This is a genomic window from Neoaquamicrobium sediminum, from assembly GCF_040970315.1.
In the GTDB taxonomy this organism is placed as follows: Bacteria; Pseudomonadota; Alphaproteobacteria; order Rhizobiales; family Rhizobiaceae; genus Aerobium; species Aerobium sediminum.
The window spans coordinates 647,181-702,148 of the sequence record NZ_JAZHFV010000006.1; the positions used below are offsets into that span (position 1 = coordinate 647,181).

At 64.2% G+C, this 54,968-nt stretch carries 57 protein-coding genes (2 of these 57 cut by a window edge); 27 read left to right on the forward strand and 30 right to left on the reverse strand.

The annotated features are described in order from the left end of the window. Nucleotides 1–10, reverse strand: the 5' end (the start) of a protein-coding gene (locus V1479_RS19860; protein WP_368804465.1) for a COG4315 family predicted lipoprotein. 368 nt of this gene lie to the left of the window's left edge; the window shows 10 of its 378 coding nt (coding positions 1–10); it begins with the start codon at nt 8–10; its stop codon lies beyond the left edge, outside the window. 307 nt (nt 11–317) lie between these two features. Between V1479_RS19860 and V1479_RS19865 the strand changes: the two genes are divergently transcribed. From V1479_RS19865 to V1479_RS19875, 3 genes are all read left to right on the forward strand, one after another. Next, nucleotides 318–1,694 carry an aspartate aminotransferase family protein gene (locus V1479_RS19865; RefSeq protein ID WP_368804466.1) on the forward strand — a complete coding sequence of 459 codons (1,377 nt, stop codon included), beginning with the start codon at nt 318–320 and terminating at the stop codon, nt 1,692–1,694. Nucleotides 1,695–1,709: 15 nt separating this feature from the next. After that, entirely contained in the window at nt 1,710–2,117 is a 408-nt protein-coding gene (locus V1479_RS19870) for a carboxymuconolactone decarboxylase family protein (protein ID WP_368804467.1), read from the forward strand. An 89-nt stretch (nt 2,118–2,206) separates the two neighbouring features. After that, nucleotides 2,207–2,563 (forward strand): hypothetical protein, encoded by a 357-nt coding sequence (locus V1479_RS19875; protein ID WP_173192054.1) that lies wholly within the window; start codon nt 2,207–2,209, stop codon nt 2,561–2,563. A gap of 264 nt (nt 2,564–2,827) precedes the next feature. Here the strand turns inward: V1479_RS19875 and mmsB are convergent, their stop codons facing one another. Together mmsB and V1479_RS19885 are read right to left on the reverse strand one after the other, a co-directional pair. Next, a complete protein-coding gene (gene mmsB, locus V1479_RS19880) occupies nt 2,828–3,712 on the reverse strand; it encodes a 3-hydroxyisobutyrate dehydrogenase (RefSeq protein ID WP_368804468.1) in 885 nt (294 codons plus the stop codon). A 28-nt stretch (nt 3,713–3,740) separates the two neighbouring features. Further along, the gene (locus V1479_RS19885) at nt 3,741–4,916 is read right to left on the reverse strand and encodes an isobutyryl-CoA dehydrogenase (RefSeq protein WP_368804469.1); all 1,176 of its coding nucleotides are present in this window, start codon (nt 4,914–4,916) and stop codon (nt 3,741–3,743) included. Nucleotides 4,917–5,033: 117 nt separating this feature from the next. On the opposite strand from V1479_RS19885, the gene V1479_RS19890 reads away from it, so the two are divergent. Continuing rightward, on the forward strand, nt 5,034–6,515 hold the full coding sequence (locus V1479_RS19890) for a cobyric acid synthase (RefSeq protein ID WP_368804470.1): 1,482 nt from the start codon (nt 5,034–5,036) through the stop codon (nt 6,513–6,515). Nucleotides 6,516–6,517: 2 nt separating this feature from the next. Here the strand turns inward: V1479_RS19890 and V1479_RS19895 are convergent, their stop codons facing one another. From V1479_RS19895 to V1479_RS19910, 4 genes are all read right to left on the reverse strand, one after another. Further along, nucleotides 6,518–6,919, reverse strand: a complete 402-nt coding sequence (locus V1479_RS19895) for a cupin domain-containing protein (RefSeq protein ID WP_368804471.1) — start codon at nt 6,917–6,919, stop codon at nt 6,518–6,520. Continuing rightward, the gene (locus V1479_RS19900) at nt 6,916–7,341 is read right to left on the reverse strand and encodes a VOC family protein (protein WP_368804472.1); all 426 of its coding nucleotides are present in this window, start codon (nt 7,339–7,341) and stop codon (nt 6,916–6,918) included. Before V1479_RS19900 ends, V1479_RS19895 begins: the two co-directional genes overlap by 4 nt. 85 nt (nt 7,342–7,426) lie before the next feature. Further along, nucleotides 7,427–8,278, reverse strand: a complete 852-nt coding sequence (locus V1479_RS19905) for a helix-turn-helix domain-containing protein (protein ID WP_368804473.1) — start codon at nt 8,276–8,278, stop codon at nt 7,427–7,429. A 45-nt stretch (nt 8,279–8,323) separates the two neighbouring features. Further along, complete coding sequence (locus V1479_RS19910) at nt 8,324–9,079, reverse strand: TSUP family transporter (protein ID WP_368804474.1); 756 nt, start codon at nt 9,077–9,079, stop codon at nt 8,324–8,326. 104 nt (nt 9,080–9,183) lie between these two features. On the opposite strand from V1479_RS19910, the gene V1479_RS19915 reads away from it, so the two are divergent. After that, nucleotides 9,184–9,615, forward strand: coding sequence for a tellurite resistance TerB family protein (locus tag V1479_RS19915; protein WP_368804475.1), 432 nt, complete (start codon nt 9,184–9,186; stop codon nt 9,613–9,615). On the opposite strand, the gene V1479_RS19920 is transcribed toward V1479_RS19915, so the two are convergent. The 5 genes from V1479_RS19920 to V1479_RS19940 all read right to left on the reverse strand — a co-directional run bounded on the left by V1479_RS19920 (nt 9,612) and on the right by V1479_RS19940 (nt 16,008). After that, nucleotides 9,612–11,243 (reverse strand): ABC transporter ATP-binding protein, encoded by a 1,632-nt coding sequence (locus V1479_RS19920; protein ID WP_368804476.1) that lies wholly within the window; start codon nt 11,241–11,243, stop codon nt 9,612–9,614. The genes V1479_RS19915 and V1479_RS19920 overlap by 4 nt on opposite strands. Continuing rightward, complete coding sequence (locus V1479_RS19925) at nt 11,240–12,112, reverse strand: ABC transporter permease (protein WP_368804477.1); 873 nt, start codon at nt 12,110–12,112, stop codon at nt 11,240–11,242. The genes V1479_RS19920 and V1479_RS19925 overlap by 4 nt, the downstream gene beginning before the upstream one ends. Next, nucleotides 12,109–13,056: an ABC transporter permease gene (locus tag V1479_RS19930; RefSeq protein ID WP_173192035.1), complete on the reverse strand. Its 948-nt coding sequence runs from the start codon at nt 13,054–13,056 to the stop codon at nt 12,109–12,111. Before V1479_RS19930 ends, V1479_RS19925 begins: the two co-directional genes overlap by 4 nt. 73 nt (nt 13,057–13,129) lie before the next feature. Further along, entirely contained in the window at nt 13,130–14,611 is a 1,482-nt protein-coding gene (locus V1479_RS19935) for an ABC transporter substrate-binding protein (RefSeq protein ID WP_368804478.1), read from the reverse strand. Nucleotides 14,612–14,727: 116 nt separating this feature from the next. Beyond that, complete coding sequence (locus V1479_RS19940) at nt 14,728–16,008, reverse strand: acetylornithine deacetylase/succinyl-diaminopimelate desuccinylase family protein (protein ID WP_368804479.1); 1,281 nt, start codon at nt 16,006–16,008, stop codon at nt 14,728–14,730. 181 nt (nt 16,009–16,189) lie between these two features. On the opposite strand from V1479_RS19940, the gene V1479_RS19945 reads away from it, so the two are divergent. From V1479_RS19945 to V1479_RS19960, 4 genes are all read left to right on the forward strand, one after another. Then, nucleotides 16,190–16,618 (forward strand): L,D-transpeptidase, encoded by a 429-nt coding sequence (locus V1479_RS19945; protein WP_173192032.1) that lies wholly within the window; start codon nt 16,190–16,192, stop codon nt 16,616–16,618. A gap of 102 nt (nt 16,619–16,720) precedes the next feature. Further along, entirely contained in the window at nt 16,721–19,561 is a 2,841-nt protein-coding gene (locus tag V1479_RS19950) for a molybdopterin oxidoreductase family protein (RefSeq protein WP_368804480.1), read from the forward strand. Continuing rightward, a complete protein-coding gene (locus V1479_RS19955) occupies nt 19,558–20,319 on the forward strand; it encodes a 4Fe-4S dicluster domain-containing protein (protein ID WP_368804481.1) in 762 nt (253 codons plus the stop codon). Before V1479_RS19950 ends, V1479_RS19955 begins: the two co-directional genes overlap by 4 nt. 233 nt (nt 20,320–20,552) lie before the next feature. Continuing rightward, the gene (locus tag V1479_RS19960; RefSeq protein WP_368804482.1) at nt 20,553–21,479 is read left to right on the forward strand and encodes a dimethyl sulfoxide reductase anchor subunit family protein; all 927 of its coding nucleotides are present in this window, start codon (nt 20,553–20,555) and stop codon (nt 21,477–21,479) included. A gap of 16 nt (nt 21,480–21,495) precedes the next feature. On the opposite strand, the gene V1479_RS19965 is transcribed toward V1479_RS19960, so the two are convergent. The 6 genes from V1479_RS19965 to V1479_RS19990 form a co-directional block, all read right to left on the reverse strand. Then, nucleotides 21,496–22,440 (reverse strand): lipid A biosynthesis lauroyl acyltransferase, encoded by a 945-nt coding sequence (locus V1479_RS19965; protein ID WP_368804483.1) that lies wholly within the window; start codon nt 22,438–22,440, stop codon nt 21,496–21,498. Next, nucleotides 22,440–23,468: a zinc-binding dehydrogenase gene (locus V1479_RS19970; protein ID WP_368804484.1), complete on the reverse strand. Its 1,029-nt coding sequence runs from the start codon at nt 23,466–23,468 to the stop codon at nt 22,440–22,442. Before V1479_RS19970 ends, V1479_RS19965 begins: the two co-directional genes overlap by 1 nt. 38 nt (nt 23,469–23,506) lie before the next feature. Continuing rightward, entirely contained in the window at nt 23,507–24,781 is a 1,275-nt protein-coding gene (locus V1479_RS19975; RefSeq protein WP_368804485.1) for a beta-ketoacyl-ACP synthase, read from the reverse strand. A gap of 16 nt (nt 24,782–24,797) precedes the next feature. Continuing rightward, complete coding sequence (locus V1479_RS19980) at nt 24,798–25,982, reverse strand: beta-ketoacyl-ACP synthase (RefSeq protein ID WP_368804486.1); 1,185 nt, start codon at nt 25,980–25,982, stop codon at nt 24,798–24,800. Nucleotides 25,983–26,015: 33 nt separating this feature from the next. After that, nucleotides 26,016–26,300 (reverse strand): acyl carrier protein, encoded by a 285-nt coding sequence (locus V1479_RS19985; RefSeq protein WP_173192011.1) that lies wholly within the window; start codon nt 26,298–26,300, stop codon nt 26,016–26,018. A 109-nt stretch (nt 26,301–26,409) separates the two neighbouring features. Then, nucleotides 26,410–26,970, reverse strand: a complete 561-nt coding sequence (locus V1479_RS19990; protein WP_368804487.1) for a histidine phosphatase family protein — start codon at nt 26,968–26,970, stop codon at nt 26,410–26,412. Between the two features lie 128 nt (nt 26,971–27,098). On the opposite strand from V1479_RS19990, the gene V1479_RS19995 reads away from it, so the two are divergent. From V1479_RS19995 to V1479_RS20005, 3 genes are all read left to right on the forward strand, one after another. Beyond that, a complete protein-coding gene (locus V1479_RS19995) occupies nt 27,099–28,049 on the forward strand; it encodes an AEC family transporter (RefSeq protein WP_173193611.1) in 951 nt (316 codons plus the stop codon). Between the two features lie 86 nt (nt 28,050–28,135). Beyond that, nucleotides 28,136–29,593, forward strand: a complete 1,458-nt coding sequence (locus V1479_RS20000) for an NAD-dependent succinate-semialdehyde dehydrogenase (RefSeq protein WP_368804488.1) — start codon at nt 28,136–28,138, stop codon at nt 29,591–29,593. A 181-nt stretch (nt 29,594–29,774) separates the two neighbouring features. Continuing rightward, nucleotides 29,775–30,809 carry an aldose epimerase family protein gene (locus V1479_RS20005; protein ID WP_368804489.1) on the forward strand — a complete coding sequence of 345 codons (1,035 nt, stop codon included), beginning with the start codon at nt 29,775–29,777 and terminating at the stop codon, nt 30,807–30,809. A 1-nt stretch (nt 30,810) separates the two neighbouring features. On the opposite strand, the gene V1479_RS20010 is transcribed toward V1479_RS20005, so the two are convergent. Next, nucleotides 30,811–31,728 carry a sugar kinase gene (locus tag V1479_RS20010; RefSeq protein WP_368804490.1) on the reverse strand — a complete coding sequence of 306 codons (918 nt, stop codon included), beginning with the start codon at nt 31,726–31,728 and terminating at the stop codon, nt 30,811–30,813. 133 nt (nt 31,729–31,861) lie between these two features. On the opposite strand from V1479_RS20010, the gene V1479_RS20015 reads away from it, so the two are divergent. From V1479_RS20015 to V1479_RS20025, 3 genes are read left to right on the forward strand one after another with little or no spacing between them, the layout of a single operon-like run. Continuing rightward, a complete protein-coding gene (locus V1479_RS20015) occupies nt 31,862–32,293 on the forward strand; it encodes a FixH family protein (RefSeq protein WP_368804491.1) in 432 nt (143 codons plus the stop codon). An 8-nt stretch (nt 32,294–32,301) separates the two neighbouring features. Continuing rightward, nucleotides 32,302–33,528, forward strand: coding sequence for a cytochrome-c peroxidase (locus tag V1479_RS20020; protein ID WP_368804587.1), 1,227 nt, complete (start codon nt 32,302–32,304; stop codon nt 33,526–33,528). A gap of 26 nt (nt 33,529–33,554) precedes the next feature. Next, nucleotides 33,555–33,683 carry a hypothetical protein gene (locus V1479_RS20025; RefSeq protein ID WP_280515724.1) on the forward strand — a complete coding sequence of 43 codons (129 nt, stop codon included), beginning with the start codon at nt 33,555–33,557 and terminating at the stop codon, nt 33,681–33,683. On the opposite strand, the gene V1479_RS20030 is transcribed toward V1479_RS20025, so the two are convergent. Further along, nucleotides 33,680–34,132: an Lrp/AsnC family transcriptional regulator gene (locus V1479_RS20030; protein WP_368804492.1), complete on the reverse strand. Its 453-nt coding sequence runs from the start codon at nt 34,130–34,132 to the stop codon at nt 33,680–33,682. The two genes, V1479_RS20025 and V1479_RS20030, sit on opposite strands and share 4 nt — an antisense overlap. Before the next feature lie 143 nt (nt 34,133–34,275). Here V1479_RS20030 and putA point away from each other — a divergent pair, with 143 nt between their 5' ends. Continuing rightward, complete coding sequence (putA, locus tag V1479_RS20035; protein ID WP_368804493.1) at nt 34,276–37,878, forward strand: bifunctional proline dehydrogenase/L-glutamate gamma-semialdehyde dehydrogenase PutA; 3,603 nt, start codon at nt 34,276–34,278, stop codon at nt 37,876–37,878. 10 nt (nt 37,879–37,888) lie between these two features. On the opposite strand, the gene hmuQ is transcribed toward putA, so the two are convergent. Genes hmuQ through V1479_RS20070 form a run of 7 tightly spaced genes read right to left on the reverse strand, consistent with a single transcriptional unit; the run spans nt 37,889 to nt 43,560 of the window. Further along, the gene (gene hmuQ, locus V1479_RS20040) at nt 37,889–38,203 is read right to left on the reverse strand and encodes a heme-degrading protein HmuQ (protein ID WP_368804494.1); all 315 of its coding nucleotides are present in this window, start codon (nt 38,201–38,203) and stop codon (nt 37,889–37,891) included. A gap of 34 nt (nt 38,204–38,237) precedes the next feature. Beyond that, on the reverse strand, nt 38,238–38,507 hold the full coding sequence (locus V1479_RS20045; RefSeq protein WP_368804495.1) for a hypothetical protein: 270 nt from the start codon (nt 38,505–38,507) through the stop codon (nt 38,238–38,240). A 9-nt stretch (nt 38,508–38,516) separates the two neighbouring features. Next, nucleotides 38,517–39,623, reverse strand: coding sequence for an energy transducer TonB family protein (locus V1479_RS20050; RefSeq protein WP_173191999.1), 1,107 nt, complete (start codon nt 39,621–39,623; stop codon nt 38,517–38,519). After that, the gene (exbD, locus tag V1479_RS20055) at nt 39,620–40,093 is read right to left on the reverse strand and encodes a TonB system transport protein ExbD (RefSeq protein ID WP_368804496.1); all 474 of its coding nucleotides are present in this window, start codon (nt 40,091–40,093) and stop codon (nt 39,620–39,622) included. Before exbD ends, V1479_RS20050 begins: the two co-directional genes overlap by 4 nt. A gap of 14 nt (nt 40,094–40,107) precedes the next feature. After that, the gene (gene exbB, locus V1479_RS20060; RefSeq protein ID WP_173191997.1) at nt 40,108–41,028 is read right to left on the reverse strand and encodes a tonB-system energizer ExbB; all 921 of its coding nucleotides are present in this window, start codon (nt 41,026–41,028) and stop codon (nt 40,108–40,110) included. 19 nt (nt 41,029–41,047) lie between these two features. Next, the gene (locus V1479_RS20065; RefSeq protein WP_173191995.1) at nt 41,048–41,497 is read right to left on the reverse strand and encodes a hypothetical protein; all 450 of its coding nucleotides are present in this window, start codon (nt 41,495–41,497) and stop codon (nt 41,048–41,050) included. 2 nt (nt 41,498–41,499) lie between these two features. Further along, complete coding sequence (locus V1479_RS20070) at nt 41,500–43,560, reverse strand: TonB-dependent receptor domain-containing protein (RefSeq protein ID WP_368804497.1); 2,061 nt, start codon at nt 43,558–43,560, stop codon at nt 41,500–41,502. A gap of 214 nt (nt 43,561–43,774) precedes the next feature. On the opposite strand from V1479_RS20070, the gene hemP reads away from it, so the two are divergent. Genes hemP through V1479_RS20095 form a run of 5 tightly spaced genes read left to right on the forward strand, consistent with a single transcriptional unit; the run spans nt 43,775 to nt 47,862 of the window. Beyond that, nucleotides 43,775–43,990: a hemin uptake protein HemP gene (hemP, locus tag V1479_RS20075; protein WP_368804498.1), complete on the forward strand. Its 216-nt coding sequence runs from the start codon at nt 43,775–43,777 to the stop codon at nt 43,988–43,990. 17 nt (nt 43,991–44,007) lie between these two features. Beyond that, nucleotides 44,008–45,063 carry a hemin-degrading factor gene (locus tag V1479_RS20080; protein WP_368804499.1) on the forward strand — a complete coding sequence of 352 codons (1,056 nt, stop codon included), beginning with the start codon at nt 44,008–44,010 and terminating at the stop codon, nt 45,061–45,063. Nucleotides 45,064–45,074: 11 nt separating this feature from the next. Further along, nucleotides 45,075–45,947, forward strand: coding sequence for a heme/hemin ABC transporter substrate-binding protein (locus tag V1479_RS20085; RefSeq protein WP_368804500.1), 873 nt, complete (start codon nt 45,075–45,077; stop codon nt 45,945–45,947). Nucleotides 45,948–45,955: 8 nt separating this feature from the next. Beyond that, nucleotides 45,956–47,059, forward strand: coding sequence for a FecCD family ABC transporter permease (locus V1479_RS20090; RefSeq protein WP_368804501.1), 1,104 nt, complete (start codon nt 45,956–45,958; stop codon nt 47,057–47,059). An 11-nt stretch (nt 47,060–47,070) separates the two neighbouring features. Next, on the forward strand, nt 47,071–47,862 hold the full coding sequence (locus V1479_RS20095) for a heme ABC transporter ATP-binding protein (RefSeq protein ID WP_368804502.1): 792 nt from the start codon (nt 47,071–47,073) through the stop codon (nt 47,860–47,862). A 4-nt stretch (nt 47,863–47,866) separates the two neighbouring features. Here the strand turns inward: V1479_RS20095 and rirA are convergent, their stop codons facing one another. Continuing rightward, nucleotides 47,867–48,328, reverse strand: coding sequence for an iron-responsive transcriptional regulator RirA (gene rirA / locus V1479_RS20100; RefSeq protein WP_173191990.1), 462 nt, complete (start codon nt 48,326–48,328; stop codon nt 47,867–47,869). Nucleotides 48,329–48,569: 241 nt separating this feature from the next. On the opposite strand from rirA, the gene V1479_RS20105 reads away from it, so the two are divergent. The 4 genes from V1479_RS20105 (at nt 48,570) to V1479_RS20120 (ending at nt 52,357) form a co-directional block, all read left to right on the forward strand. Further along, nucleotides 48,570–49,127 carry a GNAT family N-acetyltransferase gene (locus tag V1479_RS20105; protein ID WP_368804503.1) on the forward strand — a complete coding sequence of 186 codons (558 nt, stop codon included), beginning with the start codon at nt 48,570–48,572 and terminating at the stop codon, nt 49,125–49,127. 98 nt (nt 49,128–49,225) lie between these two features. Continuing rightward, entirely contained in the window at nt 49,226–50,524 is a 1,299-nt protein-coding gene (locus tag V1479_RS20110) for a DUF445 domain-containing protein (protein ID WP_368804504.1), read from the forward strand. 70 nt (nt 50,525–50,594) lie between these two features. Continuing rightward, entirely contained in the window at nt 50,595–51,869 is a 1,275-nt protein-coding gene (locus tag V1479_RS20115) for an alpha-hydroxy-acid oxidizing protein (RefSeq protein ID WP_368804505.1), read from the forward strand. Nucleotides 51,870–51,886: 17 nt separating this feature from the next. Next, a complete protein-coding gene (locus tag V1479_RS20120) occupies nt 51,887–52,357 on the forward strand; it encodes a MaoC family dehydratase (protein ID WP_368804506.1) in 471 nt (156 codons plus the stop codon). A gap of 8 nt (nt 52,358–52,365) precedes the next feature. On the opposite strand, the gene maiA is transcribed toward V1479_RS20120, so the two are convergent. Continuing rightward, nucleotides 52,366–53,016, reverse strand: a complete 651-nt coding sequence (gene maiA / locus V1479_RS20125; protein ID WP_368804507.1) for a maleylacetoacetate isomerase — start codon at nt 53,014–53,016, stop codon at nt 52,366–52,368. A gap of 270 nt (nt 53,017–53,286) precedes the next feature. Here maiA and V1479_RS20130 point away from each other — a divergent pair, with 270 nt between their 5' ends. Both V1479_RS20130 and V1479_RS20135 read left to right on the forward strand, forming a co-directional pair. Beyond that, on the forward strand, nt 53,287–54,054 hold the full coding sequence (locus V1479_RS20130; RefSeq protein ID WP_368804508.1) for a hypothetical protein: 768 nt from the start codon (nt 53,287–53,289) through the stop codon (nt 54,052–54,054). Between the two features lie 14 nt (nt 54,055–54,068). After that, a complete protein-coding gene (locus tag V1479_RS20135) occupies nt 54,069–54,851 on the forward strand; it encodes a hypothetical protein (RefSeq protein ID WP_368804509.1) in 783 nt (260 codons plus the stop codon). 57 nt (nt 54,852–54,908) lie between these two features. On the opposite strand, the gene V1479_RS20140 is transcribed toward V1479_RS20135, so the two are convergent. Next, nucleotides 54,909–54,968, reverse strand: partial view of an aldehyde dehydrogenase family protein gene (locus tag V1479_RS20140; protein WP_368804510.1) — the 3' portion only. Its footprint extends 2,319 nt past the window's final position; 60 of the gene's 2,379 nt are visible here — the last part of the coding sequence; its start codon lies beyond the right edge, outside the window — the gene reads right to left on this strand; the stop codon is at nt 54,909–54,911.

The following is a 54,968-nucleotide window of genomic DNA, read 5'->3' on the forward strand; positions in this document are numbered from 1 at the left end:
CGATTTTCATGAGAGTTGCTCCTCCTTTGGAGCGTGGCCGGTGGTGTTGGTCGGCCGGTAGCAGGAACGTTCGGCCGATAACCGTGTTCCCCGTTCACGAACTCTTGTACGGCCGCCGTCAGTCGCGCTAGAAATGCAGCATGAAGTGCATTCGACGCAGGCATTCCATGTCGTTCGCGGCAATGACACCGTCGCCGCGCACGCGGCATGACGAACTGCTGCGCCTGTGCGCCCGGATAGGCTATTCGCCGCCATGTTCCGTCTGAAATCGCCCCGGCACCGGTTGCCGGATCGAGTCAAACGGAGCTTCCAAACCCATGACCTATCAGAATTTTTCCCTGAAGCAGCTTCAGGAGATCGATGGCGCGCATCATCTCCATCCCTTTACCGACCACAAGGATCTGCGTGCCGCCGGCACACGCATCATCACGCGCGCTGACGGGCCGTTCATCTACGACAGCGAGGGCAATGAGCTCCTTGACGGCATGGCCGGCCTGTGGTGCGTGAACGTCGGCTATGGCCGGCACGAACTGGCAGAGGCCGCCTATGCGCAGATGAAGGAGCTGCCCTACTACAACTCGTTCTTCCGCTGCTCGACCCCGACGCCCGTGCTTCTGTCGCGCAAGCTCGCGGAGATCGCGCCTGCGGGCGTCAAACAGGTCTTCTACGGCTCGTCCGGCTCCGAATCCAACGACACCGCCTTGCGGCTGGTCCGCCACTACTGGGCGCTGGAGGGCAAGCCGGAAAAGACCATCATAGTCTCGCGCAGAAGCGCCTATCACGGCTCGACGGTTGCCGGCGCGTCGCTCGGCGGCATGGCGGCCATGCACAGCCAGCTCGGCGCGCCGGTGCCGGGCATCGTACACGCCATGGCGCCGTATGCTTTCGAGCTCTCCCTGCCAGGCGAAAGCGAGCATGATTTTGGCGTCAGGGCCGCACGTTCGGTCGAGGATGCTATCCTTGAGGCGGGGCCGCAAAACGTCGCCGCCTTTATCGGTGAGCCTGTCATGGGGGCAGGTGGCGTCAAGATTCCGCCGGCGAGCTACTGGCCTGAAATCCAGCGCATCTGCCGCAAATACGATGTGCTGCTGATGCTCGACGAAGTGATCACCGGCTACGGCAGGACCGGCGCGTGGTTCGCCGCCCAGTCGATGGGCATCGAGCCCGACACGATCACCACGGCCAAGGCGCTCACCTCAGGCTATCAGCCGCTGTCGGCGCTGCTGGTCGGCGACCGCATCGCATCGACGGTCATCGAGAAGGGCGGCGAGTTCTATCACGGCTATACCTATTCCGGGCATCCGGTTGCCTGCGCGGTTGCGCTCGCCAATCTCGAAATCATCGAGAAGGAAGGCCTTATCGAGCGGGTGAGGGATGACACCGGACCCTATTTCCGCAAGTCGCTGATGGAACGCCTGGCGGGCCACGGCATCGTGGGCGAGGTGCGCACGATCGGCCTGATGGGCGCGATCGAGATCGTCAAGGACAAGGAGACGCGCGAGCGCTTCCCCGGCGATGGAGCGGCAGCCGTCGTCGTTCGCGATCATGCGATCGCCAACGGCATGATGTTGCGGGCCACGGGTGATACGATGATCCTTTCGCCGCCGCTGATCTGGACCAGGTCGACGATCGACATGGCGGCGGACCGGATCGCCAAGGCGCTTGATCTTGCCGAAGCGGATCTTCGAAAATAGCGGAAGGACTTTGCCATGACCGCCAAACCTCTTGTCCCGCTCGTCGAATACGACGCCGCGCCGCCCGCAGTGCGCGACGTCTATGACGACATCATGCGCACGCGGGGCACCGACTGGATCAACAATTTCTGGAAGGTGCTGGCGCACGATCCCGCGCTTCTCAAGCGCACATGGGAGGATATCAAGGCGGTCATGGCGCCGGGCGCGCTCGATCCGCTGGTGAAGGAGATGATCTACGTGGCCGTCTCCGCCACCAACGGATGCGAATACTGCACCTATTCCCACACCGCGTCTGCCCGCGCCAAGGGCATGACGGATGCGCAGCTCATGGAACTCATGGCCGTGGTCGGGATGGCGAACGAGACCAACCGGCTCGCCAACGGACTGCGGCCGCCGGTCGATCAGCAATTCGAGCCCCGCTGAGTAATCTCGGCAAGGGGCTATCGCGGTGCATGTGGTGAGAGTACACATCGGTGCCAGCGAAGAGAGTCCTCTTCGATGCGGGGCATCAGATGGCGAGATCACGTAAATCTAAACGGGCTGCGGGTGCGCTTGCCGGCAGCCTGATGCTGGCTCCGGCCGTGGCGGCAATGCGCACACCGCTGCTTGCCATGGAAGCGCAGGATGCAAATCCCTGGCGTGTGGAGACAGTGCGCGCCACCACCGAAAAGGCTGCCGCTGTCATTGAAGGCGCGGTCGCGGCCCAGATGTCGCTGTTCTGGTCCGCGTCGAACTTCTGGATGGAGCTTGCTTCGGGCCGTACGCCGTCGCTGCTCAATGGCGTGGCGATGGAACGCGCCGTTCATGCCGCGCTAAAGCCGTCGGGCAAGCGCGTCAGGGCCAACTACAATCGGCTCAAGCGTGGCTAGAGGCCACGCACAGCAAAAACCGCGCTCTCCAGGCGGGGAGAAACGCGGTCTTGCCAAACATACGCATGGCGCTTCGCGGACTCGATACTAGCGAAACTGACAGCTCCGGTACGCGATACCTGATCCGGAGCGTGGGGCGGCTGCGATGACCGCCTCGTTGTCTGTTCTACACAGACATCGTTACCGCCGGGTTATCGAGACCTTAAGCAAATCTGAATCAGGCGTTTTTTTGAACGCGCCCCGCAAGTTTCTCGCGGATGGCGGTTACGCTACGTCGCCGCGAAGGAACTTCACGATTCCTGAAAAGTCGGTGCCGCCATGGCCCATGGCATCGAACAGCGCGTAAAGCTGTGCGGCCTCCGCGCCGAGCGGTGTGACGGCCCCGGTGGATTGCGCAGCCTCCTGCGCGAGCTTCAGGTCCTTCAGCATCAACGCTGCGGCGAAACCGGGCTTGTAGTCGCGGTTGGCGGGCGACGTGGGCACCGGGCCGGGCACGGGGCAGTAGGTCGTCAGCGACCAGCACTGGCCCGAGGAGGTCGACGCAACGTCGAACAAAGCCTGATGCGACAGGCCGAGCTTTTCGGCCAGCACGAAGGCCTCGCCGACGCCTATCATCGAGATGCCGAGGATCATGTTGTTGCAGATCTTCGCTGCCTGGCCCGCGCCCGCGTCGCCGCAGTGGACGACCTTGCCCGCCATCGGCTGCAGGATCGGCTCGCCCTTGGCAAAGGCTTCCTTGGATCCGCCGGCCATGAAGGTCAGGGTGCCGGCTTCCGCGCCGCCGACGCCGCCCGAAACCGGCGCGTCGATGGAGAGCATACCCGCTTCGCTCGCGATCGCATGCGCCTTGCGCGCCGAATCGACGTCGATAGTAGAAGAATCGATGAACAACGTACCCTTGCCCGCTGCCGCGACGATTTCGCCATAGACCGCCAGCACGTGCTTGCCGGCCGGCAGCATGGTCACGACGACCTCAGCGCCGTCGACCGCTGCCGTGGCGCTGTCGCTGATGGTCACGCCGTTTGCTGCGGCCGTCGTCAGATTGTCGGCGACGAGGTCGAAGCCGCGCACCTGGTGTCCGGCCTTGACCAGATTGGCGGCCATGGGGTTGCCCATGTTGCCGAGCCCGATGAATGCGATTGTCGTCATCGCCTGTTCCTCCCGAAAAATTAAGTCTTCAGCGTCCGATCATGTGCCGCGCAATGATGACGCGCATGATTTCGTTGGTACCTTCGAGGATCTGGTGCACCCTGAGGTCGCGCACCAGCTTCTCGACGCCATATTCGTGCAGGTAGCCGTAGCCACCGTGGATCTGCAGCGCCTCGTTGGCGATGTCGAAGCAGGCGTCGGTGACGAAACGCTTGGCCATCGCCGACCATTTCCCCGCGTCGTGTGCCTTGCGGTCCAGCTTGGAAGCCGCCGCGTATAGCAGCATGCGCGAGGCCTGCAGATCGGTTTCCATGTCGGCCAGCTTGAACTGCAGCGCCTGGAACCGGTCGATCGACTGGCCGAACGCCTGACGTTCGGCGGCATAGGCCAGCGCCTTGTCGGTTGCTGCCTGCGCGCCGCCCAGCGAGCAGGCGGCGATGTTGAGGCGACCGCCGTCGAGGCCGGCCATCGCGATCCGGAAACCAGCGCCTTCGCCAGACAGCAGGTTTTCAGCCGGCACCTTGCAATCCTCGAAGATCACCTGACGGGTGGGCTGCATGTGCCAGCCCATCTTGCTTTCGCTGGGGCCAAAGGAAAGGCCGGGCGCATCCTTTGGCACCACCAGTGTGGAGATACCCTTCGGCCCGTCCTCGCCCGTGCGCGCCATCACCACGTAGACATCGGAATCGCCGGCGCCGGAAATGAACTGCTTGGCGCCGTTGAGCACATAGTCGCTGCCGTTTCCGCCGGAGCGCGTAGCCTTCGTGCGCAGTGCGGCGGCGTCCGAGCCGGAACCGGGTTCGGTGAGGCAGTAGCTTGCCAGCCATTCCAGCGAGGTCATCTTGGGCAGCAGGCGCTGGCGCTGCTCGTCGGAGCCGAACATGTCGACCATCCAGGCCGCCATGTTGTGAATCGAGATCATCGAGGAGAAGCCGGGGCAGGCGGCCGCAAGCGCCTCGAAGATCAGAACCGCGTCAAGCCGGCCGAGGCCGGAACCGCCGACATCCTCCCGGATATAGATGCCGCCAAAGCCGAGTGCGCCGGTTTCGCGGATCACTTTGGAGGGGAAGAAGCGCTCCCGATCCCAGTCGAGCGCGTAGGGTGCGACCTGCTCGGCTGCGAAGCCGGCCGTCATTTCCTGAATCGCGCGCTGGTCGGCGTTCAGCTCGAACTGGCCCGTGGTGGCGTCGGCTGCGGCGTCCATATGTTCCTCCCTTGCGCGTCCGGTGGACTTGGAAGGCAATTTAGACCATTGGGGAAGCCGCGCAACGTGTCGGTCCGCAAAGACGCTGTGCGTGGATGCGACAACGGAGCGTGCGAAATGTCGACTGCCAGCAAGGCCCGCGCGATCATGCTTCAGGGCACGGGTTCGGATGTCGGCAAGACGGTGCTGGTCGCGGGGCTGTGCCGGGCCGCACGCAATCGCGGGCTTTCAGTGCGTCCGTTCAAGCCGCAGAACATGTCCAACAACGCAGCGGTCGCCGACCTGCCGGGCGAGGCAGGCGGCGGCGAGATCGGCCGCGCGCAGTGGCTTCAGGCCCTTGCCTGCGGGGTACCCGCCAGCGTCGACATGAACCCGGTCCTGCTCAAGCCGCAGACCGACATCGGCGCGCAGGTGATCGTTCATGGTCGGATGCGCGGCGAGGCGAAGGCGCGCGACTACCAGGCGCTCAAGGCATCGCTGATGGATGCGGTGATGCAATCGTGGGAGCGGCTGGGCGAGGGGGCGGACCTCGTCGTCGTCGAGGGAGCCGGGTCGCCTGCTGAAATCAACCTGCGCCCGCGCGACATCGCAAATATGGGCTTCGCCACGCGCGCCGACGTGCCGGTGGCGCTCGTCGGCGACATCGACCGCGGCGGGGTGATCGCGGCGGTCGCCGGCACGCATCTGATCCTGCCGGAAGAGGATCGGCGGATGATCGTCGGCTACCTCATCAACAAGTTTCGCGGCGACGTGACGCTGTTCGACGACGGGCTCGCCGCTATCGAACGTTTTACCGGTTGGCGCTGTTTCGGCGTGGTGCCGTGGCTGCGCGAGGCAGCACTTCTGCCGTCGGAGGATTCCGTCGTTCTGGAGCGGGCCGTCAGAGGCAGGGGGCCGGCCTGCAAGGTCGTGGTGCCGATGCTGTCGCGCATCGCCAATTTCGACGATCTCGATCCGCTCAGAGCCGAAGAAGAGGTCGAGGTGGTCTTCGTGCCGCCCGGCAGCCCCTTGCCGAGCGATGCGGCGCTCGTTGTCATTCCCGGATCGAAGTCGACCATCGCCGATCTTGCCATGCTGCGCGAGAACGGCTGGGACAAGGACCTTGCCGCTCATCAGCGGCGTGGCGGGCGCATCGTCGGTCTGTGCGGCGGATACCAGATGCTTGGCAGGGTCGTGCGCGACCCGCATGGGATCGAGGGCGGCGGCGGGGCTGAAGGTCTGGGCCTGCTCGACATCGAAACCGTGCTGGAACCTGAAAAGATCGTGCGCAACGTTTCGGCGCGCTCGGTGATCTTCGATGAGGATGTGGCGGGCTATGAAATCCATCTCGGCCGCAGCACCGGTCCGGACACGTTGCGACCGGCGGTGACGATCGACGGCGCGCCGGATGGGGCGGTCTCGCCCAACGGGCGGGTGTGGGGCACATATCTGCACGGCATCTTTTCGGCCGACCGTTTCCGCGCGAAATTCCTGGAGGAACTGGGCGTGCGCGGCGGTGGCACCGACTATCGCGCCGGCATCGAGAATGCGCTCGATGCCATCGCCGATCACCTCGAACGCCATCTAGACGTGGATGCTCTGTTTGCCGCCGCGCGTTGAGGTCAGCCTGCCGGATTTTCCGCATACCACGCCAGGATTTCCGGCATGCGCTGTTCGAAACCGCCTGGAATGAAGACATTGAGCACGCCGGTCCGCTGGCCGGTCGTGTTGCGGAAATCATGCGTCACGCCAGCCGGAACGACGATGGTCGTACCCTCGGACGCGGTGACCCACTCCTCGCCGACGAGGACTGAAACCGTGCCTGAAAGAACCACGAAGATCTCGTCGTTCCCCTCGTGCATGTGGGCTCCCGGTCCATCGGCGCCCGGCTCGAGCCACCACTCCGAGACGCAGTAGGCGTTCGCGGTCTCATCCCCGTCGGCCTTGAAGACAGCCTTCATGCCCGGCATGGCGTAGCTTCGACCTTCGCCGGCCGGCAGCACGATGGGCGCGCGAGGCGTCATCCTTCATGAGCCTTCGGCCAGTAGGTGCCGAAGCACCAGACATTGCCTTCGGGATCCCGGCAGATGAATTCGCGGCTCCCGTAATCGCGGTCGGTCAGGCCCTGCTCGATGGCAGCACCTGCCTTGCGCACCTGCTCGAACAGGGCGTCCACGTCGTCGACGGCGATGTAGAGCGACTTGCCGCCCTGATCGCCGGGCTGGCCGACAATGGTGCCGTATTCGTCTTCCTGCGCCTGGCCGCACATGATGATCGACGATCCGAGCGCCAGTTCTGCGTGGCCGACGACACCCTTGTCGTCCTCGTAGCGGGCTTTCACGGTGAAGCCGAACGCGTCGCGCAGCCAGTCGATCATGGCCGCCGCATCGCGGAAACGGAAAGTCGGGTAAATGCGCGGTGGCTCGATGGCGGTATAGGTGGTCATCGGAATCTCCTTCGACGTGTCTCAATGACAAGGAGAATGCCCGATGCGGGTTCCTTCGGCTTGAAGGAATGTTACCTGCGGACTGTCAGGTGCCGGCCAGCCATGCGGAGGGCGTGGTGCCGGCGAATTCGCGGAAGTCGCGTGCCAGATGCGCCTGGTCGGCGTAGCCGCAGCCGGCGGCGATGTCGGCCCACCCGCCTTCCGTCCGCGCCCTTGCCAGCGACTGCGCCCGCATGAAGCGGGCAACGCGTGCCACGGCCTTCGGCGGCAACCCCACTTCGTCATGGAAGCGCGCGGCGAGATGTTTGCGGCTCCAATCGAGTTCAGCTGCCAGCCGCGCCACTTTCGCTCGGCCGTTGGTCGCCAGGATACGGTCATAGGCCCAAGCCGTACCGCGTGACAGCTCTTGGCCGTTGCGCAGCCGATCGATCGCAAAACGCTCGGCGATGACGAGCCGGCGATCCCAGCTCGCCTCTTCACCAAGCTGCTGGCGCAGCCGATCGACGCTGCGGTCGCCGAGTTCGCCAAGCGTCACCATCCGGCTGGTGAGTTCGTGCATCGGCAGGCCGAAGAACCGTCGGGCACCAAGCGGCGTGAAGGAGATCTGTACACAAGAGCATCGCCCCGCCGACATTATGTTGACGGGCTGCAAACAAAGGCCGGACGTGAAGCTCTGGTAGCCATCATCAATACCTGGCCTCCGGCCCAGCGCGATCTCGAACGGCTCGGCGAAGCCGATCAGCAGCGGCACGACCAGCGATGCCGTTTCCAGTTGTGGCATTGGCGCGCCGGACAGCTCCCGATAAAGGCCGATCTCCACCACCAACCCGCGCAGCTCTTCGACAGGAGGTACCTTGACGAGCGTGAATTCCGGCGTTGACAGGACTGTCGCGCCGGGACGCATCGCAATTGCTGCAAGATCGGCGTCGGGTCCCATAACCGCAGGATAGCGTAATGAATGCTTGTCAGAAAGCGTTGCCGATCAATCCATCAGGAGCCTGACGGCGAGCGCGACACAGGTCACGACCAGCAGCGGCTTGATGAGACGCGCGCCTTTCTTCATCGCCAGTGCGGCGCCGAGCCTGGCGCCAAGGAACTGGCAGAGACCCATCATCAGGCCGATTTTCCAGGAAACGACCCCGGCGACCGCAAAGAAGGCGAAGCCGCCGACATTGGAGGCGAAGTTGAGTAGCTTGGTGTGTGCGGTGGCCTTCAGCACGCCGTAGCCGGCAAGACCCACGAAGGCCAGCATCAGGAACGAGCCTGTGCCCGGACCGAACAACCCGTCATAGAAGCCGAGCAGCGGCGGGATCGTCACGCCGAACAGGAATGGCCCGACGCGCTCGGCACGATCGACATCGTCCATGTTCGGCTTGAAGGCGAAATAGAGTGCGATTGCTACCAGCATCACGGGCAGGGCGGCACGCAACCACTCTCCAGGCAGGATGGTCGCGAGGGCTGCGCCGACGACCGAGCCGACGAAGGCCAGCAGTGCCGAAGGCGCCTGCTTCCTCAAATCAACGTGGCCTTTGGAGGCATAGGAGATTGTCGCCGAGGCGGTGCCGAAGAGACCCTGCAGCTTGTTTGTGCCCAGTGCCTCGACCGGCGAGAAACCGGCCAGCAGCAGAACCGGTACGGTGATGAGTCCGCCGCCGCCGGCGATCGAATCCACGAAGCCGGCAAGGAACGCGGCCGCGGCAAGCAGCAGGACGATTTCGAGAGCGAGGTCGGAGAACATGCGCAATTCCAGATTACGCGCGCTTCCAGCACGGCCGCGCGCTATCCGCAAGCGCGATTTCGCGCTAGCTTCGCAGACGCTAGGGAAACCGGAGAGTCGATCGTATGGCGCTGGAGATGTTTTCGAGGATCAGGGAGTTTTTCGAGGGCGATCCCGTCGTGCGCAAGGTCGCCGACGATCCGGCGCTTTCGGCCGAGATACTGCTTCTTTTTCGCATGGTGCTCGCCGATGGCGAGGTGGACGAAGCCGAGCTCGAAACCCTGCGCCGGATTTGCGCCGACGCGTTCGGCATCGACGCGGAAAGCTTCGGCAAGGTGATGCGCTATCTGCAGGACTACGGCTACGAGACGACCACCGCGCAGGCGCTTGCCATCTTCCGGGGGTATCCGCATGAACGCCGTGTCGAACTGGCCCGCCACCTCGCCGAAATCGCCAAGGCCGACGACGAACTGAACCAGCAGGAAGTACGACTTCTGGCCCGCACGCTTGAGGTCTTGAGGCTCGACCCGCACGAAGTGGTGCCGGGCGGGGCCTAACCCTGTTCGGCCAGCCGCCTGCGTAGTGCCCGGTGAAGGTCGGGTGCCGCGGCAACCAGCGCCTTGGCCGCATCGGACTGCGGATTGTCCAGCACCTGGCCGGTCTTGCCTTCCTCCACGATACGTCCGTCGTGCATAACCATCACCTCGTCGGTGATGGCGCGCGCGACGGTGAGGTCGTGGGTGATGAAGAGGTAGGCGACGCCCAGCCTGTCGTTGAGATCGGCGAATAGATCGAGAACCTGCGCCCGGATTGAGACATCGAGTGCGGACACAGGCTCGTCGGCCACCACCAGCTGGGGACGGGTGATGATCGCGCGGGCAATCGAGATCCGCTGGCGCTGGCCGCCCGAAAATTCGTGCGGATATTTGTCCATGTCGCGCGGCTGCAGGCCTACCTCATGCAGCGCGTCGGCCACCATTTCGCGCCGCTCGGCGGCGGATGGCTTCTTTTCCAGCAGATGCAGCGGCTCGCCCACCAGCCGCTCGACCTTGTGGCGCGGGTTGAAGGAGCCGTAGGGGTCCTGGAAGACGACCTGCATCTTTCGCCGGTGCGGCTTCAGCGCGTCTTCGCCAAGCGCGCTGACTTCCGCGCCATCGAGACGGATCGCGCCGTCGGTTGGCCGATCCAGCGCCAGAACCATGCGCGCCAGGGTGGACTTGCCGCAGCCGGACCGCCCCACCAGCGCCACCGACTGACCTGCGCGCAAGGAGAACGAGACGCCGTCCACGGCGCGGAATGGTGCCGGCTTGCGCAAAAGCGAGGTGCGCCGCCCCGGATAGTCGCGGACGACGTTCTCGACGGAGAGGAGAGGCGGAGCGTCTGCTGTCGCAGCAGCCGTTGCATGCCGTTTGCGCGCGGGCACGTGCATGGATGCCTGCGCGAGCTGACGCGTGTAAGGATGCACCTGCTCCGAAAGCGTGCGGGCGGTCTCGCCGTCCTCCATGACCTCGCCGTGGCGCATGATGGTGATGCGGTCGGCCATGTCGGCGACGACCGCGAGGTCGTGGGAGATCAGCAGCAGGCCCATCTTCCGCTCGTCGACGAGGTCGCGCAGCAGTTCGAGTATCTGCTTCTGCAGCACCACGTCGAGTGCGGTCGTCGGCTCGTCGGCGATCAGCAGCTTGGGCTTCAAAGCGCAGGCAATCGCGATCACCACGCGCTGGCGTTGGCCGCCGGAAAGCTCATGCGGATAGCGCGCGAGCGGGAACTTCGCTTCCGGCAGGCCCACTCGGTCTAGGATCTGGCGCGCGGTCTGCTCGGCATCGGCGCGGTTGGCGCCAGTGTGCCAGCGAATACCCTCGGCCACCTGCTCGCCGATGGTCTTCACCGGGTTCAGCGCGGTCATCGGTTCCTGGAAAACCATGCCGATATCGTCGCCGCGGAGCTTGTTCATCGCGGCTTCGGGGGCGGACAGGATGTCGATCCCGTCGAAGGTAACGCGCCCTTGCGCCCGTGCCGCTTCCGGCAGGAGCTGCATGACGGTCAGTGCCGTCATCGACTTGCCGGAGCCCGATTCGCCAACCAGCCCCATCACCTCGCCCTGTTCGATGGTCAGGTCGATATCCTTGAGGATCGGCGTATCGCCGATCTCGAGCCGCAGGTTCTCGATTTCGAGCAGGCTCATCGCTGGCGTCTCAATTTCGGGTCGAGCATGTCGCGCAGGCCGTCGCCCAGGAGGTTGAGGCCCAGAACGGTGATGACGATGGCAAGGCCAGGGAAGATCGCCAGATGCGGCGCGACCATCATGCGCGTCTGCGCGTCGAACAGCATGCGGCCCCACGAAGGCATCGGTGGCTGCGCGCCAAGGCCGAGATAGGAGAGGCCGGCTTCGGCAAGAATACCCAGCGCGAACTGGATGGTGCCCTGCACCAGCAGGATCGACGCAATGTTGGGCAGGATGTGCTCGATGGTGATGAGCGCCTTGCCCTTGCCCGCCGCGCGTGCCGCCAGAACATATTCGCGTGGCCACAGCGACAGCGCGCCGGCCCGTGCGACGCGCGCAAAGACGGGCACGTTGAAGATGCCGATGGCGATGATGGCGTTGATTGCCCCGGGGCCGAAGATCGCCGTGATCATCACCGCCGAAAGCAGGGCCGGGAAGGCGAACACCACGTCGTTGAAGCGCATCAGCGCCTCGTCGATCCACCCGCCGCGTGCCGCGGCCCAGCAGCCGAGCGGGACGCCGATGCCCATGCCGATGCCGACGGCCACAAGGGCGACGGCGATTGAATTGCGCGAGCCGACCATGATCATCGAAAGGATGTCGCGGCCGAAATGGTCAGTGCCGAAGGGATGCTCGGCCGAGAGGCCCTTCATCCGGTCGGCGACCACAAGATGGGTAACGTCGTAAGGCGTCCATAAAAACGAGAGGAGCGCCATCGCGGCGATCAGTGCCGTGATGATGAAGCCGACCAGGAAGGAACGATTGGCAAAGGCCATGCGGACCAGTGCGCGCCAGCCGGTCGGTTCGGCGGAGAGTGGCTGCACGCTCATGCCGCTATCCTCAGTCGCGGATCGACGACGGCATAGAGGATGTCGACGACGATGTTGACGACGACGACGCTCGCCACGAGCAGCATGACGACGCCCTCAACCACGATCAGGTCGCGCTGCGTGATCGCCTGGAAGACGAGCCGGCCGAGCCCCGGCAGGTAGAAGACGTTCTCGATGATGATGGTGCCGGCGAGCAGGAACGCGAATTGCAGGCCGAGGATCGTCAACACCGGTATCATCGCGTTGCGGAGCGCATGGCGCCACAACACGGTACGGCGCGGCATGCCCTTGGCGCGCGCGGTGCGGATATAGTCCTCGCCGAGCACTTCGAGCATGGCGGAGCGGGTCACGCGGGCAAGGATCGCGGCCTGCGGAAGGGCAAGCGCTACGGCCGGCAGGAGAAGCGCCTTGATGCCCGGCCAGATGCCGGCGCTCCACCCCGGAAAGCCGCCGGAGGGCACCAGCCTCAGCCACACCGCGAAGACGTAGATCAGCAGCAGCGCAAACCAGAAATTGGGGATCGCGACGCCGATCTGTGCTGCGCCCATCGAGACGGTGTCCGCGGCCTTGCCGCGTCGGGCCGCCGAGAATATGCCGACCGGAATGGCGATCGCTGTCGACAGGATGAGCGATATGATCGCCAGCGGAAGCGAGACGACCACGCGTTCGGCGATCAGGTCGATGACCGGCGAGGAATAGGTGAAAGATCGGCCGAAATCGCCCACCAGCATGCCGCCGACCCATGTGAAATAGCGCAGCAGAACCGGCTGGTTGAGCCCCATCTGCTCGCGCAGGTTCGCAAGCGCTTCAGGGGTCGCATTCATGCCGAGCATGAGCTGCGCCGGGTCGCCGGGCAGAATTTCCAACACGCCGAAAACGACTGCCGAAGCAACCATCAGCGTCAGGAGGCCGATGCCGATGCGTTTGGCGAGAAAGGCGGTCATGAAGGGCGGATCGTTCCTGAAAAATGATGCCTCCCCAGGCCGGCAGCCGGGGGAGGCACTGTGGGTGTCGAGGCTATTCGGTCCAGTGGACCTTGGTCAGGTCGGCCACCGAAAGCGGCCAGTTCTCCCACATGCCTTCGATCTTGGCGTCCCACACGCCGACCTTGGGGAGCTGGAACAGGAAGCCGTTGACGGCATCCTCCGCGAGGATGCGCTGGGCCTTGCCGTAAAGCTCGTTGCGCTTGGCCTCGTCGGTCGTGACCTCGAGCTCTTCCATCACCGCGTTGAACTCGGGGTTCTGGTACTGGAAGTAGTAGTCCGGCCGCGCATAGATACCGATGTCCATCGGCTCGACATGGGAGACGATGGAGAGGTCGTAGTTCTTGTCGGTGAAAACCTGGCTCAGCCAGTCGGCCCATTCCAGCGGAATGATCTCGAGATTGATGCCCACCTGCCGCAACTGCGAGGCGATGATCTGGCCGCCGTCACGGGCGTAGCCGGGAGGCGGGAGCTTCAGCGTCGCGGAGAAGCCATCGGGGAAGCCCGCCTGGGCCAGCAGTTCCTTCGCCTTTTCAGGATCGTAGGGATAGGTGCCGGTCAGGTCGACATAGGCCGGATGGTGGGGCGCGAAGTGCGAACCGATCGGCACGCCGAGGCCGGGCGGGGTGCCGGCGATGATCTCGTCGCGGTTGAGCGCGTGGGCGATGGCTTGGCGCACCTCCAGCTTGTCGAACGGCTCCTTCTTGTTGTTGGTCGCCAGAACGGTCTCGCCCTCGGTCGAGCCGATCACGACCTTGAACCGCGGATCGCTTTCGATCTGCGGCAGGGCGTCGCCGGCCGGCATGTTGGAGAAGGCATGCACGTCGCCGGACAGAAGTGCCGGAACAGCCGCGGCCGCGTCCGGGATGATGCGGAACTCGGCCTTGTCGAGCGCGACTTCCTCGCCCCAGTAGTCGGGGTTCTTCACCAGCGTGATCGAAGAACCCTTGGCCCAGTTCTCGAACTTGAACGGGCCGGTGCCGATGGGCTTTTCCTTGTTGCCGTCGGCAGAGGCCGGGGAGACGATGGCTGCCTCACCCCAGCCCATGTTCCACAGGAACGCGCCCTGCGGGTGCTTGAGGGTCACGACCACGGTCGCCGGGTCGACAACCTCCACCTTCTCGATCGCCGAATAGAGGCCTTTCTGCGGATTGACGGAATCCTCGGCCATGGCGCGGTCGATGGAGAATTTCACGTCCTCGGCGCTGAAGTCCGCGCCGTCGTGAAACTTCACGCCCGTGTGCAGCTTGAAGGTATAAACCTTGCCATCATCGGAGATTTCCCAGCTTTCGGCGAGGCCGGGCTGTACTGCGCCGTCCGGGCCGATGCGGGTGATGCCTTCGAAGATGTTCGCATAGCCGACTTCCTTGATCGCGGCCGCGGCACCGGCGGTCGGATCGAGATGCGGCGGCTCAAGCACCATGCCGATGACGATGTCCGTGCGCTGGGCAATGGCCGCGCTCGACGTGGCGAGCGCAAGCGCCGTAGCCACGAGAACGGATTTCAAAAGCTTCATGACGATCTCCCGATGCAAACTGAACCCCGGCGATCAAAGCGCGAAACGCACGGGGAGTAAATCGACTTTGTTGCGGTGCAACTCACCGATCGCGTTGAGGTGGACGGTTCTGGCGCTCAGCCACGCAGAGCGCCGCGCAACAGCACATCCAGCCCGATGGCCATGACCTTGGCGGATTCGACCATGTCGTCGATGCCCACCCACTCGTCCGGCTGGTGGGCGAGGTCGAGGATACCCGGGCCGTAGGCGATGCAGTCGTGCAGGTGGCCGATGCGGGCGACATGCTTCTGGTCGTAGGTGCCGGGCGAAATCACGTAGTCCGGCTCCTTGCCGAAGATTTCGCGGATGCCTTCGGCGACCGCCGTCACAACCGGCGCGTCGCGTTCCGTCATGGTCGGCTGGACTTCCATCAGGTCACGGATCGAATAGTCGAATTTCGGGCGTTCGCGCTTGAGCCGGTCGAGAATGGAGGTGACCTCGCCCTTCACTTGGTCGATAGATTCTTCCAACAGGAAGCGGCGGTCGATCACCGTGCGGCACGTATCCGCGACGTTGGGCGAGGGCAGGCCGGGGAAGAAGTCCTCGGTCTGGCCGCCGTGGATCGAGTTGATGTTCATGGTAGAGCGGCGCGCACCTTCCGGGACCACCGGCATCTGGGTCTGCTTGCGGTCGAGCGCTGGGAAAAGCTCTTCCTCGAAGGCGTGCAGCACCGCGCCCATGTGGCGGATCGCCGAATCGCCGAGGAACGGCATGGAGCCGTGCGCGATCCTGCCCTTGGTTTCGATCTCCGCCCACCAGACCCCGCGATGACCGAGGCAGATGCGGTCCTTGTTGAGCGGTTCGGGAATGATGACGTGGTCGACGCGCGGCTTCGAGAAGAAGCCCTTGGAGGCGAGATAGGCCACGCCGCCGAAACCGCCCGACTCCTCGTCGACAGTGCCCGAAATCTCGATGGCACCTGGAAAATCCGGATAGACATCCATGAACACTTCGGCAGCGATGATGGAGGCCGCGAGGCCGCCCTTCATGTCGCAGGCGCCGCGGCCGTACACGCGGCCATCCTTCACGATGCCGCCATAGGGATCGACCGTCCAGCCTTCGCCGGCCTCCACCACGTCGATATGCGAGTTGAAATGCACCGTGGGGCCGTGGCCGCGTCCGTCGAACCGGGCGACGACGTTGGTGCGCGGGTAGCGGTCCGAATCGCCCGGCGTGTCCTGCCCCCGGATAAGCTGGGTCTCGAAGCGGCGCTTCCTCAGCCGGTTGGCGATGAACTCGGCGCAAGGCGTGTAGGCCTCGCCCGGCGGGTTCACCGTGGGAAAGCGGATCAGGTCGGCAGTGAGAGCGACGAGTTCGTCGCGGCGGTCGTCTATGGCGCGGAAGAGCTTTTCGTTCATGGGCGCTATTGAGCAGGCGGGAATGGGGGCTGGCAAGCAGGCTGTTTGGTCCAGCCTGATTTCATTATGCCAGCCAGCCCGATATGCGAAAGATTGTTAGGAAATCTGCGTCAGACTCGCCCGAAATCGCCCGAGGGTGCACAATGTGCTTTGTGGGATGGGACAGTTTGGGGTTCGACGCATGAACAGGTTTGTGCTGGCCGCTGCATCGGCGGCGTTGCTGCTCTTTTCCGGCCTTTCGGCCCAGGCATCCAGTGTCGTGGCGCGCGTTGACGTCGCCGCGCAGAAGATGACGGTCACGCATTACGGCAAGGTGCTCTACGAGTGGCCCGTTTCGACCGCGCGTGCCGGTTATACGACGCCGCGTGGCGAGTTCCGGCCCTACAGAGTGCACAAGCTTTGGCTCTCGCGCACCTACGACAACGCGCCGATGCCCTTTGCCGTCTTCTACGACCGCGGCTGGGCGGTGCACGGAACGGATGCCGTCAGCCGGCTTGGACAGCCTGCCTCGCATGGCTGCGTGCGGCTTGCGACGCCCAACGCGGAAGCCTTCTACCGGCTGGTGCGCCAAGTGGGTGCAGGCAACACGCGCATCATCGTGGAAAACTGAGACCGCCAGCCGGCGAAAAATATTCCACTTCATGTCGCGTTTCCGGCATTTCAATCCCGAACCGTCTTGCATAGACCTGAGGAGGTGAGGGAGCGTTCAACGATGTCGGATCACCGGGTCGAACTGTCGAGACCTGTTTCGGACGAGGTCCGGAAGACGACCTGCTACATGTGCGCCTGCCGGTGCGGCATCGACGTGCACCTCAAGGACGGCAAGATCCGCTACATCGAAGGCAACCGCGACCATCCGGTCAATCGCGGCGTGCTTTGCGCCAAAGGCTCGTCCGGCATCATGCAGCACTATGCGCCGGCGCGGCTCGATTCGCCGCTGCTGCGTACCGGTCCGCGGGGATCGGGCGAATTCCGCAAGATTTCCTGGGACGAAGCGTTGACGCTCGCGACCGGGTGGCTCGGCGAGGTACGCGACCGCGATCCGAAGAAGCTCGCCTTCTTCACAGGACGCGACCAGTCGCAATCGCTCACCAGCTTCTGGGCACAGCAGTTCGGCACGCCCAACTATGCCGCGCATGGCGGCTTCTGCTCCGTCAACATGGCGGCTGCCGGCATCATGACGATCGGCGGCGCCTTCTGGGAATTCGGCGCGCCGGACTGGGAGCGCACGAAGCTGTTCGTGATGTTCGGCGTTGCCGAGGATCACGATTCCAACCCGCTCAAGATGGGCATCTCGAAGCTCAAGAAGCGCGGGGCGCGGTTCGTTTCGGTCAATCCGGTCCGCACGGGCTATTCGGCGCTCGCCGACAACTGGATCGGCGTGCGGCCGGGAACCGATGGCCTGCTGATCCTGGCGCTCGTGCACGAGCTCCTCAAGGCGCGGCGCATCGATGTCGACTACCTTGTCCGCTATTCCAATGCGCCGTGGCTGGTGATCGACGCGCCGGGCACGGCCGATCACGGGCTTTTCGCTCGGGACGCTGAAGGCAAGCCGCTGGTCTTCGAAACCGTGACCGAGCGCGTCGTGCCGGCCGGAACGAAGGGCGCGCGTCCGTCGCTTTCCGGGCGCACGCCGCTGCCTGACGGGCGCGCCGTGGCGCCGTCGTTCCAGTTGCTGGCGGAAGAGTATCTCGATTCTCGCCACGCACCCGAGGCCGTGGCCGACCGCGTTGGGATCGATGCCGCCACCATTCGCGGCCTTGCCGAGGAAATCGGGCGTGTAGCCTTTGACGAGGCGATCGAGATCGAGCAGCCTTGGACGGATGTTTACGGCGAACGACACCAGACCTTTGTGGGCCGGCCGGTCTCGTTTCATGCGATGCGCGGCATCTCGGCGCATTCCAACGGGTTCCAGACGGCGCGCGCGCTACACATGCTGCAGGTGCTGATCGGCGCGATCGACTGCCCCGGCGGTTTCCGTTTCGAGCCGCCTTACCCGAAGCCCCTGCACGCGCATCCGCGTCCGCACGGCAAGTCGGAGCATTTCGGCTCCAACCAGCCCCTTGCCGGGCCGCATCTCGGTTTCCCGCTTGGGCCGGAAGACCTTCTGGTCGACGCGGAGGGCAAGCCGACGCGCATCGACAAGGCGTTTTCCTGGGATGCCCCGATCTCCGCCCATGGCCTGATGCATATGGTCATCGCCAACGCGCATGCGGGCGATCCGTATCCGGTCGACGTGTTGTTCCTCTACATGGCCAACATGGCCTGGAACTCGTCTATGAACACGGCCGGCGTGATCAGGATGCTGGAGGACAAGGACGAGGCGACCGGCGAATATCGCATCCCCAAGATCATCTATTCCGACGCCTATTCATCGGAAATGGTGGCCTATGCCGATCTGGTCCTGCCCGATACGACATATCTGGAGCGGCACGACTGCATCTCGTTGCTCGACCGGCCCATCTCGGAGCCGGATTCCGTCAATGACGCCATCCGCTGGCCGGTGGTCGAGCCAGACCGTGACGTACGCGCCTTCCAGAGCGTGCTGATCGACCTCGGCGCGCGGCTGCGCCTGCCGGGCTTTTCCGACAGCCGCGGGCAACCGCTCTACGCAGACTACGCCGACTACATCGTGCGCCACGAGAGGCGCCCTGGCATCGGGCCGCTGGCAGGGTTTCGCGGCCTTGAAGCCGACCGGACGGGCAGGGGAGCGGCCAACCCCGACCAATTGAACCGTTATATTGAGAACGGTTCGTTCTTTTCCGCGCATATCCCGCCCGAAGCGCAGTTCTTCAAGCATGCCAACACGGCCTATCAGGACTTTGCGGTGCGGATGGGTTTCTTCGACCAGCCGCAGCCGGTGACGTTCCAGCTCTATTCGGAAGAACTGCAGAAGTTCCGCCTGTCGGCGCAGGGCCTTCGCGAGCCGGCGGCGCCGGAAGCCTATCGCGAGCGCATCATGTCTGCGTTTACGCCGCTGCCCTCATGGTATGAGCCGTTCGAGGAAGCGGGCGTGGACAAGTCGGCGTTTCCATATCACGCGATTACGCAGCGGCCGATGGCGATGTACCATTCGTGGGGCTCGATGAATGCGTGGCTGCGCCAGATCCATACCCGCAACCCGCTTTACGTGCCCGGCGCGATCTGCGACGCGCACGGGCTGAAGGACGGCGACTGGGTCTGGCTATCCTCGCATCACGGTCGCATCAAGGTCGAGATCGCACGTTCCGAGACCGTCAATCGCGACACGATGTGGACGTGGAACGCGATCGGCAAGCGGGGCGGTGCGTGGGCGCTCGATCCGGCCTCGCCGGAGGCGACCAGAGGCTTCCTGATGAACCACCTGATCCATGAGTTGCTCCCGCCGAAGGGCGACGGCATGCGCTGGTCGAATTCCGATCCGGTCACGGGCCAAGCCGCATGGTATGACCTGCGGGTCAACATCGAGAGGGCGGAGCCCGACGTGACAAGTCAGCCGCATTTCGAGCCGCAGAAGCGGGGCACGCGTGAGGTTGCCGACGAGTTGCGCTACGGGCAGGAGTGGAGCCGATGACGTCCCTCCCATCCCAGCCGACCCCGAAAAAGCTCGGGCTCGTCATCGATCTCGACGTCTGTGTCGGCTGTCATGCCTGCGTGGTCTCGTGCAAGGAGTGGAACACCGGCGGATATGGCGCCGCTTTGTCCGATCAGGACCCTTATGGTCCGGACGTTTCAGGCACGTTCCTCAACCGCATCCATTCCTTCGAGGTGACGCCGGAGGGGGGCGAGGTCGTGGGGGAGGCGGGCGCTGCGCGGTTGATCCACTTTCCCAAGTCCTGCCTGCATTGCGAGGACGCGCCCTGCGTGACCGTCTGCCCGACGGGCGCCTCCTACAAGCGCACCGACGACGGCATCGTGCTGGTGGACGAGGACATGTGCATCGGTTGCGGCCTGTGCGCATGGGCGTGCCCCTATGGTGCGCGCGAGATGGACCTTGCTGCCGGCGTGATGAAGAAATGCACACTCTGTATCGACCGCATCTACAATGAGACCATTCCTGAAGTGGATCGCGTGCCGTCCTGCGTGCGGACCTGCCCAACCAATGCGCGGCATTTCGGCGATCTCGCCGATCCGAGGTCGGCCGTGTCGATCATGGTGGCCGAACGCGGCGGCATGGACCTTATGCCGGAGCAGGGTACCAAACCCGTCAACAAATATCTGCCGCCCCGCCCGCGAAAGCCGCTGGCAGCGAATTCCGCGCCCGCCGCAGAGGATACGCGCGGGGCAACGGGTTTCTTTGCGTGGGTCGACGACATGCTGGACCGGATATGATGGTCGTGCAGCTCTCGACTTTGCAGGGCACTCTACGTTGCCCCCCTCTGTCCTGCCGGACATCTCCCCCACAATGGGGGAGATCGGCTTTCATTGCCTCTACGGCATCTCCTGAGACGTTGACGATCGGCGAAAGTCGAGCGGTTAATGGATCTCCCCCCTCGTGGGGGAGATGTCCGGCAGGACAGAGGGGGGCGCGACGGAATGCGGCGCTGCGGGGGCTTCGCTTCTAGATGCATCCAGCCCTTTCCATCATCGCGTTCACCACTGCTTCCGGGCTGGGTTACGGGCTTGCGGCCGTTCTCGGGCTCGGCCTGCTCGATCCCACATCCGTGGCGACGAAGATCGCGCATTTCGCTGCGCTGGCGCTGATCTCGGCCGGCTTGCTGTCATCGACATTGCATCTCGGCAATCCGCAGCGCGCATGGCGGGCGCTGTCGCAGTGGCGCTCGAGCTGGCTGTCGCGCGAGGGCGTGATGGCGATCCTCACCTTCATTCCGCTGTGCATTGCAGCATATGGAGCGATCTTTCAGTCGCGCTACCTGCCGATTGCGGGTCTGCTCGGCACGCTGGGGGCGGCCGTCACTGTCTACTGCACCTCGATGATCTATGCGTCGCTGCGGTCGGTGCAGGCGTGGCACACGCCGCTCACGCCGGCCTGCTATCTGCTCTTTGCCGGCGCGGGCGGAAGCCTGCTCGGTCTGTTTTTCGCGGCTTCGGGCGGTGGCAATGTGCTGGTGTTGTCGGTGCTGTCGGTGGTTCTGCTAGTCGCGGCCTGGGTGTTGAAATGGCTGTGGCGGCAACACATGCTGTCGCAGGTTCCACTTTCGACACCCGAAAGCGCCACGGGCCTCGGCTTCATCGGCAAGGTGAAGCTGTTCGAGCGGCCGCATTCCAACGACAACTATCTCACCAGCGAGATGGGTTTTCGGGTTGCGCGCAAGCATGCGGCGAAGCTGGCGCGGCTCAGCGTGCTGCTTGGCGGCGTGGTGCCGGTCGCGGCCGTCGCGCCGCTGCCTTTATCCGGTGCCGTCAACCCGGCGTTCGCTGTCCTGCTGGCTATAGTAGCCGTCCTGTCTCATGCCGTCGGCGTGCTGACCGAGCGCTGGCTGTTCTTCGCCGAAGCGCGGCATGCGGTGATGAATTATTACGGACATTAGGCCGCCGCAGCTTCCGTCAGCTCGTCTTCCAGCGCTTGTGAAACCACATCCACTGGCCGGGATGCTCGCGCACCCAGCCTTCGACCGTGTCGTTGAGAAGCTGGCTGGTCGCCTGCACGTCGAGCGTTCCCCTTTCGGTGCGCGGTAGCTCCAGCTTGTCGAAAATCTCGAGACGGTAGCGGTTGCCGGGCAACCGGACGGAGCGAGCCGGATAGACGTCGCATTCATACTGGCGCGCGAGCTTGGCCACCAGCGGACTGGTGTTGCATGGCAGTCCGAAGAAGGTGGTCGGCACCCCCTTTTGGAACTTCTGATCGACTAGGACGCCGATATTGCCGCCGCGTTCGAGGATGCGGGCGAGGCCGAAGGCTGCCCCGGCGCGCGAGGCGATCAGTTCGCCCATCGCGTCGGCGCGGGTCGAGAAGATGTACTTGGCGATGTAGGGGTTGTTCGGGGCGCGGAACAGCGCTGTCACCGGCAGCTCGTACGAGGCTGCGGCCACCGGCAGGAGCTCGAAATTGCCAGTATGGGCGGTGAAGAAGATGTGCGGCCTGTCGCTGGCGCGCACGCGCACGAAAATCTCCTCGCCGATGACCTCGACGCGGCCCGTCTTGTCCGAATTGGGTTCGAAGTCGAAAAGCTGGTCGAGGAAGACGTACTCGCCGGCCAGACGCGCCATGTTGCCCCACATGTCGGAGGCGATCGCCTGTATCTCTTCCTCGCTCTTTTCGGGATAGGCGTTGCGGAGATTGTCGAGCGCGACACGATGACGTCCAAACCATGGGCCGATGCGGCGCGCCACGCGGTCGGCGAAATCGAGCGCACGATCGGGCGGCAGCAGGCGCAGGAGCCAAAGCGCTGCCATGGCGGCCTGTGCCGTCAGCCAATACTCCGCCTGCTTGAGAAAGCGCAGTGTCCTTGCAACCAGCGGCCGAAGGAATGGCGCGCGGCCGTCACTCATCACGCAATCCGCAGGATGATCTTGCCGAAGACCTCGCGGCCTTCCATGCGTTCGAGCGCGCGGCTGATGTCGTCGAAGCCGACTTCGGTGTCGATGACGGGATGGACGATGCCGGCGGCCATCTTCTGCATGGCGTCCGCCATGTTTTCCATGCGGCAGCCGAAGGAACCGAAGATCTTGAGCTGCTGCTGGAAGAGCTGCATCAGGTTCATGCTGGTGGACACACCCGAGGTCGAGCCGCAGGTGACGAGGCGCGCGCCGCGCTTCATGCACAGCATCGAGCCGGCCCACGTGTCGGCGCCGACATGTTCGAAGACAACGTCGACACCCTTCTTCTTAGTCAGTTTGCGCACGACGCCTTCGAAGCGGTCTTCGCGGTAGTTGATGACGTGGTCCGCGCCCAGCGCCTTGGCCTTCTCGATCTTGTCGTCCGAGCCCACGGTCGTGATGACCGTGCAGCCCATGCGCCGCGCGAGCTGGATCGCGGCCGAACCAATGCCGGAACCGCCCGCATGGACGAGGATGGTCTCGCCCGGCTGCAGCTTGGCATTGTCGAACAACATGTGCTCGACCGTGCCGAAGGTCACTGGCGCAACGGCCGCGCCGATCTCGTCGACGCCGGGCGGTGCCGGCACCAGAAGCCGCGCCGGCAGGTTGACCTTTTCCTGCGCGAAGCCGTCGAGATGGAAGCCGTGGACGCCGGACACATGCTCGCAGAGATTGTCGCGCTTCTCGCGACAGGCGCGGCAGCGACCGCAGGTGCGCGCGCCATAGATCGAAACGAGTTGGCCCGGTGCGAGGTTCGCAACGCCTTCGCCGACCGTCTCAACCTCGCCGGAAGCTTCCGCGCCGACGACCAGCGGCATCTTGCGCTTGGCGAACGCCATGCCGCGCCAGCCCCAGACATCGATGTGGTTGAGCGCAACCGCCCTGATCCTGACGGTGACCTCTCCGAGACCGGGAGGCGGGGGCGGGGGCAGGTCGACGGATTCAAGCCGCCGATCCTCGACGAGTTGCAGTGCGCGCATGGGAGTATCCGCTTCTGTCTGGCGTTTGCGGAAGCGGACTAGACCGGTTCCCGCGCCATGACAAGGCACGTATTCTGACCACCGAAGCCGAAGGAGTTGGAAATCACAGTTCCGACCTCGGCGTCGCGCTTCACGTTGGGCACGACATCGAGCTCGATCGCCGGATCCGGATGGTCATGGTTGATGGTCGGCGGAATGACGCCGCGCGCCATGGTCAGAAGTGAAAACACCGCCTCGATGGCGCCGGCCGCCGACAGCGTATGCCCGATCATCGACTTGTTGGACGAGATGGGAATCCGCTTCATCCGCTCGCCGAATACCGTGGAAAGCGACAGGTGTTCCATCTTGTCGTTTTCCGGCGTCGAGGTGCCGTGTGCGTTCACGTACTCGATTTCGTCCGCATCCATGCCGGCATCGGCAAGGGCGGCATGAACGGCGGCTATGGCAGGCGAGCCATCCGGCTTGGAACGGGTGCGATGGAAATCGTCGGCCTTCTCACCGCAGCCGCGCATGATGCCAAGCACCGGCGCGCCGCGCGAGAGTGCGCTTTCCAAGGATTCAAGCACCAGTGCCGCCGAACCCTCGGCCAGCACGAAGCCGTCACGGTCCTTCGAAAACGGCTTCGATGCCTTTTCGGGCCGCTCGTTCTGCGTCGACAGGGCCGAAAGCAGCGAAAAGCGGATCAGCGCCTCGGCGGTGGCCGAACCGTCCGCGCCGATGGCGAGCGCCCGATCGCTTTCGCCGCGCTGGATCGCTTCCACGCCAAGCTGGATGGCGGTTGCGCCGGATGCACAGGCGGTCGACAGGGTGATCGGCAGGCCGCGCGTGCCGAAGCGATCGGCTAGACGGTCGGCGATGGCGCCGAACTGCGAAGCCTCGAAGATTTCCTGGCGAAGCTGCTCGCGCGCGGAGGCGAGCAGGCGTTCGTAAACCGGTAGATCGAGATCGGCGGAATCGTAGAGCGCCAGCCGTTCGTGCCAGTCGAGCTCGACCGGAGGGGATGCGAGAAACAACGGGCCGGCGAAATCGCTGACATTGTAGCCCGCGCCGGCAACCGCTTCCAGCGCCGCGATCTCGGCAAGCTCGTAGGTCAGCGCGCTTGCGCCCTTGTCGCTGGAAGCCAGAAAATCGACTGTGCCGGAAATGGTGGTGTTCAGGTGTTCGGTGGGGAAGCGGGTGATCGGATGGATGCCGGAGCGTCCCGAAGTCAGCGCGGTCCAGTTGTCCTCCACGCCCTGGCCGAGCGAGGTCACGACGCCAACGCCGGTTACGGCGATAACGGGGCGGCCACGGTGATCGGTGGTGCTGGGCATCGCGTCTTCCTCCGGCTCACGCCTTGACGATGAGGGCAGCGCCCTCGTAGCGATGATAGCCGATGCTGGTTGCCAGGACTGCTTCGGGAGCGCCGTCCAGCGGGCTCTCATTCTCCGCATCGAAGGCCGGGTAGGGCGCGCCGTTGTGAATGGCGAGTGCCGCCAGCGCGATCGCGAAGGGGAACTGCGCTTCCTTCAGGTGCCCGGTCAACGTCGAGAAGCCACGCATCGCGAAGTCGCCCGCGCTCTGGAGCGCGTTGCGTTCCGCGCCTGTCGCGGCATGCGCGCCCGAAGCGCCGGAGATGGCCATCAGGCGCTGGTCTGGCGCGCCCAGCGCGCGGACGACACCCGAGATCGCCTCGACGAGGTTGCCATCGCTGCGCCTTGCGCGGCCGGACGCCACATTGCTGATGGCGGCATAGGCATTGCGCCCGCGCGCTTCAGCGTGTTCGCGCGATTCAAGGACGAGGAAAGCCGCGCCCGAGCCGGTGATCACGCCGCCGCCATCGTTGGCGGCCCGCTGCCACACGGATTTCCAGCGCTTGCGGTGCAGGAAGCCGTCCAGCTCATAGCCCAGCAGCATGTCCGGATGTTCGGTCTGGAACGCGCCGCCAACCAGCATATGGGTCGACTGTCCCGACCGGATGCGCGCCGCCGCCGTCTCGATCGCCGAAACGCCTGCACCCTCTTCGCCCATGAAGGTGCGCGACGAGCCGGTGACCTTGTGCACGATCGATATGTTGCCGGCCAGCAGGTTGGATAGCTGGGCGAGAAAGAGCGTGGGCCGTAATTCGGTTGTGAGCTTCTCGTTGAGAAGCAGGTCGCGGTCGTTGCGGGTGCGTGCCGCGTCGAGGATGGCCTGGTCGACCGCGCTATCGCGCTCGCCGCCGCCGGCAGCCACGACCATGTCCATGGTCGCCAGCAGCGCTTCGTCCTTGGCGTCGGCATCGTCTAGCGCCACACCGGCCGCATAAGTCCCCAGCCGCTGCCATGTCTCCATCTGCCGCTGGTCGCCTCGCTTGGCGATCTGCAGGCCCCAGTCGATCTCGGGAAGCGGGTGGATCGTGTACGGCTGAAAGCGCTCTGCATCGAGCACGGGCTTCGCGCCGGGCGTGCTCAGCACATGCCAATGGCGCTCGGCGCCTTCGCCGAGCGAGGAGACGAGGCCGATGCCGGTAATGACGACGTCGCGCGCGCTCATTCAGGGCTCATCCGAGGCCGCCGCCATACAAGCTCAGGTCGCGTTCTTGGCCGCGACGAGGCCATCGATCTTCGCGCAGAGGTTTTCCATGACGAAATATTCCTCAGCCGGAGCCTTTCCGTCGTTGACCTCCTGGGTCCACTTCTCGAGCGGCACCTTGATGCCGAACTCCTTGTCGATCGCAAAGACGATGTCGAGGAAATCGAGGCTGTCGATGCCGAGGTCGTCGATCGTGTGGCTCTTGGGCGTGATCGTGTCGCGGTCGATCTCGCTGGTCTCCGCGATGATGTCGGCAACCTTGTCGAATGTCGATGTCACTGTGATTCCCTCTGAATGCAGGGCTTGTTCGTTCGTGGTCTGGCGGCTCTCTAATCGGTTTTTACGGGCAGGAAAAGAGCCAGAGCCAAAAAGGTAGCCGCCTTTGCCCTCAATTGAAGACGATCCGGCCGATGATGTGGATACCCTCATCGGTCGGCGCAACGATCACTGCCTCGCCCTCGCGCGGGGTTACGCCGACGAGCGCCTCGATACTTTCGGGATGCGTGACGAGCACGAGATTGCCGGAACCAGAGTAGGTGCGAATCAGCTCCATCACTTCCTCCCGGGCAGATTTCGCTGCTTGTTCGTCTTCCGGAGGCGGGTCGAGCGCATCCATTTCCTCGACCAGCCCGTCGCCGAATGCGAGGCGGGCGGTCTGGAGTGTGCGGCAATAGCGGCTTGCGTAAACCTGCTCAACCGGCTCGGCTCGTGCCGAGATCAGCGCACCGATGCGCCGTGCCTGCTGACGCCCCCGATCTGACAGATTGCGTTGTGTGCGGCAGTTCTCGATGTCGAAATTGGCCGGGTCGCCGGAACCCGGCGCGTTGGCGTGCACCAGGAACAGCACCTGGCCGCCATTGCGCAGCAGTGCCCATCCTGCCTCTGTGGCGCTGGCTGGCGTGCCTGCCAGAAGGAGAATGGCGACGACGATCGTTGTCAGACGGAGCATCCGGTACCCTTTGTTGCTGCTACCGATATAGGGACGGGATCGGGACATGAAAGGCAAGCCAATGCTTTGTGCTTGCGGTTTCGATGCCGCAGCTTGCCGCGACGGCGCAATTGCGCTACCGCGCGGGCATGTCCCCGGTGGTCGAAACCATTGCCTTCGTCTTCGGGCTGGTCGGGCTCGGCTATTGCGCGGGCTGGGCCGGTCTGCTGCGACCGCAGGTTGGTGATGCTCTGACCGACTTCGCCATCGTCGTAGCCGTGCCGGCGCTGTTGTTCCGGACCATGATCGGGGTCGATTTCCACGGGGCCGCGCCCTGGTCGCTGTGGCTTGCCTATTTTTCTTCGGTGCCGGTCGTGTGGATCACGGGGCACATGGTCGCGACGCGGATATTCGGTCGCGACGCGGCCGCAGGTGTTGTCGCGGGCATAGCAGCCTCGTTCTCGAACCTGCTGCTTCTCGGCCTTCCATTCATGCAGGGTGTGTTCGGCCAGCCCGGAATCGAGGTGCTGTCGCTCTTACTCTCCGTGCATCTGCCGATCATGATGGCCGCCTCGATCGTCATGTTCGAACTGGTGCGTCGCAAGGAAGGCAAGTCGTCCGACCCGCTCCGCGTTCTGCGCGACTTCCTGCGCAACCTGTTCACAAACCCGCTGATCATAGGCATTCTCGCAGGCCTTGCCTGGCGGATCACCGGCTTGCCGATGCCTTCATTGGGGATGCGCTTCATTGACGCTTTTGCGGGCATCGCCGGCACGGTCGCGCTCTTTGCGATGGGGCTCGGCCTGCGCAAGTTCGGCATTTCGGGCAACGTAAAGCCTGCGCTGGCGCTCTCGTTCCTGAAACTCATGCTTCTGCCCGGCGTCGTGCTGGTCGCCGTGATTGTCATCGGTCTTCCGCCGTTGCCGGCGCAGGTTCTGGTGGTCGCCGCCTCGATGCCGACAGGCGTCAATCCCTACCTCATCGCGACCCGGTTCGGCACGGGGCAGGTTCTGGCTTCGAATACGATGACCATTTCCACTGCCTGCGCGATATTGACCACGGGCTTCTGGCTGACTGTCGCGCAGAGGTTTCTCGGGTGAGGCCTTGGCTTCGGCGGGGATGCGTCTAAGTCTGTTGGTGAAGCAATCGGACGAGGCGCCCCATGCGCCGCAAGGGAGAAAGCACCATGCTGCAGAAGACAAGCCATTTCATGCGCCAGGCCAATCTGATCGACGGCGAATGGGTGCAAGCCGATTCCGGTGCCGTCATCGACGTGATCAATCCCGCTACCGGGTTGAAGATCGGGACCGTGCCGAAGGCTGGTAAAGCAGAGACGCGCCGCGCCATTGAGGCTGCGGATGCCGCCTTCAAGTCGTTCCGGAAAACGTCGGCGCTTGAGCGTTCCAAGATGCTGCGCAAGCTGCATGACGCGATCATGGACAACCAGGATGCGCTTGCCGAGCTGCTGACGATGGAACAGGGCAAGTCGCTCGCCGAAGCCAAGGGGGAGGTCGGCGCGTCCGCGGCCTATGTTCTGTGGTTCGCTGAGGAGGCGCGGCGGACCTATGGCGACGTCGTGCCGAGCCCATGGGCGGACCGCCGGGTCATCGTCACCAAGGAGCCGGTGGGCGTCATTGCCGCGATCACGCCCTGGAACTTCCCATCCTCGATGCTGGCGCGCAAGATCGCACCGGCGATCGCGGCCGGTTGCACGGCTGTCGTGAAGCCCGCTTCCCAGACGCCGTATTCCGGGCTTGCCTGGGGTGCGCTGTGCGAGGAGGTCGGCATCCCCAAGGGCGTCGTCAACATCGTCACCGGCTCGGCTGGCGAAATCGGCGACGAAATCTGCTCCAACCCCCTCGTCAAGAAGATCACCTTCACGGGGTCGACCGAGGTCGGCAAGATCCTGATCGAGAAGTCGGCGTCGACCGTAAAGAAGGTCTCGATGGAGCTCGGCGGCAACGCGCCCTTCCTGATCTTCGACGATGCCGACATCGACCGCGCGGTCGAGGGCGCTATCGTTGCCAAATACCGCAATTCGGGCCAGACCTGCGTATGCACCAACCGCTTCTTCGTTCAGTCCGGCATCTATGACCGGTTCGTGGAGAAATTTGCCGATGCTTCGAAGAAGCTGAAGGTCGGGCCTGGCCTTGAGGATGGAACCCAGCAGGGGCCGCTGATCGACGACAAGGCGGTCGAGAAGGTCGAGGAATTCATCTCCGACGCACAGGCCAAGGGCGGCAAGGTCGTGACCGGCGGCAAGCGGCATGAGCTTGGCGGCTCCTTCTTCCAGCCAACGGTTATCTCGGGCGCCACACCCGACATGAAGTTCATGAAGGAGGAGATTTTTGGCCCCGTGGCGCCGGTTTTCCGCTTCGAGACCGAGGAGGAGGCGGTGGCGCTCGCCAACGACACGGAGTTCGGCCTTGCCTGCTATTTCTACACCGGCGACCTTGGTCGCGCCTTCCGCGTGATGGAAGGGCTGAAATATGGGATGGTCGGAATAAACGAGGGCCTCATCACCACGCCGGAAGCGCCCTTCGGTGGCGTCAAGGAATCGGGCATCGGCCGCGAAGGAGGACATCAGGGCATCGAGGATTATCTCGACACCAAATATGTCTGCATCGGCGGCTTGGGACTCTAGAGCCGGAATTCATGGTCTGGTGCGTCCTTCGAGGCTCGCTTCGCTCGCACCTCAGGATGAGGAAGGTAGGTTGATCGAGCCCACCCACAGTGCGCTCGATGCACTTCAGCCCTCATCCTGAGGTGCGAGCGAAGCGAGCCTCGAAGGACGCACTGGAGGCATATCTGCAGGGCAGGCCCGTATGGCAAGCGAAGCAATGAGCGTCGAGCGTTTCGGCGAGACGAAGCACAAGGAGCCCGTCCAACGCATCCGGATCGCCGGAGGCGGGCTTCGCGCCAGCATTCTAACCCATGGCGCTATCGTCCAGGATTTGCGTCTTGATGGTCATGACGCGCCGCTGGTGCTGGGTTTCGAGCGCCTGGACGATTATCTCGACCATTCGCTATATTTCGGGGCAATCGTCGGCCGACAGGCAAACCGCATCGCGCGCGGGAAGTTTGCACTGGACGGCGAACGCTTCCAGACTGACCGCAACGACAACGGAAACACGCTGCATGGCGGCGGACGCGGGCTCGACAGGCGTGTGTGGCGGCTGGCCGACCACGGCAGCGATTTCGTAACCCTGACCATCGCCGATCCTGCCGGCGCAATGGGCTTTCCCGGTACGCTCGACGTGGCTTGCACGTATCGGCTGAAGCCGCCGGGCACATTGTCCGTCGAGTTGACGGCGACCTGCGACCGGCCGACGCTCTGCAATCTCGCACACCATTCCTATTTCAACCTGAACGATGGCGGCAGCAGCCCGGTCCACGACCATCGCCTCTCGATATCGGGTCAGGCCTATTTGCCGATTGACGAGCAATGCCTTCCGACAGGGGCGGTCCTGCCGGTCGAAGGTACGCCGTTCGATTTCGTGGTTCCGCGTACGATCCGCCAGACGAAAGGGCAGGAAACGCCCTACGACCACAATTTCTGCCTTTCGGCCGCACCCCTACCGTTCCGGCAGGTGGCGTGGGCGCAGGGCGAACGGTCGGGTGTTGAAATGGAGGTCTGGACAACCGAACCAGGGCTGCAGTTCTTCACAGGTCAGTTCGCTGACCGGCAGGTTCCTGGTCTCGACGGCATCCTTTATCGCTCATTCGCGGGCTTCTGCCTCGAGCCGCAAGGGTGGCCGGACGCGCCGAACCGGCCGTATTTCCCGCAGTCGGTGTTGCGGCCTGGGGAAGAATACCATCAGCGCAGCGAATTCCGCTTCAGCCTGCTGAGCGAGGTCTGACTCAGCCGTCGAAGGCCTCGCGCAGAACTTCGACGGGCGCCAGTGCGCCCCGAACCTGAACGACCGCCGCGGCAACCCGATGAGCGCGCCTGGCTGCCTCGACGGGGTTGTGACCGAGCAAACGGGCGGCGAGATAGCCGCCGTTGAAGGAATCGCCCGCCCCGGTGGTGTCCACCGGGTTCGCGACGTGGGTGGCGGCGACAGTCGAGCTGTCGGTGCCCATCACCACCAGTGCCGGCTCCGCTCCATCCTTGACCACGACTTCCTTCGGCCCCGCGTTTGCGATCCGCTCGGCGGTCGTCGCAAGGGCCGTATCGCCGTAGAGCGCCTGCTCGTCGGGAAAGGTCGGCAGAACAATGTCGGCGACCGAAAGCGCCCCGTCTATCGCCGTGCGGGCCGCTTCGGCGGACTGCCACAGGCGAGGTCGGTAGTTGGGATCGAACGCAATCAGGCTGCCGGCGCCGCGCGCAGCCTCGATGGATTGCAGGAGCGTTGGGCGCTGCGCCTCTTCCAGAATTGCCACGGTGATTCCGGAAAAGTAGACAAGTGATCGGTTTTCAAGGCTTTTCGACAGGAGAGCGGCGTCGTCGGCAAGGCGACGCGCGGCAGCGTCGGCGCGCCAGTATGTGAAGGATCTTTCGGCGCCGTCGAGGCTGATCGCATAGAGGCCGGGTCGCGCGCCGGGAATACGCGGGCTGGAGGCGGTGCCGATGCCGTTTTCGGCAAAGAACGCCCGTTGCTGGGCTGAAAACGCGTCGTCGCCGAAAGCACTGACATAGTCAGTGGGCCGGTTTTCAGGCAACAGCGCGCGCATCGTCCAGATGACGTTGAACGTATCGCCGGAGTGCCCCATTCGCCAGTCGGCCCCGCTGCCGGTCAGTTCCAGCATGCATTCTCCGATCGACGCGATTCCGTTCATCCGCAGCTTCTCCTGTGGTTGGCGGCCACTGTCTAGCGGCGCGGTCGCAGGTGCGCAATGCACGACAGATTTGTGCTTGACCTTCCAGCGACGGGAAGCCCTAGCTCTGGCAAATCGAACCGGGAGACCTGCAATGAGGAAGTGGATAATCGCCGCCATAATTCTGGTGGTTCTGGCCGTGGCAGGGTTTTACGCCATGCGCATGATGTCGCCGCCGCCGGCCGATCTCGATGTGGCGCGTGAGAAGATGTCCGCTGCAGGAAAATACGCTGTTGCGATCGAGCCGGAGGCCGAGCCCATCCAGCAGGGGGCGCTGCATGGCTGGATCGTCACCGTGAAAACGCCGGACGGCGAACCCGTCTCCGATGCCGAAATCACCGTCGATGGCGGCATGCCGCAGCACGGGCATGGAATGCCGACCGCCCCTCAATCGACTGGACATGTCGGCGAGGGGCGGTACCGCATTGAGGGCGTGCGCTTCAACATGGGTGGCTGGTGGGTGCTGAAGTTCGCCATTTCCGCTCCTGCAGGCAGCGACGAAGCCGAGTTCAACATCGTTCTGTAAGTTTGATGATGATGCCGCGCGCCATATTCCTCATCCTGCTATCGGCGGCTTTGTTTGCCGGCTGCTCTGCCGAGCAGTTCTCGGAGGAGGAAAAACGCCTGATCGGCCAGTTGCGCCTGTCACAGCTTGGCCCCCTGCCGCCGGACCCGAGCAACGCGGTCGCAGATAATCCGGCTGCCGCGGCTTTTGGCGAGGCCCTTTTCTTCGACACACGGCTTTCGGGCGACGGCACTGTGTCGTGCGCCACCTGCCATCTGCCGGACCGTCAGTTCCAGGACGATCTTGCGCTGGCACAGGGTGTGGGCGTCACCGACCGCCGCACCATGCCGCTCGCCGACGTGTCGCACGGACAGTGGTTCTTCTGGGATGGGCGCAAGGACAGCCTTTGGGCGCAGGCGCTCGGCCCGCTCGAAGATGCGCGCGAGCACGCCGGCAACCGCACCGCCTTCGCCCATCTGGTCGCGGCACAGTACCGGCAGGACTACGAAGGCCTGTTCGGGCCGCTGCCGGACCTGTCGGCGCTGCCGGAGGATGCCTCGCCGCTCGGCACGGCACAGCAGCAGGCAGCATGGGCAACGATGGATGAAGACCAGCGCGGCGAGATCGACGCCATCTTCGCCAATATTGGCAAGGTCATTGCCGCTTTCCAGCGCACCGTCGCGCATGAGGAAACGCGCTTCGATCGCTTCGCCGAGACGCTGCTGGCTGGCCATGAGCCCGAAGGCGATGCGGCGTTCAATTCCCTGGAGATTGAAGGCCTGAAGCTCTTCATCGGCAAGGCCAACTGCGTGGATTGCCACAACGGGCCGCGCTTCACGGACGATTTCTTTCACAATACCGGCGTTCCGGCGGTGCCCGGCCTGCCAGAGGACCGGGGCAGGGCGCAGGCGGTGGACAAGGTGCTTGCCGACCCGTTCAACTGCCTCGGTCCCTACAGCGACGCCAAAGGCGAAGGCTGCGATGAACTGCGCTTCATGGTGCGCGACAGCCATGAGTTCGAGCGCGCTTTCAAGACGCCGTCGCTGCGCGGCGCGGCCTCGCGGCCGCCCTACATGCATTCGGGCCAGATCGCTACGCTCGAAGACGTGATCGACCAGTATTCGCGGGCGCCGGAGGCTCCCGCCGGCCATAGCGAGTTGCGCGGCGTGATCTTCACCGATCGCGGCAGGGCGGCTCTCATTGCTTTCCTGAAGACACTTGATGGCCCGTTGTCAGTTGGAGGTGCGACGCGTTAAGCTCCCGGAATTCTGGGGGATATGTCATGCGATACGTTATCGTGATCATGACAGTGACGTTGTTCATCCTGTGGGAATCGATCTACGGCGACTGGATCGTCACCAGAACCGTGGTCGGCGAGATAAGCCGGGTGGTCGACAGGCTGGGGCTCTAGCGGTCCTTGACCGTTTCCATCGCCACATAGGTGGATGTCTGTGCGACGTGTGGCAGGGCCGAGATGCGCTCGCCCAACACGCGCCGGTAGGCCGCGATATCCTTCGTGCGCACCTTGAGCAGATAGTCGAAGCTCGACGCGATCATGTGGCATTGCTCGATCTCCGGCACGGATAGAGCCGCCTTGTTGAAAGCATCGAGCGCGGCGGATCGGGTATCGGAAAGCTTGACCTGGACGAAGGCGATGTGGCCCTGGCCCATGCGCTCGCGATCGACGATTGCCGCGTAGCCCCGAATGAACCCGTCCCGCTCCAGCCGCCGCACGCGCGCCATCACCGGGGTCTTGGACAAGCCGACCTTACGGCCGAGTTCCGCCATCGATAGGCGCGCGTCGCGTGACAGAGCCGCCACTATATTGCGGTCGATGCGGTCCAGTTGATCTTCTGTCACCGTACGTATGGTCCAATTAGTCCGAATTTCCCGCATTCATTAGGCCAAATCGCCTATGAAGTCGACAGGTTTGGTAAAGGCGGCTGGAGCAGGGCATGATATGTTTCGCGCCATTCGCTCAACATCGTCTTCGGCGGTCCGCAATGTCATCGCATCAGCTTCAGAAACTTCGCGCAGCAATTCGTGCCCACGTGCTTCCAGACGAGGAGGAGGCGCTGGCCCGTCTCGTCGCCCTTGCCGATCTCGATCCCGAAGCGCGTGCCGCGATCTCCGCGCGCGCGGCCGATCTCGTTCGGGCGGTGCGCGGCGCTTCCAATCCGGAACTGATGGAAGTGTTCCTGTCCGAATACGGCCTTTCCACCAAGGAAGGCGTGGCGCTCATGTGCCTTGCCGAGGCCTTGCTGCGTGTGCCGGATGCTGAGACGATGGACGATCTCATCCGCGACAAGATCGCGCCGCACGACTGGTCGGCGCATTCGGGCGGGTCGAGTTCGATCTTCGTCAACGCCTCGACATGGGCGCTGATGCTCACCGGCCGTGTGCTGGAAGACGGCGAGGGCGGCATCGAGGGCACGCTGCGCTCGATGGTGCGGCGCCTGGGCGAACCGGTGATCCGTAAGGCGGTTTCTGCGGCCATGCGCGAAATGGGCGAGCAGTTTGTGCTGGGCCGCACCATTGACGAAGCGGTCAAGCGCGGGCGCGACTACACCCGCAAGGGCTACACCTATTCGTTCGATATGCTGGGCGAGGCCGCGCGCACCGAGGCCGACGCCTTGCGCTACCATCGCGCCTATGCGGCCGCGATCTCGGCGCTGAATGCGGGTGCGACCGACGCCGATATCGCGAAGAACCATGGCATCTCGGTCAAGCTCTCGGCACTTCATCCGAGATACGAGACCGGCCAAAAGGAAACGATGCTGCCTGTCATGGCCAAGCGCCTGTTCTCGCTGGCGCTGGCCGCCCGCCATGCGCGCATGGGGCTCAACATCGATGCCGAGGAAGCCGATCGGCTCGACCTCTCGCTCGACGTAATCGAGAAGGTGCTTTCCGAGCCCGAACTGGCCGGCTGGGACGGGTTCGGCGTCGTGGTGCAGGCCTATGGGCCGCGCGCGCCCTTCGTCATCGACTGGCTCCATGCACTTGCGAAGCGGCTTGACCGCAGGATCATGGTGCGGCTGGTCAAGGGTGCCTACTGGGACACCGAGATCAAGCGTGCGCAGGTGCTGGGGCTGGCCGGCTATCCGGTGTTCACGCGCAAGCCCAATACCGACGTCTCCTACATTGCCTGCGCCCGGAAGCTGCTCGGCATGACCGACCGCATCTATCCGCAGTTTGCCACGCACAACGCCCATACGGTTGCCGCGATCCTGCAGATGGCCGACGACAGGCAGGCGTTCGAGTTCCAGCGGCTGCACGGCATGGGCGAGGCCCTGCACGACGCTGTGCGCAAGGCCGAAGGCACGCGCTGCCGGATTTACGCGCCGGTGGGCGCGCATTCCGACCTGCTTGCCTATCTCGTGCGCCGTTTGCTGGAGAACGGCGCCAACTCATCCTTCGTGCACCAGATCGTTGACAAGCATGTCGCTGCGGAAGAGATCGCCAGAGATCCGTTCGATGTGGTGGCCTCGCAAGGACCAGCCGCCAATCCGGCGATCCCGCGCCCGGCCGACATTTTCGGGGCGCAGCGACGCAACTCGAAAGGATGGGACATAACCGATCCGGTGACGCTCGCAGAGGTCACGGAGGAGCGCGCCAGGTTCGATGCACCGCACCAGTGGCGTGCGGGTGCCGGCAGCAAGACGAGGGCAGTGGTCAACCCGGCTCGACCGATGGAGATCGTCGGTGAGGTTTCCGAAGCGAGCACCGCAGCGGTCGGCAAGGCTGTCGATGCCGCAGTAAAGGCTCAGCCCGGATGGGAGAAGACGCCGGTTGCCACGCGCGCGGCCGCGTTGCTGCGCGCCGCCGATCTCTACGAAGAGGATGCGGTCGAGTTCTTCGCGCTCTGCGCCCGCGAAGCGGGTAAGGTGCTTGCCGACGGCGTTGCGGAGGTGCGCGAAGCCGCTGATTTCCTGCGCTATTATGCCGGGCAGGCGGCCGAGGTCGAGCGTCACACGACGGCGCGCGGCGTGATTGCCTGCATCTCGCCGTGGAATTTTCCGCTGGCCATCTTCACCGGGCAGATCGCGGCGGCGCTCGTCACCGGCAACACCGTCGTCGCAAAACCGGCCGAACAGACGCCGTTGATTGCCGCGCGGGCCGTGGAGCTTCTTCACGAGGCGGGCATCCCGAAGGACGTGCTTCAACTGCTGCCGGGCGACGGTCCTTCCGTCGGCGGCCCGCTGACGGCGGATCCGCGTATCGCCGGCGTCTGCTTTACCGGCTCCACCGACGTGGCGCGGCTGATCGAGCGGCAGATCGCCGAGACGGCGGACCCCGACGCGATGCTGATCGCCGAGACGGGTGGTCTCAACGCGATGATCGTCGATTCCACCGCGCTGCCCGAGCAGGCTGTACGCGACATCGTCGCCTCGGCCTTCCAGAGCGCCGGCCAGCGCTGCTCGGCGCTGCGCGTGCTCTATGTGCAGAAAGACGTCGAGGCGAAGGTACTCGAGATGCTGACTGGTGCGATGCAGGCGCTGCGCCTGGGCGACCCGGCCCTGATCTCGACCGACGTCGGCCCGGTCATCGATGACGAGGCACGGGACAACCTGACCGGCTATTGCGCCGACATGGAAAAGAAGGGGCGTCTCGTCGCCCGGCTCGATACGCCGTCGGAAGGCCGCTTCGTGGCGCCGCATATCTTCCGCGTGGAGGGCATCGGCGAGATGGAGCGGGAAATGTTCGGGCCGATCCTGCATGTCGCGACCTTCGCGGCGGATAACATCGACAAGGTCATTTCCGACATTAACGCAAAGGGTTACGGGCTGACCTTCGGGCTGCACACGCGCATCGAGGTGCGGGTGCAGCATATCGTCGACGGCATCCATGCCGGCAATATCTATGTGAACCGCAACCAGATCGGCGCGGTAGTCGGCTCGCAGCCTTTCGGTGGCGAGGGGCTGTCGGGCACGGGACCGAAGGCTGGTGGCCCGTCCTACCTGCGGCGGTTCCGCAAGGGCGAGGTGACGGCGCTCGCGCCGGCGGCTGGCGACGTCGTGCCTGCGCGCACACTGGCGGAGCACATGCCGGACGCCGTTCGCAGCGGCTGGTCGACGCGGCTCGATCGGATCGGCGTGCTCAGGAAGCACCTGCGCGGCAAGGGCGCGGAGGCAATCGCGGCGGCGGCCGCGCTTGATTACGGCCCGGTGGACCTGCCGGGCCCGACCGGCGAAGCGAATACGCTGCTTCTGGTGCCGCGCGGGCGCACGCTGTGCCTCGGGCCGGACCCCGAAACAGCCTTCGCTCAGGCGATCCAGGCACTTTCGGCGGGCAACGCCGTCCTTGCGGTGACGCCGGGCGCCCGCGCGGCACTTTCATCGCTAACCGGTAAGGGCATGCCTGTAGAAGCGATCGATGGCATCGTCGATCCGGCCGATCTGACCGAGCTGGGGGTGGAAGTGGTGGCGAGTTCCGCGGATGCGGACACGCTGCGTGCCATCCGCAAGGCGCTGGCGGCGCGCAAGGGCGCCATCGTCCGGCTCGTCGCGGCGGTGATCAACCCGACGGCCTATGTGCACGAACGCGCTGTGTGCGTAGACACCACGGCAGCCGGCGGCAACGCCAGCCTGCTGGCCGCGGCGGAGTGAGGAGAGGGGGCTATGCCCCCTCCACGACCGAAAAACCCTCGAACTGAGGGTGGCCGAGATAAACGGGCTTATGGTCGCCGGCGTTGCGGTGCGCGTCGCGGAAGTTCTGCGACTTCGTCCAGGCCTGGAAGTCGTCATAGCTTTCCCAGACGGTGTGCGAGGCAAACAGCGTATAGCCTTCTTCCTCGTTCGCCGGACCGCGCAGCAGGTGGAACTCGCGGAAACCCTTCATCTCGTTGAGCTTGGAGTCGCGGTTCTTCCAGATGGTCTCGAAATCCTCTTCCGAGCCGTTCTTCACCTTGAAGCGGTTCATGGCGATGTACATAACGTCCTTCCTTTCATGATGGCCGGATTGCCGGCTAGCTGTTCGAAGTCTTTTTTTGCGCGGCCGCAGCAGCCTGCCGGCGCGGTGTGAAGTCGATTACGTTGCCGGGCAGGAATGCCGGTCTCGCGGGTGTCGGTCCTGGCCCGGCCTGGGTGAACGCGCAGTCGCGAACGGTGTGAAGCTCGACCACGTTCGGGTCGCCCTCGACGGTCAGCGCCCGCTGCTCGATCAGTTCAAGCAACCTGGGATGCAACCCGTCGCCGCGCGCTGCGGCGAGCCGGTCAAGTTTGAGGAAGCCGATCATCGTCCAATCTCAGCGGGTAAAGGACAGCGGCAGGTCGAATGGCCAGCTGGCCCGACCTGCGGCGTCCGGAATCGGCGGGAAGGGGGCGGCGCGGTGAACCGTGTCGAGTGCGGCCTTGTCCAGCTTCGGCGACCCGGAACTACGCGCGATGCGCACGCCGCTCACGCTGCCGGTTCGGCTGACGGTGAAGCTGACAAGCACTTCACCTCGCTCGCGCCCACGATACCGCACGGCGCGCCCCAGCTTCCTTCGCACCTGGCCCGGATAGTTGGACACGGCCGCGTTGCCCTCTGCCGAACGACGCTGGTTGCCGGCAGAATCGCTGGCCGCTCGACCCTGAGCCGAACCTCGTTCGGTACCCTTGTTGGTGTTGGCCTGGGCGTTGCCCTGAGAACCGGCGGCCGGGCGTTTGGCCTGCTGCGTCGGCTTTTCCCGCCTTGGCTGTTCCGTGCGCTGGCGTTCGACGCGCGGGGCAGGCGGCGTGTAGTCGGGACGGGGCGTCGGCAGCGGCGCGCGCATCAGGGCCGCGACTTGCTCGTTGTCTTCGACGGGTTCGACGGTCTCCACCTCGACCGGGCTGGCGGTGAGGACGTCGACCGTGGTTTCACGCTGCGTCGGCGGCAGCGCCGCGATCTCCACCTCGGATTGCGCTTCCGCCAGTCGGGCAGCAGGCGAGGGCGCGGCTTCCGCGCGAACCGGTTGCTGCTGCTCCACTTCCGTTGTTTGCTGGGGCGGCGTGTCTTCCACAGGTTCGGTTCGTTCCACCGGCGTGGTTTCGACCGGACGCGCGGTCTCGACCGGCTCTGCTTCGTCGACTTCCACCGCATCGGTCGGGACGGCTTCTGCTTGCGTCGGCTCGACGGGCTCCGCCGTCTCGATTGCTTCGCCGGCGGCGCGCATCTCGGCCTCTGAAAAACCGAGTGCTGCAAGATCGACCTCGATCGCCGTCGAACCGGCGATCTGAATGGGTTCCGGGGGCGGCTCGCGCATGACCCACCATGCCGCCGTGGCATGGGCAGTCAGCATCACGAGCGCCGCCAGTGTCCATAGAACGACCTGGCCCGGCGTGGTGCGGGCGAGCTGCCGCGACCAGGCTATGTCGGGGCGAGGACTCATGGCTGCGCTTCACCTGACGGTTCGACGGCGGTCGCCGCGGCACCGCCGGGTGCGGCGTCGAGGCCCACCAGCGCGATCTTGGTGTAGCCCGCCATCCGCACCAGGTTCATCACGGTCATCAGGTCGCCATAGGCAACCGCCTTGTCGGCGCGCAGGAACACGCGCGCCTGCTTGTCGCCTTCGGTGCTGCGCTCGAGCGCGGCGGCGAGTTGCTCGTGTGTTACCGCATCCTCGCCGACCGAGACGGTAAGGTCTTCCTGTACCGTCACGTAGAGCGGTTCGTCGGGGCGCGGTTGCGCCTGCGCGTTCGAGGCCGGAAGGTCGACATTGATGTCGACGGTCGCCAGGGGGGCGGCCACCATGAAGATGATGAGCAGCACCAGCATCACGTCGATGAAGGGAGTGACGTTGATCTCGTGACTTTCGACGAGATCGTCGCTCTCGGTATTTCTGTTGAGGCTGCCGGCCATCGTCCTGCTCCGCTTTACTCAGCAGCCTGCGCGCGAGCCGCGCCATGCCCGCCCGTGAGCGCACGGCGATCGATGTCGCGGCTGACAAGGCGTTCCACGGCAGCCGACGCGTCGGCCAGCAGCAGCCTGTATCCTGCAATGGCGCGCGCGAACACGTTGTAGATGACGACGGCGGGGATGGCTGCGACCAGGCCCAGCGCAGTCGCCAGCAGCGCCTCGGCGATACCGGGTGCAACGACCGCGAGGTTGGTTGTCTGCGCCTGCGAGATGCCGATGAAGGCATTCATGATGCCCCAGACTGTGCCGAACAGGCCGACGAAGGGCGCGGTGGAGCCGATGGTTGCGAGAACGCCGGTGCCGCGCGTCATGCGACGGGCTGCCTGCGCCTCGATGCGGCCGAGATGCGACGCGACGCGCTCTTTGAGGCCGGCTGCATTGCCGTCGTGCTGCGGTCCGGAAAGGGCTGCTTCATGACCCGCCGCGCGCACAAGCAACGTCGCGGGGCTGCTGCCCACGCCCTCCATCGCCAGCCCGGCCTCCTCGAGGCTCTTGGCCGCGATGATGCGCTCCAGTGCCTGGGAGACGCGACGCTTGGCGGCCGCGAGCTCGAGCGACTTGGCAAGCCATACGGTCCACGTCACCAGCGACGCGAAGGCCAGCCCTATCATGACGGCCTTGACCACCCAGTCCGCGGCCATGAACATGCCCCAGGGCGAAAGATCATGCGGCAGGGTGGAGATTTGCGTGCCTTGCACCGCGTCGCCGGTTGGCTCCGCAGCGGGTTCGACAACCGGCGTGCCGGTTTCCGGCGCCTGCGCCGGCTCCGCAACTGGGGTGTCGCCCGATTGAGCGAACGCGCCTGACACGGGCGCCACGGCGACCAGCGTCGAGACCAGCAGGATCGCGAGGGAGCGGGCGAGGGAAGATAGGATCATCACAGGTGCAAGCCGAAGGTTAGATGCCGAACGCGGTATCGGTCCGTGTTTCCGTTTTCAGGTTCTGGATGCAGGCTCGGGCGTCGATGCCGCTGCCCTTGCATTCCGTGGCGTCGTTCACCAGCACGCGCCCCAGCGAGGAACAGTCCACGCCGGAGAAGTCGAACTGGCGGACCTTGGTCTTGCCGTCGGGCAGGTCCTTGAAGTCGACGATGGTCAACCGGCTGACCATGCCTTCCTTGTCGAAGAGCACCAGTTCGAAGGCAGCGCTCTCGAGCGCGCCTCCAAGCTGGTTTGCGACCACGAACGTGAACCGGCAACCCTTGTCGGTCGCCTGCAGCGCATTGAGTTCAACCGACAGCACTGGGGCGGGGGATGATCCCTCCGCCTCCTGCGCTGCCGCCCCGAAAACCGGGGCGGAGGCGAGCAGGGCCGAGGTCAGAATACGGCCCACGCTTTTGAATTGCATAACTACCATCCGATCTGTTTCGCCAGCGATACCTTGAACGTGCGGCCCTTGCCCGGTGTGCCGGAGAGGAACTCGCGATATTGCTCGTTGAAGACGTTATCGACACGGAAATTGGCATCCCAGCCTTCCAGCGGGCCTTCCTGCGGCTTCCATGTAACGAAAATATCATGGGTCGAAAAGGCATCGGTCGCCTCCCGCATGAAGGGGATGCTGGAGACGTGCTTCTGGGCCGCGACAATCCGACTGGTCCAGCCGAAGCTGAGACCATGTTCCGGCAGCCGGCCACCGAGTGTGAACGCGAACTCATGAGGCGCGACGGTGTTCAGCCATGTGCTGTTGGTGATGTCCTTGCCGATGACATGCGAATAGGAGGCGCTGCCGAAGAAATATTCCGAATCGTATGCCGCCTCGATTTCGGCGCCGTAGATGCGCGCCTCGCCAATATTGTCGTAGCGAGGGGTGACGCCATTGCCATGATCGGTGATCAGGTCTGTGATGTCGTTGTAGAAACCCGTCAACTTGAGCTGCAGCGCGTCACCACCCTGGAAAGTGTCGTAGAAGGAGAAGGCCGTTCCGATCTCGTAGTTGAGCGACTTCTCCTTCCTGAGGTCGGATGTCAGCGCGCCGCTGTCGAACACCTCGTCGATGGTCGGAACGCGTTCGGTATGGGCGACCGATCCAAATACCGCGAAGGCGTCGTTGAACTTGTAGTGCGCGGCGATCTTGGGCGAGAAGGCCGTGTGGGTCTTCTTGGTCGCGCCAATGATGTCGGTCGGCTCCAGTTCCTGCCAGTCCAGTCGCGCGCCGGTAATGAGCGTCAGGCGGTCATCCCAGATGAACTCGTTCTGAGCGAAGACGCCGGTTGCGACGCGGGTCCCCTGGGGATGGGTTCCCGACGTGCTCTTGAGGGTCGTGCGCTCCTGAAAGTTGGATTGCGAACCGACCGTCAGGTAATTCTCGTAGTTCTCGCCGCTGAAGTCGAAAGTGTTGTCGATCGAGAACTGGTAGGTCTTGTAGCCGAAGGTGCGGTTCAGCGACGGGATGGCAGCCTCCGACTGATCGTTGACCGTGTCGGAGAACGAAGCCTGCACCTTGAGGTCGATCCAGCGGTTGTCGGTTGCCGGATTCTCGTAAGCGATGATCGCGGTCTTGTCGGTGACCTTGCGGTCCACGAGGCCGAACCCGACTTCCTCGCCGGTCTGGTTGTATTCCTGGTCCAGCATCGTGGTCGTCCAATGCTGGTAGGAAGCGCGCAGCGTCTGCTCGTTGTTATCGCCGAAGCGGAAGGTACCCTTCACCAGGCCCGACGGCGCCGAAATCTCGGATCCCAGCACTTCATGCCCGTTGCCCGAGGTGTAGTTCTCGGCATAGCGGTAGTTGCCCGCCGCAAGGAACTCGAAGTTCTCGTTGACGCGCTGCGCGAAGATCGCCGAGCCCAGCAGGCCGGTCGAATTGGAATCGTAGCTGGTCTTCAGGCGCAACGCGCCGTTCTGGCCGTCGGCGATGAAGTCGGAGGCGTCCTTGGTCGTGAAGTTGACGACGCCGCCCAATGCACCCGAACCGTACAGGGTCGAGGAGGCGGGACCGCGGAGCACTTCCACCTGCTTGTAGAGCTCCATGTCGGTGAACAGGCCGCCCATGCGGTACTGCTCGTAGAACTTCGACACACCGTCGATATTGACGATGATGCGGCCTTCGTCGCCGGCCGTGGCCGGACCGCCGATACCGCGGATGTTGATCGACTGGCCAAGCAGCTTGTCCGAACCGGACATGTTGACGCCGGGAACCCTGCGCAGCAGCTCGCCGACCGTTTCCGGCTGGGCCTGGTCTATGTCTTCCTGATTGACCACCGTAACGGCCTGAGGCGTGTCGATCGCCACCTTTTCGGCGCCGGCGCCGACAACGAGGCGCTGGAGAAGGGTCACGCGTCCCTGCTTCTCTGCAGTGTTCGTCGTTGCCTCCGCGATTGCTGAATCCTGCGCGCCTGCCTGAAACACCCCCAGCACCATGGCCATCGCCGCTCCGCCAAGCAGAACGGTCGTCTTGTGAGCCACCAACCCCATCTCAAGTCTCCTGATTTCGTGAGATTCCACTGGCTGGCTCACTGGCTCGCTTGCTTCCTCAATGCCGCCGGTTCGTCAAAAATGTTGACCTTTTCACTCCGGTATTGCACTCCCTATTAAAGCTGATAATTAGTGTCAAGAATTCAATCGCGCTTTTGCGAAGTCGCCCCCTAGCCAGCACCCGCGAGCCCGGACAGTGAAAAGGAACGGTATCGTGAACAGCTACACCCCCTTCAATCACCCCTCCTTCCGCAGATCTTCCGCCACCGAAGGCGCTCACGAAGTTCGGCCGCGCCCCTTCGACAGGGCCGCGCGGATCGTCACCAGTGAGTCGCTGTTCCGCGGCACGCACGAGATCGGCATCGAGCACGAAGGCTCCATGTACCGGCTCAAGATCACGCGGCAGGGCAAGCTCATCCTCAACAAGTGAAGACATCAGGTGAAAACATGAGTGCTGAAGCCAAACCCAGCCCGGAAGCGATTTGTCTCGCGCGTGCGGAAAATCCCAAGATGCGCGAACGTGATCTCGCCACCCAGCTTGGTGTCTCCGAAGCGGATCTTGTGGCCGCGCATGTCGGCGAAGGCGTCCGGCGTATCGAGCCACGTGTAAGCGAGGTGCTGCTGGGTCTCGAAGCTCTCGGAGAGGTGATGGCGCTCACCCGCAACGAGAGCGCGGTGCACGAGAAGATCGGCGTCTACGACAAGGTCGTCCCCGGTCAGCGGGCAATGATGCTGCTAGGCGCCGACATCGACCTCCGCATCTTTCCCGATGCATGGGCGCATGGCTTCGCGGTGGAGAAAAACGACGGTGAGGCCGTGCGTCGCAGCCTTCAATTCTTCGACAAGGCCGGTGATGCCGTCCACAAGATTCATCTGCGGCCTGCGTCAAACGTGGCCGCCTATGAAGAGCTTGTGTCCCGGTTGATCTCTTCGGACCAGTCGCAGGCGATCGAGACGATGCCGGTCGAAAAGACCGGCTTCGACGAGAGCGAGGCCGGCAGCTCCGACGAGCTGCGCGAGCGCTGGAGCACGATGACAGACGTGCACCAGTTCTTCGGCATGCTGCGTTCGCTGAAGCTCAATCGCCGGCAGGCGCTGGACATGATCGGCGAGGACTATGCCTGGCGGTTGGACGGGGATGCTCTCAACGCCATGTTCCTACATGCCGCGCAGGAGGAAATCCCGATCATGTGCTTCGTGGGCAATCACGGATGCATCCAGATCCACTCCGGTCCGGTGGCGAACATCAAGACGATGGGGCCGTGGATCAACGTGCTCGACGAGACCTTCCATCTGCATTTGCGGGCCGATCACGTGCACGAGCTTTGGGGCGTCCGGAAGCCGACCAAGGACGGCCACGTCACCTCGGTCGAAGCCTATGGCGCCGACGGCGAGATGATCATCCAGTTCTTCGGCAAGCGAAGCGAGGGCAGGACCGAGCGCGACGACTGGCGGATGATCGCGGAAAATCTGCCGCGCCTGCCGCAGCGTACGGCCGCCTGAGGAGAAATACCATGAAATTGAGAAGACTTGCGGGCGCGGCTGCTCTCGGCGTCGCCTTGGCGATGCTTGGCTCGCCGCTGCGAGCCCAGGACTACGATGCCTCGCGGATCGTTGCCATCGGCGGGTCCGTCACGGAAATCATCTATGCCCTCGGTGAGGAAGAGCGCCTGATCGCGCGGGATACGACCAGCGTCTTCCCCGAGGCGGCGCTGGAACTGCCCGATGTCGGATACATACGCCAGCTTTCCCCGGAAGGCGTCATTTCCGTCGATCCGAGCCTCATCATCGCGCTCGAGGGCAGCGGCCCGCCCGAGGCGGTCGAGGTGCTCGAAAAGGCCAGCATTCCGATGGTCACCGTGCCCGATCGGTACGATCGCGAAGGTATCCTGGAGAAGATCCGCATCGTCGGCGACGTTCTCGATGTCGAGGACAAGGCCGCGGCGCTGACTGCCGAGACCGACACCGACCTGAAAGCCGCCGAGCAGGCCACCGCGGACATCGCGGAACGCAAGAAGGTGCTGTTCGTGCTTTCGCTGCAGGGCGGGCGCATTCTTGCTTCCGGCACCAACTCGGCTGCGGACGGCATCATCAGCATGGCCGGTGGCGTCAATGCTGTCACGGAGTATGAGGGCTACAAGCAGCTTACAGACGAGGCGGTCATCGAAGCGGCACCCGACGTGATCCTAGCAATGGATCGCGGTGGCGACCACGAGACCCAGGCGAACGACCTGCTCGCTCACCCGGCGATCGCTGCAACGCCAGCGGCGAAGACCGGCAGCGTGGTGCGGATGGACGGTGCCTATCTGCTCGGCTTTGGTCCGCGCACCGCCGCTGCCGTGCGCGACCTTTCGGCCGCTCTCTACGGCGACGCTCTGGCAGACTGAGCATCGGCATGGAAATGTTGCAGAGGATTTTCGTGGTGGGGGTGCCGTCCGAAGTCGCCGAAGGTGATCGCTCCGCGCGGGCGCGGGCGACGATCGGCGTGCTTGCACTGGCGCTCGTCGTCGTTGCCCTGTTCAGCCTGACTTCAGGGGCATCGGATGCCTCCGCATGGGATGTCGTCGTCGGCTGGATGTTTTCCGGCGAAGTAGCCGATGCGGCATTGAGCGCGCGTGACCGGATCATCGTCCACGACATACGCCTGCCGCGCGTGATCCTGGGCATTCTCATCGGCGCGGCACTGGCCGTCTCAGGCGCGGTGATGCAGGGCCTGTTTCGCAATCCGCTGGCCGATCCTGGGCTCGTTGGCGTTTCCTCAGGTGCAGGGCTCGGGGCGATCACGATGATCGTGCTGGGCTCCACCGTCCTGGCGCCGGTGACGGCGCTGCTTGGCATTTACGCCTTGCCGCTGGCGGCCTTTGGCGGCGGGCTCGTCACCACACTCGTGCTCTACCGGGTCGCGACCCGCAGGGGACAGACGTCGATCGCAACGATGCTTCTGGCGGGCATTGCACTTGGCGCCATGGCCGGCGCGTTCTCCGGCGTTCTGGTCTACCTCGCCGACGACCGCCAGCTCCGCGACCTCACGTTCTGGGGCCTCGGCTCGCTGGCAGGCGCGACATGGACCAAGATCGCCGCCGCCGGGCCGATCATCGTGCTGGCGCTTGTGGGCGCGCCCTTCATGGCACGAGGGCTTAATGCGATGGCGCTTGGTGAGGCGACTGCCCATCACCTCGGCGTTCCCGTACAGCGCTTCAAGAATATCGCCATCGTCGCCGTTGCTGCCGCAACGGGCGCATCGGTGGCTGTCTCGGGCGGCATCGGCTTCGTCGGCATCGTCGTGCCGCATCTGTTGCGGTTGCTCATCGGCCCGGATCACCGCTTCCTGCTGCCGGCATCAGCGCTTCTCGGCGCTTCCCTGCTGCTGCTCGCCGATGCGGTCAGCCGCACCATCGTTGCACCGGCGGAACTGCCGATCGGCATCGTCACCGCCGCTGTCGGCGCGCCGTTCTTCCTTTGGATTCTGCTGCGCAGGCGCGGCATTCTCGACCTGTGAGGAGACAAGCCATGATCGAAGCACGCGACGTTTCGGTTTCAATCGGGCCCAAGCGCATCCTGCAGGATGTGAGTTTCGATGCCCGTCCCGGCGAAGTCACGGCGATCGTCGGGCCGAACGGCTCCGGTAAGACAACTTTCCTCAAAGCCCTCTCGGGCGACCTGACGGCCAAAGGCGCGATCCGGCTGAACGGGCGAGACCTGCGCGAGATGAAGCCCTGGCATACCGCTGGCCTGCGTGCGGTGTTGCCGCAGGCGACGACGTTGTCGTTTCCGTTCACCGTGCGCGAGATCGTTCGGCTGGGCATTGTCAATGGCCGTTCCGGTGCGCTTGCCGGCGAAGACGAGCGGCTGCCCGAACGTGCTCTGGCGCGTGTCGACCTCGAGGGTTTTGCGGGGCGTTTCTATCAGGAGCTTTCGGGCGGCGAGCAACAGCGCGTGCAGCTTGCGCGCGTGCTGTGCCAGGTCTGGGCGCCGGTGCTCGACGGCGAGCCGCGCTGGCTGTTCCTCGATGAGCCGGTCTCGAGCCTCGACATCAAGCATCAACTCGTCATCATGAAGATCGCGCGCGATTTCGCCACGCGCGGCGGCGGCGTGGTCGCCATCCTCCACGACCTCAACCTGACATCGATGTTCGCCGATCAGGTGACGGTGATGAGCAGGGGGAGGGTGGCCTCGTCCGGTGCACCGGCTGAGGTGTTCACCGACGATCTCATCCACCGGGTGTTCGAGTGCAGGCTGAAAGTCGGTGCGCTGCCTGCCGGCAACGCGCCGTTCATCCTGCCGCAGTCGGCAAGCCTCTAAGGGATCAGCCGTTCGCGGCGAGGCGGGGCAGGTCGTCGATGCCAAGCCGGTCGCGCAGCGAGAACCGCGCGCTGGCAAGGTCTTCGATCGTATAGCTCTCAAGCACCTGGAAGAAAGCGCCCAGCGCCTTGCGCAGCGCCTCGTTGAGAGCGCAGGAGTCGATCAAGGGACAGTCGGCCGAATCGTTTTCGAAGCACTCGGCCATCGCGAAATTGTCTTCGGTGACCCGCACGACATCGAAAAGCGTGATCTCCGAAGCAGGCTTGCCCAGCCGCACGCCGCCGTTGCGGCCACGCACGGTCTCCACCAGCTTGTTCTCGACAAGCGGCTGCAGGATCTTGAACAGAAACAGTTCCGACACCGAGTAGGCAGCCGCGATCTCGGGAATGCGGCTTAGCCGTCCCTCATTGGCCGCGCAGTACATCAGGATACGGATAGCGTAGTTGGTCTGTCGTGTGAGCCGCATGGTCTGCCTTTCGAGGGGCGCGAAGCATATTCGTTGATATGGAGCATATCTTAGAACCATTCCAGAGTGCAACGAAAAAATCTGGAGTGAGAAATTCAACTTATAATCGAACAGGGATGATCGAGCGCATGGCTGGCATGTGCCTTGCGCATCGCGCGGAGCTTGCAAATCATGCTGCATTGCACAATATAAGCGCGTGTCGAGTTGCGATGACTCGGGGAGGACCCACGAGGATTGCGACATGCAACAGCCGCCAAACCATGCGGCCGCGCCGCTTACGGGCACTATACGGCTACTGAGACATTCGGAACTGCCCCAGTTCAAGGCGCATCTGCTGCGGCTTGACGCGGACAGTCGCCGCGATCGTTTCAACGGCCCTACAAACGACGGTTTCGTTTCCTCCTATGCCGAGCGCAGTTTCGGCACCGGCGCGCTGGTCATCGGTTATGTCGAGAACGGCCAGGTGTTGGGTGCTGCCGAACTTCACGAGCGGCCGCAGGACCCTGAGCCGACGGGTGAGATCGCCTTCAGCGTCGAGCGTCATTTGCAGCATCGTGGTCTTGGCAGCCTGCTTTTCGCGCGGCTGATCGAGAGTGCGCGGGCTTTCGGCTACGAGCGCCTGCTTGTGACCACCCATCCGCAGAACGAGGCGATGAAGCGCCTGGCGCGCCGGTTCAACGCGTCTTTGCGGTTCGAGGATGGCGAGACTCTTGGTGTCATCGGGCTGGAGCCAGTACCGCCATTGCCGGCACGGCCTGGCGCCGGCGCGTTCGGCACGCTGCTGGCCGCCGCTTACTGATCGAAGACCTCTCGCGGGAACTATGGCGGGTGACGAACGCCCACCGACGCCCCACATTGAGCCGCAGCAGCGGAATCAGATGACCGAGAGGACAGCCCATGGCGGCCCCATCGCAAACGGCCGGGCACGAAGCGGCGCAATCAGCCGACGACGCGGCCAAGATTGCAGCGCTCAGGCGCACCAAGGCTGTGGCCACGGCCGCGCTGGTCGCCTGCGTCGGCGTCTTCCTCGGCGCGAGGGCGTTGCAGGACAGCTACCCGGCGTTCGCTTATGTCGCAGCCTTTGCCGAAGCTGCCGCGATCGGCGGGCTTGCCGATTGGTACGCCGTCGTTGCGCTGTTTCGTCGCCCGCTCGGCCTGCCCATCCCGCACACCGCCATCATTCCTGCCAACAAGGACCGCATCGCCGACAATCTCGGCCGGTTCATCGAGGTCAATTTCCTGGCTCCCGGGCCGGTGCGCGAAAAGCTGGAGGAGGTGGATTTTGCGCTCCTCGTCTCCGAGTGGCTTTCCGATCGCAGGCGGTCCGCCGGCCTTTCCCGCTTTGTCGGAAGGCTCGTGCCGCAGGCGCTTGCAGCCGTGGAAGGATCGGGGCTGCGGGATTTCGTCGTCAAACGCGTCACCGAACAGGTCGAGAAGGTACAGGTCGCGCCGTTGGCGGCAGACCTGCTGACGGCCTTTACCGCCGACCGGCGTCACCAGCAGCTCTTCGATGAGTTGCTGCGCGTCTTCGGGCGGCTGCTGTCGGATGAAGACGCGCTGGCCGCGATCCGCGACAAGATCAGGCAGGAACTGCCCAGTCTCGCCAACCTGTTCAAGGCCGACGCCTATCTGCTCAAAAAGATCGTGGCCTCGGCCGCCACGCTCATTGCCGAGGTGGAGGCCGATGCCGAACATCCGATGCGGCATGAGTTCGACCGTTTCGTCAAAGGGTTCATCGACGACCTGCGCACATCGCCCGACTATGCGGCGCGGGCCGAGCAACTGAAGCGCGACCTGCTTGCGCGGCCCGAACTGCGTGGCCTCGCCGGCGATTTCCTGTCCAGCCTGCGCTCGTTCGTCGAGCAGGACCTGGCTTCCGACCAGTCTGCAGTGCGCCGGCATCTGGCGGACATGTTCGTGCAGGTCGGCAAGCAACTCGCCGATGAGCCCGAAATCCGCGCCGACATGAACCAGGGCTTCGTCATGGCGCTCGCCTCTTTCGTCGAGAACCAGAAGAGCGGCGTCTCCACCTTTATCGCCGATCAGGTGCGGCGCTGGGACATCCTGCAGCTCACCCGGTTGGTGGAGATCAATATCGGTCGCGACCTGCAGTATATCCGCTTCAACGGCATGCTGATCGGCGGGCTGGCAGGACTTGCCCTGCATGTCGGCGAGAGGATCATCTTCCACAATTGAAGCGCGTGGCGGCTGTCTCTACACTCGCGGAGGCGGTACTCCCGATGCCGCCGAGAATGGGGAGGAATTCATGCCTGATCGCGCTGACGGTGCGGTGCCGCCACAACCCGGGCGTCTGCGGCAGACCGAAATCTACGTCACCGGCGCCGGGGGTAAGCGGCCGCTGGTGCCGGTCGCACCGGACGCGCTCGAGCGGCGTGCGGCGAGGCGGATGCGACGCGAGGCGGCCGCCTACATCATCGGCGGAGCCGGCAGCGAGCATACGATGGCGGCCAATCGCGCCGCCTTCGAGCGTCGGCATCTGTCCCCGCACGTCCTCAACGACGTCTCCGTTCGCGATCTATCGGTCGAACTGTTCGGCCGCACGCATCGCGCGCCCGTACTGCTGGCCCCGATCGGCGTTCTGGAGATGGCGCATCCGCTGGCAGACCGCGCGGTTGCCCGCGCCGCCGCGCGCGAGGGCATTGGATACGTCTATTCCAACCAGGCATCGGTTGCGATGGAAGATTGTGCCGCCGAGATGGGCGACACGCCGCGCTGGTTCCAGCTTTACTGGTCCAGCGATGACGAGGTTGTGCGCTCGCTCGTCTCGCGTGCGGAAAGCTGCGGTTGCGAAGCGATCGTCGTGACGCTCGATACGACGCTGCTGGGCTGGCGGCCGCGCGATCTCGACCTTGCCTATCTGCCGTTTCTTCGAGGGTTGGGGCTGGCGCAATATCTGAGTGACCCTGTCTTTCGCTCGAAGGTGCCGCCGACGCCACCCGAAACCGGCTTCCGGCCGAGGGGAGCGGGCATCCTCAGCACCGCGCTGAGCCTTCGACGCAAGGGGCGCGAGCACGGGTTGACCATGCAGCAGATGCGCTCGACGGTGGCGCATTTTACCGCCACCTATTCGCGGCCGGACCTCAACTGGTCCGACATCGCGCGCCTGCGCGATATGACGAAGCTGCCGATCCTGCTCAAGGGGTTGCGCAGGGCGGACGATGCGGCGCTCGCCGTCAAGCATGGCGTCGACGGCATCATCGTGTCGAATCACGGTGGACGGCAGGTCGACGGCGAGGCGGCGACCCTCGATATGCTGCCGGCGGTGGTAGAGGCCGCCGGCGCGATGCCGGTGCTACTCGATTCGGGCGTACGCTCGGGAGCGGATGTCGCCAAAGCGCTGGCGCTTGGCGCACGCGCCGTGCTGCTTGGCCGCCCCTATGTCTACGGCCTCGCGCTTGCGGGCGAGGGCGGCGTGTGCGAGGTCATCCGCAACATCGTTGCCGAATTCGACCTGACGCTGGCGCTGTGCGGCCTGACGCGCGCGGCGGATCTCGACAGACGGTGCCTGATCGAGACTTGAAGCCGGAAGGACTGAACTTGGCGGACAATCAACTGACATTCGCCGACCTCGAATCGAAGGTTGGCGAGGAACTTGGCGTGTCGGGCTGGATCGAGGTCGATCAGTCGATGATCGACAGCTTCGCCAAGACCACGCGCGACAACCAGTGGATCCATGTCGATGTGGAGCGCGCACGCACCGAAAGCCCCTATCACGCGCCGATCGCCCATGGCTTCCTGACCCTGTCGTTGATTCCGGCACTTGCCGCCGAAATCGGAACCCAGCCACAGGGCGTATCGGTGGCGATCAATTACGGGCTCGACCGGCTGCGCTTCCTGGCTCCGGTCAAGGCTGGCGCCAGAGTGAGGCTGCGCTCGACGCTGATCTCGCTGGAGGAGAGGGCACCCGGCCAGCATCTGATGAAGTCGGCGAGCACGATGGAGATCGAGGGCGAGGAGCGTCCGGCCTTCGCGGCCGAAACGCTGCTGCTTCTGCTCACCGAAGGCTGAAAGCGAGCCTATTCCGCATCGGGCTGCTTTGCGGGTGCGGCTTCCTCGAAGGCAGGTAGCGCCATGCACGCATCGCGGATGCGCGCGATCGTCGGATATGCGGACATGTCGACGTTGAAGCGGGCGTTGTTCGCGACCTGCGCGACAAGGCAGATGTCAGCCATGCCCGGCGTATTGCCGTGGCAGAAAGTGCCCGTATGCGGGCTTTCGGAGAGCATCTTCTCAAGCGGTTCGAAGGTTTCGTTCACCCAGTGCCTGAACCACGAGGCGATTTCGGCGTCGTCAGCGCCGTAGCGGCTCCGCAGCGCATTCAGCACGCGCAGATTGTTCACCGGATGGATGTCGCAGGCGATCATCTGCGACAGCATGCGTACCCGTGCCCGGCCATGGGGATCGGGGGGCAGAAGCGGGGGCTCTGGATGCATCTCGTCCAGAAACTCGATGATCGCCAGCGACTGGGCGATCATCGTCCCGTCGTTCCACACAAGCGCGGGTACGAGCCCTTGCGGATTGACCGCAAGATATTCAGGCGCGCGATTGCCGCCGTGGCGCAGATGATGCGCGACGTAGGTATAGTCGAGCCCTTTCATGTTGAGCGCGATGCGAACCCTGTAGGAGGTCGACGAACGGAAATAGTTGTGCAGGACGATGTCGGTCACGGTTACCCCTCGGGACCCGGCTTACGGCGTGGCGTTTCGGAATTTTTGCCACCTTCGCGGCCGGCGCGTTGTCTGTGCGGCAGGTTTCCCTGAAAACACGCAGAGGGGCAATAGCAAAGCCTTGCGCGCGCCTCCGACCCAAGGGGCTTCCGTCGCCTACAAAATCGGGCGATTGCCGGAAAAGTCGGAAAAACGGCTGATACCTCTGGTTGCGATTTCAGACCGTTTCGGAAAAATGAGTTCTGAAATCCTGGTGGGGGCCTACGGGCGATGGGGTCTGATCGCTGGCGTGAATACGGCACATGGCACGAGTTGTTCGATGCCGTCAGCAACCATGCCGGCCATTACGACAATACGGAACTGGCGAGCCTGCTCTGCACGCGCACGGGCAGAACCAGCCAGAACGATTTCGAAGGCGCCAAGACGAAGCTGAGAAGCTGGCGCAGCGGGAAGCGAGTTCCGCGCCGGAAGAGCTTCTTCGCCCTGTCGTCAATTCTCGACGTGAGGTCCGACCCGGAACTCGAGGCGCGATGGCATGCGCTTTACGAAGCGGCAAACGGCAAGGGGGATGCTCCGTCTGACGGCGATGAGGCACTGGATTCCCGCTCGGTCCAGGCGGGGATCGCCGCGAGCAGATTGCGTGTCGTGGCAGCCTTTTCCGCAGTGTCGGTGTTGGGGGTGGGCATCGCGATAGCCGCAATCACCAGAGATTATCAACCTCCATCGCCCGAACTTCCGGCGGTCAACTACAATGCCCACGTGCGTGTCGCGCTTGGCAGAAGTCAGCTCATCCACGGAGATTACCTGGACTGCGACGGCTCTGTCCCGGACTGGCCGCTCGTTGCGCAACGGGTGCCGATAACGCCGTTGGGCACGTTTTCCGACGGAGGGCTTGCCCGCAAGATGGTCAACGATTGCGGGCGGGAAATGGTCGTCCGGGCCGTCATGTTCACGGGGACGGCACTCGGGACCGAAGAGGTCAGGTTGCTTGACGATTACATGAAGATCGAGGTGGTCGATACGACCACCGGACTTTGAACAGGGGGTATGACATGGCCTTGGACGACCTACAGCAGATCAACCGGTGGCACATCCTGTTCGATGAGTTGTGCGTGCGGGCCGGCTTCCACGATGCCGCTTCTTTGGCGGCACGCTACTGCGAAGTGGCCGGAAACGGCGCCCGGAAGGAGCATGATACGACGCTGCGCAATCTGAACAACTGGCGCTCCGGCCGTCATATCCCGCGCCTGCGCAGCCTCAGAATTCTGGAGCAGGTGTTGGGTGTCCGCGACGATCCGGCTCTCCTGGAGCATTGGACGGCGCTCTATCGGCAGGCGAACGAGACGGGGGAAGACAGTCCCGCGGACGTCACACATTCGGCAAAGGGGGGCGCTTTGGCTTCCGTGGCCGCGCGATGGGCATCTTCGCTTCCCGATCTGAGGACGATTGCAGGAGCGGTCGTGGTCTTCGGGTTGGGCATTGCGATGGGCAATGTCTGGGCTTCCGGCTGGCGACCATGGGGCGGGCCGGCGGACAATGCACCCGTGGTGCGCTACAATCCGGAAGTGTTCATGACGGTCGGCCAGAGCAAGGTCATCCACGCGGAACGTGGAGATTGCGGAGAACTGCCGCGCGACTGGCCGGACGTTGTCGCCGACCTGCCGGGGCCTGCGCTCGGTACCTTTTCAGACGGCGGGCTGGCGCGGCGCAACAGTATCTTCTGTAAGGGCATGACGCCTGCGCGAGCGATCGTGTTCAACGCCGAGCGTGTCGGCGTAGAGGAATTCCGCATCCAGGGCGATCATCTGAAGGTGACGATCAGGCCTGCCGAATGACGTCGGCCGAAACCGTCGCTGGCCGCCCGGCTGACGGCGGTGTGGTGCCTTCCATGGCTAGTCGCCGTAAGGCACCCACACGTTCTTGACCTCGACGGCGCGGCGCAGGAACGGCTT

Coding starts and splice junctions, on each gene's coding strand:
- V1479_RS20090 (WP_368804501.1), top strand. CDS start 45,956: ATGGAAATGTTGCAGAGGATTTTCGTGGTGGGGGTGCCGTCCGAAGTC.
- V1479_RS19920 (WP_368804476.1), bottom strand. CDS start 11,243: ATGAGCCTGCTCGAAATCGAGAACCTGCGGCTCGAGATCGGCGATACG.
- V1479_RS20000 (WP_368804488.1), top strand. CDS start 28,136: ATGCTGCAGAAGACAAGCCATTTCATGCGCCAGGCCAATCTGATCGAC.
- V1479_RS20115 (WP_368804505.1), top strand. CDS start 50,595: ATGCCTGATCGCGCTGACGGTGCGGTGCCGCCACAACCCGGGCGTCTG.
- V1479_RS20045 (WP_368804495.1), bottom strand. CDS start 38,507: ATGATCGGCTTCCTCAAACTTGACCGGCTCGCCGCAGCGCGCGGCGAC.
- V1479_RS19885 (WP_368804469.1), bottom strand. CDS start 4,916: ATGGACGCCGCAGCCGACGCCACCACGGGCCAGTTCGAGCTGAACGCC.
- V1479_RS20015 (WP_368804491.1), top strand. CDS start 31,862: ATGAGGAAGTGGATAATCGCCGCCATAATTCTGGTGGTTCTGGCCGTG.
- exbD (WP_368804496.1), bottom strand. CDS start 40,093: ATGGCCGGCAGCCTCAACAGAAATACCGAGAGCGACGATCTCGTCGAA.
- V1479_RS19900 (WP_368804472.1), bottom strand. CDS start 7,341: ATGACCACCTATACCGCCATCGAGCCACCGCGCATTTACCCGACTTTC.
- rirA (WP_173191990.1), bottom strand. CDS start 48,328: ATGCGGCTCACACGACAGACCAACTACGCTATCCGTATCCTGATGTAC.
- putA (WP_368804493.1), top strand. CDS start 34,276: ATGTCATCGCATCAGCTTCAGAAACTTCGCGCAGCAATTCGTGCCCAC.
- V1479_RS19955 (WP_368804481.1), top strand. CDS start 19,558: ATGACGTCCCTCCCATCCCAGCCGACCCCGAAAAAGCTCGGGCTCGTC.
- V1479_RS20070 (WP_368804497.1), bottom strand. CDS start 43,560: ATGGGGTTGGTGGCTCACAAGACGACCGTTCTGCTTGGCGGAGCGGCG.
- V1479_RS20130 (WP_368804508.1), top strand. CDS start 53,287: ATGGGGTCTGATCGCTGGCGTGAATACGGCACATGGCACGAGTTGTTC.
- V1479_RS19935 (WP_368804478.1), bottom strand. CDS start 14,611: ATGAAGCTTTTGAAATCCGTTCTCGTGGCTACGGCGCTTGCGCTCGCC.
- V1479_RS19940 (WP_368804479.1), bottom strand. CDS start 16,008: ATGAACGAAAAGCTCTTCCGCGCCATAGACGACCGCCGCGACGAACTC.
- V1479_RS19915 (WP_368804475.1), top strand. CDS start 9,184: ATGGCGCTGGAGATGTTTTCGAGGATCAGGGAGTTTTTCGAGGGCGAT.
- mmsB (WP_368804468.1), bottom strand. CDS start 3,712: ATGACGACAATCGCATTCATCGGGCTCGGCAACATGGGCAACCCCATG.
- V1479_RS19905 (WP_368804473.1), bottom strand. CDS start 8,278: ATGGGACCCGACGCCGATCTTGCAGCAATTGCGATGCGTCCCGGCGCG.
- V1479_RS19980 (WP_368804486.1), bottom strand. CDS start 25,982: ATGAGCGCGCGCGACGTCGTCATTACCGGCATCGGCCTCGTCTCCTCG.
- hmuQ (WP_368804494.1), bottom strand. CDS start 38,203: ATGTACATCGCCATGAACCGCTTCAAGGTGAAGAACGGCTCGGAAGAG.
- V1479_RS20135 (WP_368804509.1), top strand. CDS start 54,069: ATGGCCTTGGACGACCTACAGCAGATCAACCGGTGGCACATCCTGTTC.
- V1479_RS20010 (WP_368804490.1), bottom strand. CDS start 31,728: ATGAACGGAATCGCGTCGATCGGAGAATGCATGCTGGAACTGACCGGC.
- V1479_RS20095 (WP_368804502.1), top strand. CDS start 47,071: ATGATCGAAGCACGCGACGTTTCGGTTTCAATCGGGCCCAAGCGCATC.
- V1479_RS19925 (WP_368804477.1), bottom strand. CDS start 12,112: ATGAGCGTGCAGCCACTCTCCGCCGAACCGACCGGCTGGCGCGCACTG.
- V1479_RS19895 (WP_368804471.1), bottom strand. CDS start 6,919: ATGACGCCTCGCGCGCCCATCGTGCTGCCGGCCGGCGAAGGTCGAAGC.
- V1479_RS19910 (WP_368804474.1), bottom strand. CDS start 9,079: ATGTTCTCCGACCTCGCTCTCGAAATCGTCCTGCTGCTTGCCGCGGCC.
- V1479_RS20105 (WP_368804503.1), top strand. CDS start 48,570: ATGCAACAGCCGCCAAACCATGCGGCCGCGCCGCTTACGGGCACTATA.
- V1479_RS20050 (WP_173191999.1), bottom strand. CDS start 39,623: ATGAGTCCTCGCCCCGACATAGCCTGGTCGCGGCAGCTCGCCCGCACC.
- exbB (WP_173191997.1), bottom strand. CDS start 41,028: ATGATCCTATCTTCCCTCGCCCGCTCCCTCGCGATCCTGCTGGTCTCG.
- V1479_RS20065 (WP_173191995.1), bottom strand. CDS start 41,497: ATGCAATTCAAAAGCGTGGGCCGTATTCTGACCTCGGCCCTGCTCGCC.
- V1479_RS19950 (WP_368804480.1), top strand. CDS start 16,721: ATGTCGGATCACCGGGTCGAACTGTCGAGACCTGTTTCGGACGAGGTC.
- V1479_RS19930 (WP_173192035.1), bottom strand. CDS start 13,056: ATGACCGCCTTTCTCGCCAAACGCATCGGCATCGGCCTCCTGACGCTG.
- V1479_RS20085 (WP_368804500.1), top strand. CDS start 45,075: ATGAAATTGAGAAGACTTGCGGGCGCGGCTGCTCTCGGCGTCGCCTTG.
- V1479_RS19875 (WP_173192054.1), top strand. CDS start 2,207: ATGGCGAGATCACGTAAATCTAAACGGGCTGCGGGTGCGCTTGCCGGC.
- V1479_RS20025 (WP_280515724.1), top strand. CDS start 33,555: ATGCGATACGTTATCGTGATCATGACAGTGACGTTGTTCATCCTGTGG.
- V1479_RS19945 (WP_173192032.1), top strand. CDS start 16,190: ATGAACAGGTTTGTGCTGGCCGCTGCATCGGCGGCGTTGCTGCTCTTT.
- V1479_RS19975 (WP_368804485.1), bottom strand. CDS start 24,781: ATGCCCAGCACCACCGATCACCGTGGCCGCCCCGTTATCGCCGTAACC.
- V1479_RS19865 (WP_368804466.1), top strand. CDS start 318: ATGACCTATCAGAATTTTTCCCTGAAGCAGCTTCAGGAGATCGATGGC.
- V1479_RS20110 (WP_368804504.1), top strand. CDS start 49,226: ATGGCGGCCCCATCGCAAACGGCCGGGCACGAAGCGGCGCAATCAGCC.
- V1479_RS19970 (WP_368804484.1), bottom strand. CDS start 23,468: ATGCGCGCACTGCAACTCGTCGAGGATCGGCGGCTTGAATCCGTCGAC.
- V1479_RS19990 (WP_368804487.1), bottom strand. CDS start 26,970: ATGCTCCGTCTGACAACGATCGTCGTCGCCATTCTCCTTCTGGCAGGC.
- V1479_RS20005 (WP_368804489.1), top strand. CDS start 29,775: ATGGCAAGCGAAGCAATGAGCGTCGAGCGTTTCGGCGAGACGAAGCAC.
- V1479_RS20080 (WP_368804499.1), top strand. CDS start 44,008: ATGAGTGCTGAAGCCAAACCCAGCCCGGAAGCGATTTGTCTCGCGCGT.
- V1479_RS19965 (WP_368804483.1), bottom strand. CDS start 22,440: ATGAGTGACGGCCGCGCGCCATTCCTTCGGCCGCTGGTTGCAAGGACA.
- V1479_RS19960 (WP_368804482.1), top strand. CDS start 20,553: ATGCATCCAGCCCTTTCCATCATCGCGTTCACCACTGCTTCCGGGCTG.
- V1479_RS19890 (WP_368804470.1), top strand. CDS start 5,034: ATGTCGACTGCCAGCAAGGCCCGCGCGATCATGCTTCAGGGCACGGGT.
- V1479_RS19995 (WP_173193611.1), top strand. CDS start 27,099: ATGTCCCCGGTGGTCGAAACCATTGCCTTCGTCTTCGGGCTGGTCGGG.
- V1479_RS19870 (WP_368804467.1), top strand. CDS start 1,710: ATGACCGCCAAACCTCTTGTCCCGCTCGTCGAATACGACGCCGCGCCG.
- V1479_RS20020 (WP_368804587.1), top strand. CDS start 32,302: ATGATGCCGCGCGCCATATTCCTCATCCTGCTATCGGCGGCTTTGTTT.